48 protein-coding genes (1 of these 48 running past the window's edge) are annotated in these 57,671 nt (G+C 69.7%); 18 read left to right on the top strand and 30 right to left on the bottom strand.

The window, feature by feature from the left end; translation table 11 throughout:
* Positions 1-76, top strand: partial view of a hypothetical protein gene (locus ELQ92_RS14230; protein ID WP_208004402.1) — the 3' end only. The gene continues 203 nt to the left of window position 1, outside the view; only the last 76 of its 279 coding nucleotides appear in the window; its start codon lies off the left edge, out of view; the stop codon is at positions 74-76.
* Between the two features lie 69 nt (positions 77-145).
* On the opposite strand, the gene ELQ92_RS14225 is transcribed toward ELQ92_RS14230, so the two are convergent.
* A complete protein-coding gene (locus tag ELQ92_RS14225) occupies positions 146-1,684 on the bottom strand; it encodes a hypothetical protein (RefSeq protein WP_128499993.1) in 1,539 nt (512 codons plus the stop codon).
* Between the two features lie 245 nt (positions 1,685-1,929).
* Positions 1,930-3,324, bottom strand: a complete 1,395-nt coding sequence (locus ELQ92_RS14220; RefSeq protein ID WP_166426803.1) for an HNH endonuclease signature motif containing protein — start codon at positions 3,322-3,324, stop codon at positions 1,930-1,932.
* A 184-nt stretch (positions 3,325-3,508) separates the two neighbouring features.
* Between ELQ92_RS14220 and ELQ92_RS14215 the strand changes: the two genes are divergently transcribed.
* Together ELQ92_RS14215 and ELQ92_RS14210 are read left to right on the top strand one after the other, a co-directional pair.
* Entirely contained in the window at positions 3,509-4,279 is a 771-nt protein-coding gene (locus ELQ92_RS14215) for an SDR family NAD(P)-dependent oxidoreductase (RefSeq protein WP_128499991.1), read from the top strand.
* Entirely contained in the window at positions 4,276-5,052 is a 777-nt protein-coding gene (locus ELQ92_RS14210; RefSeq protein ID WP_128499990.1) for an SDR family NAD(P)-dependent oxidoreductase, read from the top strand. The genes ELQ92_RS14215 and ELQ92_RS14210 overlap by 4 nt, the downstream gene beginning before the upstream one ends.
* 19 nt (positions 5,053-5,071) lie before the next feature.
* Here the strand turns inward: ELQ92_RS14210 and ELQ92_RS14205 are convergent, their stop codons facing one another.
* Both ELQ92_RS14205 and ELQ92_RS14200 read right to left on the bottom strand, forming a co-directional pair.
* Entirely contained in the window at positions 5,072-5,461 is a 390-nt protein-coding gene (locus ELQ92_RS14205) for a barstar family protein (protein ID WP_128499989.1), read from the bottom strand.
* A 13-nt stretch (positions 5,462-5,474) separates the two neighbouring features.
* A complete protein-coding gene (locus ELQ92_RS14200) occupies positions 5,475-6,515 on the bottom strand; it encodes a Gfo/Idh/MocA family protein (protein ID WP_128499988.1) in 1,041 nt (346 codons plus the stop codon).
* Positions 6,516-6,717: 202 nt separating this feature from the next.
* Here ELQ92_RS14200 and ELQ92_RS14195 point away from each other — a divergent pair, with 202 nt between their 5' ends.
* The 4 genes from ELQ92_RS14195 (at position 6,718) to ELQ92_RS16655 (ending at position 12,724) form a co-directional block, all read left to right on the top strand.
* The gene (locus tag ELQ92_RS14195; RefSeq protein ID WP_128499987.1) at positions 6,718-7,926 is read left to right on the top strand and encodes an MFS transporter; all 1,209 of its coding nucleotides are present in this window, start codon (positions 6,718-6,720) and stop codon (positions 7,924-7,926) included.
* A gap of 63 nt (positions 7,927-7,989) precedes the next feature.
* Positions 7,990-9,828: a glycoside hydrolase family 15 protein gene (locus ELQ92_RS14190; protein ID WP_279432176.1), complete on the top strand. Its 1,839-nt coding sequence runs from the start codon at positions 7,990-7,992 to the stop codon at positions 9,826-9,828.
* A 284-nt stretch (positions 9,829-10,112) separates the two neighbouring features.
* On the top strand, positions 10,113-12,437 hold the full coding sequence (locus ELQ92_RS14180; RefSeq protein ID WP_128499985.1) for a carbon starvation CstA family protein: 2,325 nt from the start codon (positions 10,113-10,115) through the stop codon (positions 12,435-12,437).
* Complete coding sequence (locus ELQ92_RS16655) at positions 12,437-12,724, top strand: YbdD/YjiX family protein (RefSeq protein ID WP_128499984.1); 288 nt, start codon at positions 12,437-12,439, stop codon at positions 12,722-12,724. Before ELQ92_RS14180 ends, ELQ92_RS16655 begins: the two co-directional genes overlap by 1 nt.
* A 292-nt stretch (positions 12,725-13,016) precedes the next feature.
* Here ELQ92_RS16655 and arfA read toward each other — a convergent pair whose 3' ends face one another.
* The 5 genes from arfA to ELQ92_RS14150 form a co-directional block, all read right to left on the bottom strand.
* Complete coding sequence (gene arfA / locus ELQ92_RS14170; protein ID WP_128499983.1) at positions 13,017-14,558, bottom strand: arabinosylfuranosidase ArfA; 1,542 nt, start codon at positions 14,556-14,558, stop codon at positions 13,017-13,019.
* A 140-nt stretch (positions 14,559-14,698) separates the two neighbouring features.
* On the bottom strand, positions 14,699-15,601 hold the full coding sequence (locus ELQ92_RS14165; RefSeq protein WP_128499982.1) for a carbohydrate ABC transporter permease: 903 nt from the start codon (positions 15,599-15,601) through the stop codon (positions 14,699-14,701).
* A complete protein-coding gene (locus ELQ92_RS14160) occupies positions 15,598-16,509 on the bottom strand; it encodes a carbohydrate ABC transporter permease (protein ID WP_424980271.1) in 912 nt (303 codons plus the stop codon). The genes ELQ92_RS14165 and ELQ92_RS14160 overlap by 4 nt, the downstream gene beginning before the upstream one ends.
* A gap of 65 nt (positions 16,510-16,574) precedes the next feature.
* On the bottom strand, positions 16,575-17,915 hold the full coding sequence (locus ELQ92_RS14155; RefSeq protein ID WP_128499981.1) for an extracellular solute-binding protein: 1,341 nt from the start codon (positions 17,913-17,915) through the stop codon (positions 16,575-16,577).
* A gap of 223 nt (positions 17,916-18,138) precedes the next feature.
* Positions 18,139-18,738, bottom strand: coding sequence for a TetR/AcrR family transcriptional regulator (locus tag ELQ92_RS14150; protein ID WP_128499980.1), 600 nt, complete (start codon positions 18,736-18,738; stop codon positions 18,139-18,141).
* A 122-nt stretch (positions 18,739-18,860) separates the two neighbouring features.
* Here ELQ92_RS14150 and ELQ92_RS14145 point away from each other — a divergent pair, with 122 nt between their 5' ends.
* Together ELQ92_RS14145 and ELQ92_RS14140 are read left to right on the top strand one after the other, a co-directional pair.
* Positions 18,861-19,805, top strand: coding sequence for an alpha/beta hydrolase family protein (locus ELQ92_RS14145; protein WP_128499979.1), 945 nt, complete (start codon positions 18,861-18,863; stop codon positions 19,803-19,805).
* A gap of 98 nt (positions 19,806-19,903) precedes the next feature.
* On the top strand, positions 19,904-20,287 hold the full coding sequence (locus ELQ92_RS14140; RefSeq protein ID WP_128499978.1) for a DUF2255 family protein: 384 nt from the start codon (positions 19,904-19,906) through the stop codon (positions 20,285-20,287).
* 137 nt (positions 20,288-20,424) lie between these two features.
* Here ELQ92_RS14140 and ELQ92_RS14135 read toward each other — a convergent pair whose 3' ends face one another.
* Positions 20,425-20,571, bottom strand: coding sequence for a ribbon-helix-helix protein, CopG family (locus tag ELQ92_RS14135; protein ID WP_128499977.1), 147 nt, complete (start codon positions 20,569-20,571; stop codon positions 20,425-20,427).
* A 95-nt stretch (positions 20,572-20,666) separates the two neighbouring features.
* On the opposite strand from ELQ92_RS14135, the gene ELQ92_RS14130 reads away from it, so the two are divergent.
* Positions 20,667-23,138 (top strand): ATP-binding cassette domain-containing protein, encoded by a 2,472-nt coding sequence (locus ELQ92_RS14130; protein WP_128499976.1) that lies wholly within the window; start codon positions 20,667-20,669, stop codon positions 23,136-23,138.
* Positions 23,139-23,263: 125 nt separating this feature from the next.
* Entirely contained in the window at positions 23,264-23,938 is a 675-nt protein-coding gene (locus ELQ92_RS14125) for a hypothetical protein (protein WP_128499975.1), read from the top strand.
* A 44-nt stretch (positions 23,939-23,982) separates the two neighbouring features.
* Here ELQ92_RS14125 and ELQ92_RS14120 read toward each other — a convergent pair whose 3' ends face one another.
* The 3 genes from ELQ92_RS14120 to ELQ92_RS14105 all read right to left on the bottom strand — a co-directional run bounded on the left by ELQ92_RS14120 (position 23,983) and on the right by ELQ92_RS14105 (position 27,364).
* Positions 23,983-24,777: a hypothetical protein gene (locus ELQ92_RS14120; protein ID WP_128499974.1), complete on the bottom strand. Its 795-nt coding sequence runs from the start codon at positions 24,775-24,777 to the stop codon at positions 23,983-23,985.
* Positions 24,778-24,963: 186 nt separating this feature from the next.
* Positions 24,964-26,163: a DUF8173 domain-containing protein gene (locus tag ELQ92_RS14110; protein WP_128499973.1), complete on the bottom strand. Its 1,200-nt coding sequence runs from the start codon at positions 26,161-26,163 to the stop codon at positions 24,964-24,966.
* A 181-nt stretch (positions 26,164-26,344) separates the two neighbouring features.
* Positions 26,345-27,364 carry a LacI family DNA-binding transcriptional regulator gene (locus tag ELQ92_RS14105; RefSeq protein ID WP_128499972.1) on the bottom strand — a complete coding sequence of 340 codons (1,020 nt, stop codon included), beginning with the start codon at positions 27,362-27,364 and terminating at the stop codon, positions 26,345-26,347.
* A gap of 198 nt (positions 27,365-27,562) precedes the next feature.
* On the opposite strand from ELQ92_RS14105, the gene ELQ92_RS14100 reads away from it, so the two are divergent.
* Positions 27,563-28,600: a Gfo/Idh/MocA family protein gene (locus ELQ92_RS14100; protein ID WP_128499971.1), complete on the top strand. Its 1,038-nt coding sequence runs from the start codon at positions 27,563-27,565 to the stop codon at positions 28,598-28,600.
* A gap of 34 nt (positions 28,601-28,634) precedes the next feature.
* On the opposite strand, the gene ELQ92_RS14095 is transcribed toward ELQ92_RS14100, so the two are convergent.
* The 4 genes from ELQ92_RS14095 to ELQ92_RS14080 form a co-directional block, all read right to left on the bottom strand.
* A complete protein-coding gene (locus tag ELQ92_RS14095; RefSeq protein ID WP_128499970.1) occupies positions 28,635-30,413 on the bottom strand; it encodes an ATP-binding protein in 1,779 nt (592 codons plus the stop codon).
* Entirely contained in the window at positions 30,410-32,113 is a 1,704-nt protein-coding gene (locus ELQ92_RS14090; protein ID WP_243695053.1) for a 5-oxoprolinase subunit B/C family protein, read from the bottom strand. The genes ELQ92_RS14095 and ELQ92_RS14090 overlap by 4 nt, the downstream gene beginning before the upstream one ends.
* On the bottom strand, positions 32,110-32,970 hold the full coding sequence (locus ELQ92_RS14085; RefSeq protein ID WP_128499969.1) for a LamB/YcsF family protein: 861 nt from the start codon (positions 32,968-32,970) through the stop codon (positions 32,110-32,112). Before ELQ92_RS14085 ends, ELQ92_RS14090 begins: the two co-directional genes overlap by 4 nt.
* Positions 32,971-33,044: 74 nt before the next feature.
* Positions 33,045-34,295 (bottom strand): NRAMP family divalent metal transporter, encoded by a 1,251-nt coding sequence (locus tag ELQ92_RS14080; protein WP_128499968.1) that lies wholly within the window; start codon positions 34,293-34,295, stop codon positions 33,045-33,047.
* 197 nt (positions 34,296-34,492) lie between these two features.
* Between ELQ92_RS14080 and ELQ92_RS14075 the strand changes: the two genes are divergently transcribed.
* Positions 34,493-35,167 carry a GntR family transcriptional regulator gene (locus ELQ92_RS14075; RefSeq protein WP_243695052.1) on the top strand — a complete coding sequence of 225 codons (675 nt, stop codon included), beginning with the start codon at positions 34,493-34,495 and terminating at the stop codon, positions 35,165-35,167.
* A 34-nt stretch (positions 35,168-35,201) separates the two neighbouring features.
* Here the strand turns inward: ELQ92_RS14075 and ELQ92_RS14070 are convergent, their stop codons facing one another.
* Together ELQ92_RS14070 and ELQ92_RS14065 are read right to left on the bottom strand one after the other, a co-directional pair.
* Complete coding sequence (locus ELQ92_RS14070; RefSeq protein ID WP_128499967.1) at positions 35,202-35,777, bottom strand: SMI1/KNR4 family protein; 576 nt, start codon at positions 35,775-35,777, stop codon at positions 35,202-35,204.
* A gap of 3 nt (positions 35,778-35,780) precedes the next feature.
* Positions 35,781-36,959, bottom strand: a complete 1,179-nt coding sequence (locus tag ELQ92_RS14065) for a NucA/NucB deoxyribonuclease domain-containing protein (protein WP_128499966.1) — start codon at positions 36,957-36,959, stop codon at positions 35,781-35,783.
* Positions 36,960-37,254: 295 nt separating this feature from the next.
* On the opposite strand from ELQ92_RS14065, the gene ELQ92_RS14060 reads away from it, so the two are divergent.
* Positions 37,255-37,707, top strand: coding sequence for a DoxX family protein (locus ELQ92_RS14060; protein WP_243695051.1), 453 nt, complete (start codon positions 37,255-37,257; stop codon positions 37,705-37,707).
* 8 nt (positions 37,708-37,715) lie between these two features.
* Here the strand turns inward: ELQ92_RS14060 and ELQ92_RS14055 are convergent, their stop codons facing one another.
* From ELQ92_RS14055 to ELQ92_RS14035, 5 genes are read right to left on the bottom strand one after another with little or no spacing between them, the layout of a single operon-like run.
* Positions 37,716-38,555: an ABC transporter ATP-binding protein gene (locus tag ELQ92_RS14055; protein WP_128499965.1), complete on the bottom strand. Its 840-nt coding sequence runs from the start codon at positions 38,553-38,555 to the stop codon at positions 37,716-37,718.
* Positions 38,552-39,340 carry an ABC transporter ATP-binding protein gene (locus ELQ92_RS14050; protein WP_128499964.1) on the bottom strand — a complete coding sequence of 263 codons (789 nt, stop codon included), beginning with the start codon at positions 39,338-39,340 and terminating at the stop codon, positions 38,552-38,554. The genes ELQ92_RS14055 and ELQ92_RS14050 overlap by 4 nt, the downstream gene beginning before the upstream one ends.
* Entirely contained in the window at positions 39,337-40,260 is a 924-nt protein-coding gene (locus ELQ92_RS14045) for an ABC transporter permease (RefSeq protein ID WP_128499963.1), read from the bottom strand. Before ELQ92_RS14045 ends, ELQ92_RS14050 begins: the two co-directional genes overlap by 4 nt.
* The gene (locus tag ELQ92_RS14040) at positions 40,257-41,339 is read right to left on the bottom strand and encodes an ABC transporter permease (RefSeq protein ID WP_128499962.1); all 1,083 of its coding nucleotides are present in this window, start codon (positions 41,337-41,339) and stop codon (positions 40,257-40,259) included. The genes ELQ92_RS14045 and ELQ92_RS14040 overlap by 4 nt, the downstream gene beginning before the upstream one ends.
* Before the next feature lie 5 nt (positions 41,340-41,344).
* Entirely contained in the window at positions 41,345-42,931 is a 1,587-nt protein-coding gene (locus ELQ92_RS14035; RefSeq protein ID WP_128499961.1) for an ABC transporter substrate-binding protein, read from the bottom strand.
* Between the two features lie 155 nt (positions 42,932-43,086).
* Between ELQ92_RS14035 and ELQ92_RS14030 the strand changes: the two genes are divergently transcribed.
* Entirely contained in the window at positions 43,087-43,674 is a 588-nt protein-coding gene (locus ELQ92_RS14030) for an Lrp/AsnC family transcriptional regulator (protein WP_128499960.1), read from the top strand.
* Positions 43,675-43,696: 22 nt separating this feature from the next.
* Here ELQ92_RS14030 and ELQ92_RS14025 read toward each other — a convergent pair whose 3' ends face one another.
* The 5 genes from ELQ92_RS14025 to ELQ92_RS14005 are packed head-to-tail and all read right to left on the bottom strand — an operon-like array spanning position 43,697 to position 50,499.
* Positions 43,697-44,050 carry an avidin-fold protein gene (locus ELQ92_RS14025; RefSeq protein WP_243695050.1) on the bottom strand — a complete coding sequence of 118 codons (354 nt, stop codon included), beginning with the start codon at positions 44,048-44,050 and terminating at the stop codon, positions 43,697-43,699.
* Positions 44,051-44,085: 35 nt separating this feature from the next.
* The gene (locus ELQ92_RS14020) at positions 44,086-47,256 is read right to left on the bottom strand and encodes a glycoside hydrolase family 2 TIM barrel-domain containing protein (RefSeq protein WP_243695049.1); all 3,171 of its coding nucleotides are present in this window, start codon (positions 47,254-47,256) and stop codon (positions 44,086-44,088) included.
* On the bottom strand, positions 47,253-48,209 hold the full coding sequence (locus ELQ92_RS14015; protein ID WP_128499959.1) for a carbohydrate ABC transporter permease: 957 nt from the start codon (positions 48,207-48,209) through the stop codon (positions 47,253-47,255). The genes ELQ92_RS14020 and ELQ92_RS14015 overlap by 4 nt, the downstream gene beginning before the upstream one ends.
* On the bottom strand, positions 48,206-49,153 hold the full coding sequence (locus tag ELQ92_RS14010) for a carbohydrate ABC transporter permease (protein ID WP_128499958.1): 948 nt from the start codon (positions 49,151-49,153) through the stop codon (positions 48,206-48,208). Before ELQ92_RS14010 ends, ELQ92_RS14015 begins: the two co-directional genes overlap by 4 nt.
* On the bottom strand, positions 49,150-50,499 hold the full coding sequence (locus tag ELQ92_RS14005; protein WP_128499957.1) for an ABC transporter substrate-binding protein: 1,350 nt from the start codon (positions 50,497-50,499) through the stop codon (positions 49,150-49,152). Before ELQ92_RS14005 ends, ELQ92_RS14010 begins: the two co-directional genes overlap by 4 nt.
* A gap of 181 nt (positions 50,500-50,680) precedes the next feature.
* On the opposite strand from ELQ92_RS14005, the gene ELQ92_RS14000 reads away from it, so the two are divergent.
* A complete protein-coding gene (locus ELQ92_RS14000) occupies positions 50,681-51,358 on the top strand; it encodes a TetR/AcrR family transcriptional regulator (RefSeq protein WP_128499956.1) in 678 nt (225 codons plus the stop codon).
* A 70-nt stretch (positions 51,359-51,428) separates the two neighbouring features.
* Here ELQ92_RS14000 and ELQ92_RS13995 read toward each other — a convergent pair whose 3' ends face one another.
* Complete coding sequence (locus tag ELQ92_RS13995; RefSeq protein WP_128499955.1) at positions 51,429-52,577, bottom strand: AI-2E family transporter; 1,149 nt, start codon at positions 52,575-52,577, stop codon at positions 51,429-51,431.
* A 339-nt stretch (positions 52,578-52,916) separates the two neighbouring features.
* On the opposite strand from ELQ92_RS13995, the gene ELQ92_RS13990 reads away from it, so the two are divergent.
* Both ELQ92_RS13990 and ELQ92_RS13985 read left to right on the top strand, forming a co-directional pair.
* The gene (locus tag ELQ92_RS13990) at positions 52,917-57,002 is read left to right on the top strand and encodes a CshA/CshB family fibrillar adhesin-related protein (protein WP_128499954.1); all 4,086 of its coding nucleotides are present in this window, start codon (positions 52,917-52,919) and stop codon (positions 57,000-57,002) included.
* A partial coding sequence (locus ELQ92_RS13985; protein WP_128499953.1) for a DUF7927 domain-containing protein occupies positions 56,933-57,671 on the top strand: 739 nt, incomplete at its 3' end. The genes ELQ92_RS13990 and ELQ92_RS13985, both read left to right, overlap by 70 nt.

Genomic DNA, 57,671 nt, shown 5'->3' with positions numbered 1-57,671 from the left:
GGTTCCGCGCGAGAGCCTCTACGTTCCGCCCCAGCACCGGTCAGAGCGCCCGGAATCGGCGCACGGCCCCCTCTGACGGAGCAGAAGGCCCGCTCCTCGATCGCGATCGAGGAGCGGGCCTTCCGGGTGCTTCTGTGATGGGCGACTACTCCACGCGGGCCGTCTCGACGCGGCTCGCGCGGCGGTTGGCCACGATGAGCGCCGCGCCAGCGACGAGGAGCAGGGCCGCGAGGCCGAGGAAGCCCGTCGACTCGCTACCCGTGACCGCGAGGCCTTCGCCGTCGCCGGCATCCGCGCCGGCACCCGGGCCGGCGCCCGGTCCGTCGGCTGCTACCGCTGCGACGAGCGAGAAGGAGACCTCGTTGGACGGCTCCGAGATCGGGAAGCCGGACTCGGCGTCGTCGATGAGGATGGCGGCCGCGGTGTACTCGTCGGGCTCGAGAGCGAGGGTGACGCTCCACGTGCCGTCCTCGGCCACGACGATCGGGTCCTCGGGGTCGGCCGGCTCGGCAGCCGCGGCGACCCGCGAGTTCGCGGCGACGAGTTCATCGGCGAGGTCCTCCTCGAGCTCCTCAAGGAGTTCCGTCGGGATGACGAGGAGCAGGACGTTCGCGCCCGGCTCCCCGGTTCCGGTGAAGGTCACCTGGTCGCCCACGACCGTCTCGTCCTGCTCCGGGCTCGTGATCGTCGGGGCGTCGACGAGCTCGTAGGGGAGGAAGAAGTACGTGTAGGCGTCGCCGTTCGGCTCACCCTCCGTGGTCTGCGTCGCGTAGACGTCCTGGATGAAGAAGGCATCCGCCGGGTAGGTGACGGTCGCGCTCCACTCGCCGTCGACGACGAGGATGGGGGAGTCGACGAGCAGCGGCACGTCAGTGGCGGCGTCGACGAGCTCGACGATCGAACCGCTCGTACCGGTGCCCGAGATCACGACGTCGAAGGAGGTGAGCTCCTCGCCCTCCGTCGGCGTGATGATCGCGAACTCGACGTTCTCGCCATCGCCCGGAACGGGTTCGACGGCTGCGGGGAGCTCGAAGGCCACCGTCTGGATGCCGGTCGCCTCGCCGTCGACGGTCTGCGTGACCGTCGCGGTCTGAGCGACGGGCGCGTCGTCCGCGTACGTGACGGTCGTGCTCCATGCGCCGTCGACGACGACGATGTCCTCTGCGAGGACGGTGGCCATGGCGTCGACGATCGTGACCGTGGCCCCGTCGGTTCCGGTGCCCTCGAAGAGGACGGCACGGGACTCGAGGGCCGTTCCGGCGGGGGCGGTCACGGAGAACTCGACCTCGGTCGGTGGGACGGCGGCCGGAAGTGTGAAGCTCACCGGAGTCTCGCCATCCGCCACCCCGGCGGTGGTCTGCACGACGGTCACGTTCTGCGCGACGTCAGCGTCGTCGGCGAACGTCGCCGTGACGCTCCACGCACCGGCGTCGACCGTCACGGGATCCGTGCCGGGGAGAACGGCGCCGCCGGCGTCGACGACGGTGATGACGGAGTCCTCGGTGCCGGCGCCGGCGAACAGGACGGTGCGGGATTCGAGGGTCGCGCCGGGAGCCGGGGAGGTCACGACGAGGTCGGCCGGCGCCGCGGCGGCGGGGCCCGCGGCGATGAGGGCGCTTCCGAGAGCGAGCGAGAGGACGGCGGGCAGCGCGAGGGCTTTCCGCCAGGACAGGGGTCGAGGCACGGGCATCTCCAAGGGTGGGGGATCGGATGCGTTGCCGTCTCAACCGCTCGAGCAGTGTTGCTCGAGCCCAACCGCTCGTTGTCGCGCCATCGCTTCGTGTCCTCCGAACGGAGGACACTGAGCCTCACCGTACTGGGCGGATTCATAGACCTACCACCCCCCGTTTCCGTCACATCGCGTGAACCGGCCGGTGGGGTGTGGAGTAGCCGCCGGGCTTCCGGTCCGTCCTCGGACGTCGGGCGCGATCAGCCGGTGGCGGGGAGTGGTGGTCGTGTTCGCGCTTTCGTGACGTGGGTCCACTCGTGGTGTCCGGGTCCTCTCACGTGGGGGATGCTGTTCGGCATGGTGATGCGCCAGGGGCCGGTGTCGATGTTCTGGTGGTGTCCCCAGCAGAGGAGAACGCCGTTGTCGGTATGTGTCACCCCACCGTCTCGGTACGGGATGACGTGGTGGACTTCGCACCATCCGGCAGGGATGGAGCAGTCGGGGATGATGCAGCCGCCGTCTCTCCCGGTGATCGCGCGGCGCTGGGTGGCGTTGAAGCAGCGTTGCACGGAGCTGAGGGACAGGATCCGTCCGTTCGCCCCGAAGGTCTCGAGCTGGAACCCGCCCGTGTCGATGAGACGCTCGATCGTTGCGACAGGGACCGGGGTGTTGAGTCCGTCGATGAATCCGACACCGTTCGGGTCGTCCAGGTCGGCCGCGGTCACGGTGACGATGACGGCCGGTGCGGCACCGCCGAGCTCGGGGGCGCCCGCCATGCGGGCTGCGGCGTTGATGATCGACGCGAAGATGTCGTGGCGCTTCTGGTCGATGTCGCGGATGTCCGACGGGTCGCGGAACGCCGCATCCGGGTCCGCGGTGGGGTCGGCGGTGGGGTCGGCATCAGGGTCGGTGAAGGAGGGGCTGCGGAGGTGCGCGTCGATGAGGCGCTTGAGGCCCGCGCCCACTTCTCCCATGAGGTATCCGGTGAGCGGGATGAGTCCGTCCGGCGTTTCGCGGCCGAAGTGCAACTTCCGTCGTTTGCGGGCGCGTTCTTCCTTCGGTCGGGCACCGTCGGGGTCGATGCGGGCGATGAACAGGGCGGCTTGCCCGCGGACGAGGTCCACACGCAGGGGCGGGTGGGTGTCCTCACCGGCGGCGAGAAGCACCAGCCCGCGTTCGGCCTCGTCCAGCACGTCGGCGGAGACCCGCCCGGCGACGCTGTCGAGTTCGCGAATGAGCAAGCCGGCGGCTTCGACGCCGAGACTCCCCGCAGCGACGGCGGCCGCGATGTGACGGTGCGCGGGCGCGATGACGGAGCCGGACAACGAGATCGTGGGCGTGAGAGCCGCGCCGACGCGGATGCGGGCCTTCGCGGTGACGACGGACACGCCCGTCATCTTCGCGAGACCGTCTTCCGCGGTTTTGTGGCCGAGTTCCCCGAAGGTGTCGATGGGGCCGCCGGAGCGGCCCGCCGCGTCCGCGGCGACACGCAACCGCAACGCGTCGACGACGCGACCCAACGACTCGATCTCCCTCACGAGCACGAGGTAGTCATCACCCGAGAGACGAGCGGGAACGAAGGCATCGAGAGGCGCGGCGAGCTCGTCGACCGCGTGCGCGATCGCGACTCGAAGCTGCGTCTCGTGTTCCCCCATAGGAACAGTGAACACCACACCACCGACACTCCTCCCGGCTGACGCGAGGCGGTGGAGAACCTGGTTGGTGCCCGTATGTGAACGACGAGTGGCGGCCGGAGGTGCCGCCCGTAGACAGGCTCCGGGACTGTGGCAGCGGCGTCGGTGCCTGCGAGTAGCGTGGGAGAATCGGAAGGAGCTGGCCATGGCTCGGATCTTCATCACCGGTTCGGTCGACGGCCTCGGCCGCGCGGCGGCGGAGGAACTCATCGCCGCCGGACACGACGTCGTCGTCCACGCGCGCAACGAGGAACGCGCCGACGCGCTCGGGGCGCTCCGCTCGCATACCCTGGGCGTCGTCACCGGCGACCTCGCGCGAGCCGGCGACACCCACTACGTCGCCGATCAGGTCAACGCCTTCGGGCGAATGGACGCCGTCATCCACAATGCGGGCGTCTACCTCGAACACGACCGCGGGACGACCGTCGACGGGCACGCCCGCACCTTCGCGATCAACACGCTCGCGCCCTTCCTCCTCACCGCGCTCATCCAACGGCCGGAGCGGCTCGTCTACCTCAGCAGTGGACTGCATCGAGGCGGCACCGACTCGCTCGACGACCTCGATTGGATGACTCGGCCCTGGGACGCGGGTCAGGCCTACGCAGACAGCAAGCTCCACGTCACGACGCTCGCCGCGGCGATCGCGCGCCGCTCGGGAACGCTCACGGCGTCCGTGGACCCGGGGTGGGTTCCCACGAGGATGGGCGGGCCCTCCGCGACCGGCGATCTCCGACTGGGCCACATCACGCAGACGTGGTTCGCGACGAGTGGTGAGATCGATCGGAGCGTCTCCGGTGGCTACTGGCATCACAAGGCGCAGCAGCGGCCACATCCGTCGGCAGTCGACACCGCGTTCCAAGACCGGCTCATCGAGGCCCTCGAGGCGATCACCGGCGAGAGGTTGGGTGGCGCATGAGCGGCTACACGGCGCGGCGCGTGCTCGTCACGGGAGCTTCGCGCGGAATCGGACGGGCCACCGCTGTCGCCTTCGCCGCCGCCGGCGACCGGGTGGCCGTCCACCACGGCCACAGTCGGGCTGAGGCCGAGGAGACGCTCGCGCTTCTCGACGGGAGCGGGCACGTCATCGTCGCCGGGGATCTGAGTGACGCCGACCAGGTCCGGCGAATCGCTGACGACGCGGTCCGCGGCCTCGGCGGCATCGACGTGCTCGTGAACAACGCGGCCGTCGGCCCGTCTGCTGCCAACCGTCACGGCATCGCGGACGCGTCCTACGAGTCGTGGCAAGGCGCATGGCGCTCGATGGTCGACGTCGACCTCGTCGGGACGGCGCATCTGATCTTCTGTGTCGCACGGCACCTCATCGAACAGGGGGCGGGGGGAGCGATCGTGAACGTCGGCTCCCGCGGCGCCTTCGTAGGGGAGCCCGAGCATGCCGCCTACGCAGCGAGCAAGGCGGGACTGCACGCTCTCGGTCAGTCGCTCGCCGCCGATCTCGCGCCGCACGGAATCGCCGTCGCTACCGTCGCGCCGGGCTTCGTCGCGACGGAGCGTCAGACGGTCCGGCTGTCCGGCGAAGTCGGCGAGGCGATCCGCTCGCAGAGTCCGTTCGGCCGCGTCGCCACTCCGGAGGAGGTCGCCGCCGCGATCCTGTACCTCGCGTCGTCGGATGCGCAATGGGCGTCAGGTGCCATCCTCGACCTCAACGGGGCGTCGTACCGCCGCAGTTGACGGGACGGAACGACCCCCCTCACGACAGGACGAGCTCGATCGCAGGGTGGCCGGCGAAGATCTCGATGACGATGTCGGCGTAGGTCTGCCCACGGCCCGCCTCGAGTTCCGCGATCGCCGAGCGGGCCCGGGCGCCGTCGTACGCGGGATTGTCGAGCTTGGCAGCGTAGTACGCGATCGTCGCCTCCCGGCCGAGCGCGCGGCGCGACGACTCGGAGTCGGTCCACCCCAAGCGGGCGGTATCGACGCCGTGCAGCGTCCCGTATCCGCCGCGAAGTAGGTCGTCGAGGGCGTCGAGGCTCGCCGCGAGGGTCCAGGTCTCACCGGCCATGAAGACGCGATTCACCTCGTCGTAGAACGACTCGATCCCGGTGATGCGGCCTCCGTCGAGCTGCAGCGAGACCGTCATGCGGCAGTGCCGATCAGCGCGAATGCTCGGCGGAGGCGTGGGCCTCCTCGATGATCGCGAGGACCTGGAGGCTGTCGGCGGGGTCGACGGGGAGGGGGCCCTCTCCGCGGATGGCCTCGGCGAGCCCGCGGTAGAACGCGGGATAGTCACCCGGCAACGTCTCGACGGGGTGCTGCTCATCGCCCGCGCCGATGAGGCCCCACGCGCTCTCGGGCGTGCGGCCGTAGCCCTCGTCCGTCGGCGGCACGCCGTCTCCGAGCTGCTGCTCCTGCGGATCGAGCCCGCCGATCACGAACGCGGCGCTCGTGCCGCGCACGCGGAAGCGGTCGGTGGGAAGCGCGCTGACCGTGCTCATCGACAGTCGCGATCGCACCCCCGACTCGTGGGTCATCGAGAGGAGGACGTCGTCGTCGGCCGAACGACCGGCACCGCGCGTGTCGATCTCCGCGTGCACGGCCGAGACGGGGCCGAAGAGCTGGATGGCCTGGTCGATGAGGTGCGGACCGAGGTCGTAGAGCACCCCGCCGCCCTGCTCGACGCGGGCCTCCGACTTCCATCCGGCGCGCAGCGTGGGGCGCCACCGTTCCATCCGGGACTCGAACGAGAAGACCTCACCCAGTTCGCCGCGAGCGGCGAGGGCACGGACGGTCAGGAAGTCGCCGTCCCACCGACGGTTCTGGAACACCGACAAGACGGTGCCGCGCTCTTGTGCCTCCCGCAGGATCTCGCCGCCCTCGGCGGTCCCGACGGCGAACGGCTTGTCGACGACGACCGCGAGGCCGAGCTCGATGGCTCGCAGCGCGAGCGGGGCGTGCGAGGCGTTCGACGTCGCGATGACGACGAGGTCGAGGTCGCCCGCACGCTCGAAGAACTCGTCCGGATTCGAGACGATCTCGGCGCGCGGGTGCGCGTCGCGCGCGTCGTCCGCTCTCGACGGGTCGCCCGTCACGATCAGGTCGAGGCGGTAGTTCGCGTCGGCTGCCAGAAGGGGCGCGTGGAACACCCGCCCCGATAGTCCGTAGCCGATGACCCCAGTACGTATGTGCTCCGTCACCCCTCCACGCTAGCGCGGTCGGGGCGTTCCCTCTGCCCCTCGTGCCGATCGACGTGGCGAACCGGGGGCATGCCGCGCGTGCCGGCACCCTCTTTCGGTGGTGCCGCGTGGCGCCGCGCCGGGTCGGATCTCCGTTGCCTGCTCCGTTGCCCGCTCCGTCGCCCCGCCGCCGGACGTCCGCCGCCGGGCCTACGCTCGACATATGGCGAGTCGACCGGCACCTATCCCCGGTGACCGGGCCGATGGCTCGCAGCGGCGCATGCACGTCGCCCTGCTCGCCGCCGGGGTCGCGACGTTCGGAGAGCTCTACGCGGTGCAAGGGGTCCTGCCCCTCATCGCGCGCGATCTCGGCGTCACGCCGGCGGAATCGGCGCTCACGATCTCCGTCGCCACCGGAGGGCTCGCCCTCACCGTGCTGCCGTGGGCGTCCGTCGCCGAGCGCATCGGCCGGTTGCGGGCGATGCGGATCGCGCTCCTCGCGTCCGCCGTGCTCTCGGTGGTCGCGGCCGTCGCGCCCACGTTCGAGCTGCTCATGCTCGTGCGCTTCCTCGGCGGCGCCGCGCTCGGAGCGGTTCCGGCGCTCGCCGTCGCGTACATCCACGACCGCACCACCGGGGCGGCGGCGTCCGTCGCGGCCGCCGCCTACGTCTCGGGCACGACGATCGGCGGCGCTGCGGGGCGCATCCTCGCCGGCCTGCTCTCGGAGGAGCTCGGGTGGCGGAGCGCACTCCTCGTCGTCTCCGCGGTGAGCCTCGCGAGCGCGATCCTCTTCGTCGTGCTCGCGCCCCCAGCCGCGGTGCAGCGGTCGGGCGGCGTCGGACTGCGTTGGCGCGAGAAGATCGGCCGCGCGCTCGCGGATCCGACTCTGCGTGTGCTGTTCGCCGTGACCGTCCTGCTCGTCGGTGTCTTCGTCGCGGTCTACAGCTACCTCGGGTTCCGGCTCGAGGCGCCGCCGTTCCTCATCCCACCGGCGCTCGCGTCGCTCATCTTCCTGACGTATCTCGCGGGAACGGTGTCCTCCCGGGTCGCGGGCTGGTGGAGCAGTCGGCTCGGCCGGCGCACGGTCGCGCTCGTCGGACTCGCCGCCATGGCCGTCGGCATCGCGCTCATGCTGAGCGACGCCGTGCCGGTCCTGCTGATCGGCCTCGCCGTCTTCACGGCCGGCTTCTTCGGGTGCCACGCGACGGCGACGGCGTGGGTCGGGGCGCGGGCGGAGGGAGAGTGGCGCGGCCAGGCGAGCGCGCTCTACACGATCGCGTTCTATGCGGGCTCGGCGATCGGCAGCTGGCTGCTGGGGCTCGCGTTCCAATCGGGCGGTTGGTCGCTGCTGTCCGGGCTCTCGCTCAGCGCGCTCACGGTCGTCGCGGCCGGGACCGCCTCCCTCCGGTCGGACGAGCGCTCACAGCCATGAGAAAGCCGCGCCCCTCCACATCCCGCCGTCGAGGGGCGGACGCCGTCACGATCGCGGCATAGCCTGACGGGGGAGGTTCACATGCCGTTGCCGATCGAGGACTACGCACTGCTGGGCGACAGCCGGGGGGCCGCGCTCGTCGGCCGCGACGGGTCGATCGACTGGTTGTGCGTGCCCCGGTTCGACTCCTCCGCCGTCTTCTCGGCGCTTCTCGGCGGTCCCGAGCACGGGCGCTGGTCCCTCGCACCGGTCGCGCCGTCGCATGCCGATCGCTCCTACCAGAACGGCTCCGTCATTCTGCGCACTCGTTGGACCACTGACGACGGTGAGGCCGACACGATCGAGTTCATGCCCACCGACGGCGATACGTCGTCGGTCGTGCGGCGTGTGGTGGGCGTGAGTGGCACCGTCCGGTTCCGCCAGGAGCTCATCGTGCGTCCCGACTTCGCCGACATCGTGCCATGGGTGCGTCAGCTGCCACAGGTCGCGGACGCACACCGGCTGCTCGCGATCGGCGGACCGGACGGCGTCCTCGTCACCGGCCCAAGACTCCACGCCGACGGCACGCGGCACGTCGGCGAGTTCGAGGTCGCGGCGGGTGAGACGGTGGACATCGTGCTCACGTGGTTCCCGTCGTGGCGCGAGGTGCCGGTCGCCGACGACGTCGACGTGCTGCTCGGCGGCACCGTCGCCCGGTGGGCAGACTGGGAGCGCACGTGCACGCACGAGGGGCCGCACGGCGATCACGTGAGACGGTCGCTCACGCTCCTGCGTGCTCTCACGCACGACCGCACCGGCGGAATTGTGGCAGCGGCGACGACGTCGCTTCCCGAGGCGTTCGGCGGTTCGCGCAACTGGGACTACCGGTTCGTGTGGCTGCGCGACGCGTCGCTCACGGTGTCGACGCTGCTGCGCCACGGATTTCGGGACGAGGTCGAGCACTGGCGGTCGTGGTTGCTGCGGGCGATCGCCGGCGATCCCGACGACGTGCAGATCATGTACGGGCTCGCGGGGGAGCGCGAGCTTCCGGAGCGCGTCGTCGCGCGGCTCCCAGGGTACGAAGGGGCGTCGCCGGTGCGTATCGGCAATGGTGCCGTCGAGCAGTTCCAGGCGGACGTGCTCGGCGAGACGCTCGTCTGCCTCGACGATGCGCGCAGCGCCGGTCTCGCCGACCCACCCGAGTCCTGGGCGCTTCAGCGCGCCCTCCTGAAGCGGCTCGAGCGCACCCGCACCGACCCGGACAACGGCATCTGGGAGATCCGGGGCGAGCAGCGGCGCTTCGTGCACTCGCGCGCGATGGTCTGGGCGGGTTTCGACCGGGCGGTCCGCGGCGTTCGCGAGCACGGACTGCCGGGCGATGCGACGCGGTGGGAGGCGCTTCGCGACGAGGTGCGCGCCGACATCGACGCGCACGGCGTCAGCACGGCGCATGGCGGTTTCACGCAGTACTTCGGGACCGACGAGGTCGACGCGGCGCTCCTGCAACTTCCTCAGGTGGGGTTCTGTGCTCCCGACGATCCACGGATGCTCGCGACGGTCGAGCGCATCGAGGGTGACCTGATGGCCGACGGCTTCGTGCTGCGGTATCGCGCCGAGACGGGCGTCGATGGAGTCCCCGGAACGGAGAACCCCTTCCTGACGTGCTCGTTCTGGCTCGTCGAGCAGTACGCGCGGACGGGTCGCACCGCCGATGCCGAGGCGCTCATGGGGCGCCTGCTCGCTGTCGCCAACGATCTCGGCATGCTCAGCGAGGAGTACGACCCGGTCGCGAAGCGGCAGGCGGGCAACACCCCGCAGGCGCTGACCCACCTCGCCCTCATCCGTGCCGCCGACGCCCTCGCGGGTACCCTCCCCTCCTGGCCCAAAGGGCTACACCCGCGTGAGGGCGCCACCTACACCTAGCGCCCTCGAGTCCGACCTGGCGCCCTCGCTCCGCGTGCTCTTGGGCGGCGCCTCGTCCGCCTCGTCCGCGTCGACCGCCACACGCCGCCAGTCTCGATCCCGCGAGGGCGGCACGTCGGTCATGAGGGCGCTAGATGTAGGTGGCGCCCTCGAACGGGTGTAGGGCTTTGGGGGAGGGGGAGGGGGAGGGGGAGGGGGAAGGGGAGGGAGGACAAGGAGTGGGCGGGCGCGGGCGGCGCTGTTAGCATCGCGGCACCGACACGATCCTTGAGGGAGGACTCGTCATGGGCAAAGATGCCAGGCGACAGGGCAATCGATCCGTGCAACCGAACGGACGGGCAGGTGAACGACGCCCGGCGGGAGGCGGCGAGGCCGAGCCCGTGCTCGTGCAGGACCCGGACCTTCCCCCCACCGCGCTCGACGAGGCCGACGACCGGACGGTCTGGACACCACCGAAGGTGATCGTGTGGGTCGCGATCGCCCTGCTCGGCGGCGTCGCGTGGACGATGCTCGCGCTCGTGCGCGGCGAGACGGTCAACGCGATCTGGTTCGTCTTCGCGGCTGTCTGCACCTACCTCATCGCGTACCGGTTCTACTCCAAGTTCATCGAGCGGACGATCCTCCGCCCTGACGACCGCCGCGCGACGCCCGCCGAGTACGACCAGAACGGCAAGGACTTCGTCCCCACCGACCGGCGGGTCCTCTACGGCCACCACTTCGCTGCGATCGCCGGCGCCGGGCCGCTCGTCGGTCCCGTGCTCGCCGCGCAGATGGGCTACCTGCCCGGCACACTCTGGATCATCATCGGCGTGATCCTCGCGGGCGCCGTGCAGGACTACCTCGTCCTCTTCTTCTCGATGCGCCGGGGAGGCCGCTCCCTCGGCCAGATGGCGCGCGATGAGCTCGGGGTCGTGGGCGGTACCGCCGCGATCATCGCGACGCTCGCGATCATGGTCATCATCGTCGCGATCCTCGCGCTCGTCGTCGTCAACGCCCTCGGCGAGAGCCCGTGGGGCGTCTTCAGCGTCTCGATGACCATCCCCATCGCCCTCTTCATGGGTGTCTACCTGCGGTACCTCCGCCCGGGCCGCATCACCGAGGTCTCGATCATCGGGTTCGTCCTCCTCGTGTTCGCGATCGTCGCGGGCGGCTGGGTCGCCGAGACCGAGTGGGGTGCCGCGGTCTTCACCCTCGACCGCACCGTCATCGCCGTCGGCATCATCGTCTACGGGTTCGTCGCGGCGATCCTGCCGGTGTGGCTGCTGCTCGCGCCCCGCGACTATCTCTCCACCTTCATGAAGATCGGCACGATCGTCATGCTCGCCGGGGCGATCATCCTCGTCCGGCCGGAGATCACCGTTCCCGCGTTCAGCGAGTTCGCAGGCGGTGACTCGGGTCCCGTCGTGAGTGGATCCCTCTTCCCGTTCCTCTTCGTCACGATCGCGTGCGGTGCGCTCTCCGGATTCCACGCGCTCATCGCCTCGGGCACCACGCCGAAGCTCATCGAGAAGGAGAAGCAGACCCGCTTCATCGGCTACGGCGGCATGCTCATGGAGTCCTTCGTCGCGATCATGGCGCTCGTCGCCGCGATCTCGATCGACCGGGGCATCTACTTCGCGATGAACTCGTCGGGGGCGGCGACGGGCGGCACCGTCGAGGGCGCCGTGGCCTTCGTCAACTCGCTCGGGCTCGTGGGCGTTAACCTCACACCCGAGGTGCTCATGCAGACCGCTGCGAACGTCGGCGAGGAGTCGATCGTCTCCCGAACGGGCGGCGCCCCGACGCTCGCCCTCGGCCTCGCGCACATCATGCAGCAGCTCATCGGCGGCACCGCGCTCATGTCGTTCTGGTACCACTTCGCGATCATGTTCGAGGCGCTCTTCATCCTCACCGCCGTCGACGCGGGAACACGCGTCGCGCGGTTCATGCTGCAGGACACCTTCGGCAACATCAACAAGAAGTTCCGCGACCCGGACTGGCGTCCCGGAGCGTGGATCTGCACGGCCGTCATGGTCGCGGCGTGGGGCGCGATCCTCATCATGGGCGTCACCGATCCGCTCGGCGGCATCAACACCCTGTTCCCGCTCTTCGGGATCGCGAACCAGTTGCTCGCGGCCATCGCGCTCGCGGTCTGCATGGCGATCGTCGCGAAGCGCGGTTACGCCCGGTGGCTGTGGATCGTCGCGGTCCCGCTCGGTTTCGCGGCCGTCGTGACCATCACCGCGTCGATGTTCAAGATCTTCTCGCCCGTCCCGGCCGTCGGGTACTGGGCGCAGAACGCGGCGTTCCGGAACGCACTCGAGACGGGCGAGGAGAGCTTCGGTACCGCGACGTCGCGCGAGGCGATGGAGGCCGTCGTCCGCAACACGACCGTGCAGGGCATCCTCTCGATCGTGTTCGTGACGCTCGCGATCATCGTCATCGGGTTCGCCGTCTGGCACACGATCCGGTCGATCCGGACCGGTGGCGGCGTGAGCTCGGAGGACCCGGCACTGCCGTCGCGTCGCTTCGCCCCGTCGGGTCTCATCGCGACGAAGGCCGAGAAGGACCTCGAGAAGCGGTGGGCCGACGTGGACGCGGACAAGCGACCCGCGCGGACGGGCCACTGATGCCGACGGCGCCGGGAGGCGTGCGCGGGGCGGATGGGCGGGCGTCGGCTGGTCCGCCGGTCCGCGATGACGCCGTGCCGCTCGGCGTGCTCGTGGGCGCGGGCGTCGTCCGCGGGTGGCGAGCGGTTCGGTGGTTCGTCACCTCGATGATGGGCGACACGGCGTATGCGACGTTCGTCGAGCACCAGCGACGAGAGCACCCGGGCGACCCGGTCCCGGACGAGCGAACCTTCTGGCGGGAGCGCTTCGCGGAGCAGGACAGGACGCCGGGGTCGCGGTGCTGCTGAGAGCGCCCGCGCTCCGCTTCGACCGAATCGGGAGGCGAGCCGGTTGTTCAGGAACCGGCTCGCCTCTCCACGGTTCGGCGCGGTAAACCCAGCGCTCGCCGTGCTGCGGGAGGACGCACCCTCCGGCAGTGGCCGCTCCGCTCGCCGTCGGGAAACGGCCGGGTAGCGGAACGAGCACAACACTGCCCGACGGATGCGGGCGGGTGGCGTTCGTCACCCGCCCGCATCATCCCCCGTGGGCGCGACGGCGCCGGTTGCTCCGGTCGCTGAGCCCGTCGAAGCGTCGACAGGCTCAGGCGCGGGCGACGTCGAGGACGACGACCGACCAGGAGAGCGGCGGGAGCGTCGCGCGGACGGCGCCGTCGACGATGTCGACGTCGCGCAGCGGCACGAGGCCGACCCGGTCCTGGTCATCGGCGACGTTGGCCGACTTCCGGTCGCCGTCCTCCGGAACGGTGAGGACCTCGGCGGAGCGCACCGACGACGCGCCGAGGCCGCGGAGGTCGACCGTGAGGTCGCCGGCCTCCTCGAGCGAGCGGTTCGCGAGGAACAGCGCGATCGTGCCGTTCTCCTCGTCCCACGTCGCGGCGGCGTCGATCGCGTCGACGTCGCCGTAGCGCTTCGTGGAGACGTGCGAGGAGTCGATCGCGAGGCGCAGCACGCGACCCCGGGCGAGCTGCGCGACGCGCGCGAACGGCCAGAAGATCGACTGCCGCCAGGCGGGCCCGCCCTCCTCCGAGCGGATGGGGGCGATGACGTTCACGAGCTGCGCCTGGTTCGCGATCTTCACGCGGTCGCCGTGGCGGAGGAGACTGTTGAGGAACGTGCCGACGACGACGGCGTCCGTGACGTTGTAGGTGTCCTCGATGAGGCGCGGGTGCTCCCGCCACTGTCCGGCGGCCGTGATGACGTGCGGCTGGTCGTCCGTGTCGAGGCCGGACTGGTACCAGACGTTCCACTCGTCGAACGAGATGTTCACCTGCTTCGTGTGCTTGCCCGCGGCCTTCACGGCATCGATCGTCGCGACGACGCCGTCGATGAACGCGTCCATGTCGACGGCCTCGGCGAGGAACGAGGCGACGTCGCCGTCGTGCTCCTGGTAGTAGGCGTGCATCGAGACGTAGTCGACCTCGTCGTACGCGTGCGAGAGCACGGTGTGCTCCCACGTGCCGAACGTCGGCATCTGACGGTTCGACGACCCGACGGCGACGAGCTCGATCGACGGGTCGACGAAGCGCATCGCCTTCGCCGTCTCCTGGGCGAGCCGCCCGTACTCCTGCGCCGTCTTGCCGCCGATCTGCCACGGGCCGTCGAGCTCGTTGCCGAGACACCACAATTTGATGTCGAACGGATCGGCCGCGCCGTTCTGACGGCGCAAGTCGGACCAATAGGTGCCGCTCGGGTGGTTCGCGTACTCGACGAGCGCGCGCGCCTCCTCGACGCCGCGCGTGCCGAGATTCACGGCCTCCATGATCTCGACGTCGGCCTCCCGGGCCCACTCGACGAACTCGTGCAGACCGAACGCGTTGGTCTCGACCGTGTGCCACGCGCCGTCGAGGCGGCGGGGACGCTTCTCGACGGGACCGACACCGTCCTCCCACAGGTAGCCGGACACGAAGTTGCCGCCCGGGTAGCGCACGACGGTGGGGCCGAGCTCGCGCACGAGCTCGAGCACGTCGCGCCGGAAGCCGCGCGAGTCGGCCTGGGGGTGGCCGGGCTCGTAGATGCCGGTGTAGACGCAGCGACCCATGTGCTCCACGAAGGAGCCGAAGAGTCGGCGCGGGACCTCGGCGATCGTGAAGTCGCGGTCGATGGTGATGCGGGCGGTGGTCATTGCTCTCCTTGGTGGTGCGGGAACGGTGAGGGCGCAGCGGTCAGTGCGGAGGTGCCTCCGCGCTGACCGCAAACCCATGTGTGAGTGTGCGTGTGCGTGTGTGCGTGTGTGCGTGTGTGCGAGTGGAACGGGGCGGGCGGCTACTGGCCGCCGAATCCCGTGGTGGCGACGCCCTTCACGATCTGCTTCTGGAAGACCAGGAAGACGGCGATGAGGGGCAACGCGGCGAGCACCGCTTGCGCCATCACCTGGGCGTATTGGACTCCGTACGCGCTGATGACGGTCTGCAGGCCGACGGGTAGCGTCATGAGCGTCGTGTCGTTGATGACGAGGAACGGCCACAGGAAGTTGTTCCACGCGCCGATGAACACGAAGATCGCGACGGCCGCGAGGATCGGGCGCGACAGGGGGAGCACGATCGACCAGAAGATCCGGAACCGTCCAGCGCCGTCGACGCGAGCGGCGTCCTCGAGTTCGATCGGCACGCCGTCGAAGAACTGCTTGAGGATGAACACCATCGCCGGGACGACCACCTGCGGCAGGATGAGGCCCCAATAGGTGTCGACCATGTTGAAGGCGAGCATCTGGTAGAAGAGCGGGATGATGAGCGCTTGCGGCGGAACGACGATCCCCGCGATGACCACGGCGAACAGCCACTTGCGCCCGCGGAAGTCGAGCCGCGAGAACGCGTAGGCGGCGAGCGCCGAGATCGCGAGAGTGATCGCGGTGATCGCCACGGACGTCGCGAGGCTGTTCCACGCCCAGAGCCACACGTTCCCCTGCGACATGATCGCGGTGAAGGCTTCGGCGGTGGGGCCGCTCGCCCCGATCCACGAGGGATCGCCGGATGCGGCGTCCGTCTCGGTCTTGAACGCGGTCGCGACGGCCCAGAGGAAGGGCAGCAGCCACCCGATCGCGAGGAGCAGCAGGACGGCGAACGCGGCGATGCGAAGCGGGCCGAAGGGGCGGTCTCCGGGTTTGCGCGGGTGGGCCTTCTCCTTGGCGGCCGGAACGGCGATGCTCCGGGTTGCGGTGACGGTCATCGCAGGTTCCTCCTCCGGGAGACGACGACCGCTTGCGCGACGCCGATGACGACGATGAGGGCGAAGAAGACGTAGGAGATCGCGGCCGAGAAGCCGAACCGGTAGCCCACGAATCCGGCCTCGTACATGTATTGGACGATGGAACGGGTGGTGTCGCTCGAGACGCCGCCGAGCATCTGGTACGCCTGGTCGAAGAGCTTGAGCGAGGCGAGGACCTGCAGCATCACGATGAGCACCGTCGCCGGACCGAGCTGGGGGATCGTGATCGACCAGAGCTGCCGCCACGGGCCTGCGCCGTCGAGCGACGCGGCCTCGTACTGCTGGGCGGGGATGTTCTGCAGGGCCGCGAGGTAGAGCAGGAAGTTGAAGCCCACTGTCCACCACACGGTCGCGATGACGATCGCGTACATGTTGGTTTCGGCGTTCTGCAGCCACGCGATCGGTTCCAGGCCGAACGCCTCGAGGATGTTGTTCGCCGCGCCGATCTGCGGGTTGAAGATCCACACCCAGATCTGCGAGATGACGGTCGAGGCGAGCAGGAACGGCATGAAGAACGACAACCGCCAGAGCCACTGGCCGGGAATGCCGCGGTCGACGAGCACGGCCATGATGAGCGCGATGAGGACGAGCGGCACGGTCGAGAGCACCGTGAACCAGAGCGTGTTGCCCATCGAGCGCCACATGGTGGGATCGCTGAGCGCTTCCGCATAGTTGGCGAAGCCCACGAAGGCGCCGCCCGTCCCGGTGAGGGACTGATCGGTGAAGCTCAAGTAGATGCCGTGGATGATCGGCCACACGAGGAACAGGACGAACGCGATCATGAACGGGGCGAGGAACGCCCAGCTCACGAGCTGTTCGCGGCGGCCTCTGGCGGGGTTGCGTGCCGGGTCGGACGAGCCGGTGACGATTGAACGCGTGTTGTCCCCGGTGACGGGGCCCCGCCCGGTGACGCGAGCTGCTTGAGGTGCTGTGGTCACGATCCGAACGTCCCTTCGGGGTCTGCCGGGTTGGGTTTGGCGAGCAGACCGTCGACGCGGCGCCGGAAGTCCGTGATCGCGGCGGCGGGGTCGTTGCCGCTGAGGAGCACACCCTGCACGGCGGCGCCGAACTCGCTCTGGAAGTTCGAGCCGGAGCCCGTGAACCACGCGGGCGGGTCGTACTGCACGTACTGGGCGGCGTCGGCGTAGTTCGCCTGAGGGACGAGGTCCGCGTAGTCGGGGGATTCCGTCACGGGGAGGTATGCCGGGATGTGGCCGGCCTCCGCCCAATCGAACGAGCCCTTCAGGAGGTCGGCGACGAACTCGTACGTGAGTTCCCGTTTCTCCTCGTCGGGGCTCGTCTGGTGGGGGAGTACGAACGAGTGCGAGTCGGCGTAGACCGCGTCCGTCCCGTAGAGGGTGGGGATGCGGCTCGCGTTGAAGGGGAGCTCCGCTGCCTGCATCGTGCGCAGTTCCCACACGCCCGTGAAGAGCATGCCGCTGTTCCCGGTGGCGAATTCGGCGACGGCGGTGCCGTAGTCGGACTGGGCGGCCGCGATCTCGCCGTCGAGCAGCGTCTGCATGTAGGTGAGGGACTCGATGGCTGCGTCGTCGTCGAGTACGGCCTTCTCGCCCTCGGGGGTCTCCATCGTGAGGCCGTGTTGCGTGTAGAGGGTGTAGAAGAGGCGCCACATCTGAGCGCCGTCGCCGAGGTAGCCGAAGGAGAGGCCGTGACCGGTCGATTCCGCGGCGACGGCACGGGACAGTTCGAGGAACTCCTCCGGGCTCGTCGTCGGTGTGAGCGATCCGTCGCTGTCGAGCACCCCGGCGGCGTCGCAGATGTCCGTGTTGTACATCAGGACGAAGGGGTGTGCGTCGAGAGCGACGCTGTAGAGGTCGCCGCCCGCGTGCCCCTTCTCCCAGATGGGAGCGGGGAACGTCGACTCGTCGACGCCGAGTGAGGCGAGCTTGTCGACATCCCACGGGTCGAGGAGGCCGCCCGGCGCGTAGCCGGCGACGCGCGTCGCGTGCATGATGGCGACGTCCGGCGCACGACCGCCTGCCGCCGCCATCGCGAGCTTCGTGTAGTAGGGCGTGCCCCACGCGAGCACCGTCGGGTGCACGCGGTAGGCGTCTTGTGACGCGTTGGCGGTGTCGAGGAGTCCCGACATCGTCACACCGTCACCGCCCGAGAGCAGATGCCAGAACTGCAGCGTCTGGGCGGTGGTCGCGCCGCCCAGGGTCGGGGCGCAGCCCGAGAGGAACGCGGTGCCCGCGAGGGCCGCCGCCGTTCCCGCGAGCATCTGCCGTCGCGAAATGGGGGTTGATGGTGTCATGTCACTCCCTTGTGACTACGTCTACCTACCGAACGGAATAAGCATTACATCGATGTAATGGGGTTGGCAAGGGCCTGTTGCGGTCGCCCTCCTCGAGCCCAGATCGAGCCGGAGGAAGGGCCGCAATAGGCTCCACGAGTGACGCAAGAGGTTCGAACGCGACCGAAAAACCGTCTGGCGCTCATGCCGTCGGGGCTCATCTCGGAGCGGGACGAGTGGCGCGTCAGCGGACTCTTCGGGCGAGCACTCCCGAGATGAACAGTTGCACGAGGGCCTCGGCGTCGTATCGGGCGTCGTGCGTTGCGCCGATGCAGAGATTCCCGATGCCTTTGAGCACGTTGTACGCATCGATCTGCGGAGGGGTGCCAACCGATTCGACCGCCGCCTCGAGGAGCGAACCGCAGACCGGGACCAGGCGGTCGACGAAGTAGGCGTGCAGGGCGTCGGATCCGGCGCTGTCTCCGTGGAGGGCGCCGGCGAGCCCGTGCTTGGTGACCAGGAAATCCACGAACAATGCGACCCATGCCCGCAAGGCCGCCTCGGGCGTCGCGCTCTCCGCGAGCAGCCGTGGGCCGGCGTTCGCGCACGCCTCGACCTGATGGCGGTACACCGCGACCACAAGCTCCGGACGCGTGGGGAAGTGACGGTAGATGGTGCCCATCCCGACACCGGCCTCCGCTGCGATCTCCCGCACAGGAGCGTCGACCCCGGATCTCACGAACACCGCTGCCGCTGCGTCGAGGAGTGCCTGCTCGCTCCGACGGGGACGTCCCACTTTCGTGGACCTCGTGGCGCGCGGCTGTTCGCTTCCGGCGTCGGCCATACGACTCTCCTCGCTCGCTCGACTGCTCGTACTTGCTTTTCGGAGCACCGTTCCGTATTGTTGCGGAGCGACGCTCCGATAACAAGTATCGCAGAGCGCGATCCTCGGAAAGGGATTCTGCCATGACCTCGTCAATCGTCGACACTCTGGACGGCATCGTGGGCGCCGGTGCTCCGGTCGTCTCCGTAGCGCCCGTCCAGTTGTCCGCCCCGGGGCGGCCCGTCCCGCTGGAGGCGCGAGTGTCCGCTCCGGCAACGGGCACGAACCTCCCCGTCGTGGTGTTCTCCCACGGAAACGGGTGGAACCTGGACGGGTATGCGCCGCTCGCGGCGTTCTGGGCCTCCCGCGGGTTCGTCGTGATCCAACCCACTCATCTGGACTCGCGCCGGAACGGGTTCGGGTTCGATCACCCGTTGTTCCCGACGATCTGGACCGAGCGGATCACGGATCTCACACGGATCCTCGATCAGCTCGGCACCATCGAGGCCGCCGTACCCGGACTCGACGGCCGCGTCGACCGCACTCGCGTCGCCGCGACCGGCCATTCCTGGGGCGGGCAGACCGCCCAGACGCTCCTCGGCGCGCGAATCCTCGATGAGGCCGGCCACGTCGGTGAGGACATGTCCGACAGCCGCATCACCGCGGGCATCCTGTTCGCGGCCACGGGCGTCGGGGGTGACGACCTGCACCCGTTCGCGCAGGCGAACTTCCCGTTCATGCGCCCCTCGTTCCAGGAGCTGACCACACCGACCCTCGTCATCGCCGGCGACCACGACCAGTCGAAGATGTCGAGCCGCGGCCCCGACTGGTTCACCGATGCGTATACGTACAGTCCCGGAGCCACCGACCTCCTCACCTTCTTCGGTGCCGAGCACTCGCTCGGGGGGATCGTCGGATACGAGGTCGCCGAGACCACCGATGAGAATCCGGAGCGGGTCGCCGTCATCCAGCGGATGACCACCGCCTACCTGCGGGCCGCCCTGCACGTGGACGAGAACAGCTGGCGCGCTGCCCGCGCCGCCTTCCGCGACAGCGCCGACCGCATCGGCCGCCTCGACAGCAAGTAGGTCGCAGCGGCAGATCCTCTCGCCACCTATCAGCCGCCGAGGGTGGCGAGGGGTCTCACGAGCACCATCCGATTAAGACGAACAGAGAGGGCAAGATCATGAGCCGGTGGACACGGGAACAGCTCGAGCGAGTCGCCGCAAGCGACGACTTCCACATCGCGCCGTACCGGGACGACGGGCGCACGCCCGGCACGTCGATCTGGGTGTGGGCGGTACCCGTCGATGACGTCGTCTTCGTGCGGACCGAGAACCCCGCATCGCGTTGGTTCGCTGCCGCGATCCGCCAGCGCGCCGGCCATGCCACGCTCAATGGCCGCACCGCCCCCGTGTCGTTCGACCACGTCACCGACGACGCCTTGATAGACCGAATCGATGCCGCGTTCACCGCCAAGTACGCCGACGACTCGTACTTCTCGGTCGCTCTCCTGCAGGGCTCCCGAACGCGCATCGTCGGTCTCGTCCCGATGAGCGCGTTCCCCTGAGGACCGTTCCTCGCCGGTGAGCGTGCGATGCCTCTGTCACTGGGAGAAGGCGTCCGGCTCGACGAGGCTCCCGATCGTCGGCCGGGGGCGGGAGCCCTCCGACGTGATTCCGTGTTTGAGCGCGGCTTCGTGGACTTTCACGCGGCGTAGTGCGCGAGGGCCGCGCGGATCAGCTCCGAACGCGTCTTGTGCTCCCGCTCGGCCGCCGCATGGAGCGCCGTCGCCCACGCGGTGATCTGGTCCTCCGTCACGGGAGTGCCGTTGATCGATTCGCCGGTGCTCATGCGAATAGTGTGTTACGAAAGTCTGACTTCGACGGATATGGTGCGTGATCGCAACCGCCAGGGCCCGTGCGGCCTCCGCAACTAAGCTCGACCGGATGCCCTCCCGCGGAACGCCCCCACCCTCGCTCACCTCTGTCGACCTCGACGACACAGACGCGGTACGCGATGGCTTCATCCGCGTGCGGGGTGCGCGGGAGAACAACCTGCGCAATGTGGACGTGGACGTGCCCCGCGACAGCATCGTCGCGTTCACCGGGGTGTCGGGGTCGGGGAAGACGTCGCTCGCGTTCGGGACGATCTTCGCCGAGGCGCAGCGGCGGTTCCTCGAGTCGGTCGCGCCGTACGCCCGTCGGCTGATCGCGCAAGGCAACACTCCGCACGTCGACTCGATCACGGGGCTGCCGCCGGCCGTCGCGCTGCAGCAGCGGCGCGGGGCACCGAGCTCGCGCTCGACCGTCGGCACGCTCACGACGCTGTCGAACTCGGTGCGGATGTTGTACTCCCGGGCCGGCCGGTATCCGGAGGGCGCTGAGCGGCTCGAGTCCGACTCGTTCTCGCCGAACACCGCCGTCGGCGCGTGCCCGCGCTGCCACGGGCTCGGCATCGCGCACGACGTGACCGAGGCCTCCGCGGTGCACGACGACTCGCTCAGCATCCGCGACGGCGCCATCACCGCGTGGCCGGGAGCGTGGCAGGGCAAGAACCTCCGCGACGTGACCGCCGTGCTCGGCTACGACATCGATCGCCCCTGGCGCGAGCTGTCGCGGGAGGACCGCGACTGGCTCCTCTTCACCGAGGAGCAGCCCGTCGTCGAGGTGCACCCGCAACGCGACCGCGTCGCGAAGCCCTACAAGGGGCGGTTCTGGAGCGCCCGCCAGTTCGTCATGCACACGCTCGCCGACTCCCAGAGCGAGACGCAGCGCACGAAGGTGCTGCAGTTCGTCGAGTCCGGCCCCTGCTCGCTGTGCGGGGGGAGCGGACTCACGCGCGCGGCGCTCGCCGTGACCGTCTCCGGCCGCACCATCGCGGAGTTCAATCGGCTGCCGCTCACCGAACTCGCGGAGCTGCTGCGGCCGATCGCCTCCGTCGAACACGCTGCGGCGGCGACGTCGAAGGCGTCGTCCGGCGAGGGGACAGAGGTCGCCGTGACGATCTCGCGCGACCTGCTCGCCCGTGTCGAGGTCCTCACCGGTCTCGGCCTCGGCTACTTGAGTCTCGACCGCTCGACTCCGACACTCTCGCCCGGTGAGATGCAGCGACTGCGTATCGCGACGCAGTTGCGCTCCGGCCTCTTCGGCGTCGTCTACGTGCTCGACGAGCCGAGCGCGGGGCTCCACCCCGCCGACGCGGAGCCCCTCATCGAGGTGCTCGAGGGACTGCGCGCGAGCGGCAACAGCGTCTTCGTCGTGGAGCACAACATGGACATCGTCCGCCACGCGGACTGGATCGTCGACGTCGGACCGGGGGCCGGTGCGCACGGCGGCGACGTCCTCTACAGCGGGCCCGTCGACGGGCTCCCGGAGGTGGAGGCCTCGATCACGCGGCGCTTCCTGCGACCCGCCGAGTCCCCGTCCGCGTCGGCGGAGTTGCGGCATCCGGTGGCGCGGCTCGAGCTGCGCGAGGTCTCCCTCCACAACCTCCGGAACCTCGACGTCGACGTGCCGCTCGGTGTGCTCACCGCGGTCACGGGCGTCTCCGGTTCCGGGAAGTCGACGCTCGTCGGCCGCGTCCTCGCCGAACGCGCCACGGAGCACCCGCTTGTGAGCCGCGTCGTGCAAGTGGATCAGAAGGCGATCGGCCGCACCCCCCGCTCCAACCTCGCCACCTACACGGGTCTCTTCGACGCGGTGCGGTCGACGTTCGCGGCGACCGACGAGGCGCGCGCTCGCGGCTGGACGGCCGGCCGGTTCTCGTTCAACGTCGCCGGCGGTCGCTGCGAGGTGTGCCAGGGCGAGGGGTCCGTCTCCGTCGAGCTGCTGTTCCTCCCCGGCAGTTGGGCGCCGTGCCCCGAATGCCATGGCTCGCGCTACAACGCGGAGACGCTCGAGGTGCTGTGGCGGGGAGCATCCATCGCCGACGTGCTCGCGATGACCGTCGACGAGGCCGCCGCTTTCCTCGCCGATGTCCCGGCCGCGTCGCGCGGACTCGAGACCCTGCGGCAAGTGGGGCTCGGCTACCTGCGCCTCGGTCAGCCGGCTCCGCAGCTCTCCGGCGGCGAGGCGCAACGCATCAAGCTCGCGACCGAACTGCAACGCGCCCGCACCGGGCACACGCTCTACCTCCTCGACGAGCCGACGTCCGGGCTGCACCCGTCCGACGTCGAGCTCCTCGTCGAGCAGCTCGCGCGACTCGTCGACGCCGGGAACACCGTGGTGCTCGTCGAGCACGCGATGAGCGTCGTCGCGGCCGCCGACCACGTGATCGACATGGGGCCGGCCGGCGGTGACGAGGGTGGCCGCGTCGTCGCCGCCGGCACTCCCACGGAGGTTGCGGCGTCGGCGGAGAGCCGCACGGCGCCATACCTCGCGGTGCAACTCGACGGGAGCCGGACACGCGCGGACGCCTGATCCTCGCCGCACGCCTGATCCCCGCCCACGCCGCGCGCCCGCTCCCGGACCCGCACCCGAACCCGAACCCGAACCCGAACGAACGAGGTCTAGCGCCGTGCTGCTCAAGCGCCCACACTGAGGACATGCACGAGGTCCCCGGCGCGAGCGCGCGCGATCTGCCCGCTCCGCCGAGCCCCGAGGAGGTCGCCGCTCGATTCGGGCGGTCGGTGTTCGGGCTGGTGCCGCAGCCTCACCTGAGGGAACTCGACATCCTCTCGACGGTCGCGACCGGCCAGGAGCTCACAGAGGTGTCGGTGTCGTACTCCTTCCTCGCCGAACCCGGCGACACGACAGATCCGCGGAACCTGGTTCCGACGGTCCGTGACATCGACGGCTGGCTCGAAAAGGCCGAGCGGGACCGGCAGCCCGAGTGGTTCGTGCGATCTCTCCAGTCCATGCGGTTCCCGATGATGTGGGAAGCGGCGCGGACGGCGTCGCGAGAGGATCCGTGGGGCACCCCGATCGCCGAACGCCTCGCCGCTCACATGGACCACGTGCTCATCAACACGGCGGATGAACGTCGACGGCGAGACGGCGGCTCCGTCATCCCCTTCCTCGACGTGGGAGTGTCCGCGGCTCATGCCCGCCCGACGACGGTCGCGGTCGACGGCTCCGAACGGACGGGCATACGGATCGACACCGACCCGACCGTGATCGGCTGGGCCATCGAGGTCGACGACTCCCTCGTCTCGATCGTCCTCGACCGTGATCGGGCGGAGCGCCTCGACGTCGCGCTCGTGACGCGGTGGGGCAGCTGACGACGCCCGCGGCACGACTCGCGTCACATTGACGGCGACTCCCGTCAGCCGCCGAACTCGCCCATGAGGATGAGCGGGGTCTGATTGGCGTCGCAGACCTGGGTGACCTCGTAGATGGTGGACATGGTGTCGTCGCTCAGGGCCTCGCCGACCGTGCGGTCGGTGCTGCTCGCCAGCGCGTGGACCTTCGCGAGCGCGTCGGCGAGTGAGGGGGACGCGGTGACGGCCAACTCGGAGAGGTCGCCGACCGCGGTGTCGACGCGCTCGGTCCACTCCTCCTCCCCGAAGGCGGCGTAGAGAGTGAGGCCCTGGTCGGCGTTCATGAACGCGCTGTACACGTCGGAGAAGCGGTCGCAGTCCTCGGTCACGACGGTGTCGTAGACGAAGCCCTCCCGCGAGAACGTCGGGGTGGCGACCCACGGAACTCCGTCGGTCACGGTGACGCGCATCCGGGGGATCGTCTGCCCCGTGACCGGCCACGCCAATTCCTGCGTCCCGTCGCACACGCCGCGCAGGTGAGACTGACCCGCCATCATCGTGTCGCCGAGTTCGACCGCCCAGCGCTCGCCACCGTCGCACTCGAATGCGATCGTCACGGACTTCGCGCCGCGGGGGATCGGGAATTCGAGGCCCGGGTCGTCCGACGGTCCGGTGCCCGAGAGGGGCTCTGCCGTGAGCGGCGTCAGCGTGGGCTCCGAAGCCGCGGGCGTCGATTCCGGATCGGGCGTGCCTGTGCCGGACGCGCACCCGGAGAGGACGAGCGCGCCCACGAGGACGAGGAGGCCGAGTGAAAGCACGCGGGGTACCCGCATGAGGCGTCGTTCCTGTGCAGCGGCCATGGCGCCCCCTCGTTGTCCTGGAAGATGTCTACCAGTCGCGCTGCATCCGGTGCCAGTGCCGAAAGCGCGTCTGCCCGTTCACGGTGTCACGGACGACCGTCGTGCTCGCCGAGTTCGACGACCGTTACCGGCCGAAGCCGTCCATCCCGTTCTGGCCGGGCCTCGCGAAGGAGAGCCACGGCACCTTCATCGCGGACCGCTTTGTGCTGCCATGGGTGTACTGGAGTCTGATCCTGCAGGGCCGGGCGTGAAGGGTCCCTCGGGCGCGCTCGTCGTCGGCGAGGGGTGGTCCGCCCGGGCAGGCGTCACCGCCCACGGCCGCTGACTCCAGAACTCGAGCAATTGGGCTCCGAGCCCGAAGAGGATCATCGGCGTCCAGACGAGGATGTTCAGCCACGGGATGTTCAGGCCGACGATGAGGATCGTGCCGCCGACGAGTGACATGACGACGGGGTGCTGGCGATCACGGAACACGAGGCGACCCAGGTAGTAAGCGCCGTAGACGAAGGTCGCGAGCGTGAGCACCGTCCACAGCAGCCCGACCGCGAGCGCGAGCGGTGCGCCCACGAACGTCACGAGAAGGAGCAGTATCGCGGCGGGGGCGGCGATGGCGGCGACGAAGCCCACGAGTAGCGCCTTCCACGGCGACGGCACGAGGTGATCCGTCACACGACGCAACCACCGGGGGGCGAGAAGTCCCGCCGCCAGCGTCACGAGGCTGAGGGCGACGAGCGCGAAGAGCACCCCGAGCAGCCAGCCGACGAGGAGCACCTGCGGAGAGACCTCGACATCGGTGGACTCGGCGGACTCGATGCGTTCGACGCTGCCGCCGACTGCGCCGGCGTCGATCCGGGCGTCGGTGTCGCTCTCGTAGGTCACATCGCCGCCGACCGTCCCCTCGATGCTCAATTGGTCGACGCTCAGGAGCAGGTTCCGGTCGACCGATCCGGAGATCCCGATGCTCGAGGCCGCCGCGAGGACGTCACCGCCGAACGATCCGGTCTCCGCGACGGTCAGCTCCGCTGCGGCGATCGTGCCGCTACGGCTGACGCCGCCGCTGATCGCGACCGACTGCGCAGCGACCCGGACGTCACCGTCGACGTTCCCTGTGATGGTGATGTTCTGCGCGGCCGCGATCACGTCGCCCGTGATGTCGCCGCTGATCGTCACGCTCTGACCCGCAGCGTAGACGTCACCGTCGACGTCGTCGGAGACGTCGATGCTGGAGCCTGCGTAGAACTGGGCGCCGTGCAGCTCGGAGGTCGTCGTCGACTTGGGGAACGGCGACGCGGCGGTCGGGATGGTGGCGGAGCCGGCGCACGCGAACACGACGACCGCCGTGAGAGCGGCGCCGACGAGTCGATGGGTGGCGGCGAACGAAGACATGATCGTGCCTCTCTGCGGGGCGCACGCCGTCTCGGCGTCGCGGCGGGTGCCGCGGCAGGGGCGCCGTCGCGCCGAGACCGATTCGTCGGCCTCACGTCGAGTGTGCGTCGCGGCGGCTCCCTGTTCCAGGGTCGGAGGTCCTGTGGAGCTCCGCTGCCCCGGCAACGTCTAGCCGGGGGGCTCAGCCGCCCGTGCTCGCGCGGACGATCAGCTCGTACGGCACCGTGACGGAGCGGGCGGGTGCCGTGCGCTCCGTCATCCGGCGGTCGAGGAGTGCCAACGCCTCCTCAGCGACCCGGCGGAGGTCGAACCCGATCGTCGTGAGGGCAGGGTTCGAGAACCGCGCGATTTCGACGTCGTCGAAACCGGTGACGAGGACGTCGTCGGGGACGCGCTTCCCCTGAGCGGCGAGGCTGTGAAGGACGCCGAGGGCGAGCGTGTCCGTGAAGGCGACGACGGCGTCGAACTCCACGCCGCTCGCGATGAGGTCCTCGACCGCGGCGGCCGCTGAAGGGGTTGTCCAGGGGAGCGGATTGATCTCGAGCCGCGGATCGGGTTCCATGCCCGCGTCGCGGAGCGCGTCGCGGTAGCCGTCGAGGCGCAACCGGCTCGCGGCCGTTTCCTTCTCGGGGTTCTCGTCGCCGCCGATCGCCGCGATCCGGCGTGCTCCTCGTGAGATGACGTGCCGTGTGATGTCGCGAGCGGCGGCGCGGCTGTCGACGATCACGTGGTCGGTGAGACGCTGCTCGACCTCGCCGATGAGCACGACGGGCGGGAGATGGTCCGCGTACTCGATCGCGGAGTCCTCCACGCGGATGGGGTTGAGGATCAGCCCGTCGATGAGGTGCGCCCGCGCACGTGACAGCAGCTCGAACTCACGACCGGGCTCGGCGCCCGTCTCCTCGACCTGCACAGCGAGGCCGCGCTCGTGCGCCACCTCGACGAGATCATGCAGGAGCTCGGCCGAGTAGGGGGTCGCGAGGTCGGGAAGTGCGACCGCGATCGTTCCTGACCGCCCGTTGCGCAGGCCCCGCGCGCTCAGGTTGGGGACGAAATGGAGCTCCGTCATCGCAGCCTCGACACGCTCGACCGTCTCGGGCCGCACGAAGACCGTGCCCGTGACGACATTCGACACGGTCTTCGGAGAGACCCCCGCGAGCGCGGCGACGTCCTTCATCGTCGCGCGCGCCCGTCCTGCCATGTGCTCAGGATAGGGGAGGGGTGTGGTGCGGCAGATCGCGCGGTGATCCTGGAAGAGCTAGTCCCGAGCTCGAACCCCTCGCCGCGTCCGGGTTCGCGCCGGTGTTAGCGTGGACGACGCGGCCTCGATGCCGACCGCACGGGCGGTCTGGAGCAGTCTGTCGGGGTGCTGCAGCCGCCGAATCACAGGAGCTTCTTCGTGCCACTCAACGTCATCCATGTCGGCCTCGGTGGTTGGGGAGGGAACTGGGCTCGGATCGCCATACCGAGGGTGCCGGACGTCGACGTCGTCGCGGTCGTCGACATCGACGCGGGAACCCGAGCGGACGTCCTCGCGGCGATGAAGCGTCCGGACCTGCCGGGCTTCGCGTCGCTCGACGAGGCGCTCGGCGCCGTCTCCGCGCATGCCGTCATCATCACCGCGCCGGCGGTGACCCACGTGCCGCTCGCCCTCGAGGCGCTGGATGCCGGGAAGCACGTGCTCGTGGAGAAGCCCTTCGCCAACACCGTCGAGGAGGCCGCCGTCGCGGTGCGCCGGGCTGCGGAGAAGAACCTGGTCCTGCAGGTCAGCCAGAACTACCGCTTCTATCCCGCGCCGCGCGCGGTGCAGCGATTGCTGACGGCGGGCGAGATCGGCGAGATCTCGGCGATCAACATCGACTTCCGCCAATGGGACAACGACGCTCCGAAGTCCACCCATCGGCATTACCGGTTCCCGCACCCGCTGATCAACGACATGGCGATCCACCACTTCGACCTGCTCCGCAAGATGACTGGTCAGGAGGCCGTGAGCGTCTACGCGAAGGTGGGGGATCCGTCCTTCAGCCGGTACGACGAGGAGGCCTCCGCCGTCATCATCATCGAGATGGAGTCGGGTCTCGTCGTGAGTTATCGCGGCAGCTGGGTGAGCCGGGGCACGCCGACCGCGTGGGCCGGGGAATGGGCGATCGACGGGGAGAAGGGGCAGATCGAGTTCACCAGCAGGCTCGGGGACAACCCCGACGGTGACCGGGTGTCGCTCCGTCGCCCCGGCGGCGAGCCCGCCGCGGTCGGTCTCGAGGACATGCCGCTCTTCGGGCGGTCCGCCGGCCTGCAGCACTTCGCGCAGTCGATCGCTTCGGGGACCGTGCCTGAGACGGCCGGAGCCGGAAACTTGGGGAGCCTCGCCTTGATGGCGGCGGCGGCGCGCTCCGCTGTGTCGGGTCGCACCGAGCCCGTGATCATCCCCGAGGTCTGATCAGCGACCGTCCGATCCGGACGGAGTGACCTCGTCAGGCGGTGGTGATCCGCGCGAGAACCGTGGCGGGGGAGACGGGGTCGCCGGGAGACGGGGCGTCGTCCGCGAGGTCGACCGTGCCGGCGACGGGCGCGATGACCGTCGTCTCCATCTTCATGGCCTCGAGGACCGCGATCGTGTCGCCCTTCTCCACGGCGGCGCCGTCCTCGACAGCCCAGCGCACGAGGGTGCCGGCCATCGGTGCGAGGACGTCGCCGTCCGCCGCGGCAGCGGACGGACTCGATCCCGCGGTGGAGGCGGAAGCCGGGTCGGAAGCCGTCCCGACGCCGGTCGTGAACGACCCCGCGAGCGCCGCGGGGAGTCGCAGCCCGAGACGTCGTCCATCGACCTCGATCCAGGAGGAGACCACGTCGGGCTCGGCCGGCTCTTCCGCGAGCGACTGCGGCGCGGTCCGTTCCGCGAACGTCGTCTCGATCCACTGCGTGTGCACCGCGAAGCCGTCGCGCGCGGTGAAGTCCGCGTCGTCGAGCACGGCGCGGTGGAAGGGCAGCACGGTCGCGACGCCCTCGATCCGGAACTCCGCGAGCGCGCGGCGGGCGCGGGCGAGCGCTGCATCGCGATCGACGCCCGTGACGATGAGCTTCGCCATCATCGAGTCGAAGCGACCAGAGACCTCCGAACCCGATTCGACTCCCGTGTCGAGCCGCACGCCCGGGCCGGTCGGCGGAGCGAAGAGCGCGATCGTGCCGGGGACGGGCAGGAAACCGCGCGCCGGGTCCTCGGCGTTGATGCGGAACTCGATCGAGTGTCCATGGACGGCGGGCGTCTCGGTGATCGACAGCGGCAGCCCCGCGGCGATGCGCAGTTGCTCGCCGACGATGTCGGCGCCCGTCGTCTCCTCGGTGACCGGATGCTCCACCTGGAGGCGCGTGTTGACCTCGAGGAAGGAGAGCAGGCCGTCCGACCCCAGCAGGAACTCGACGGTCGCGGCGCCCCGGTAGTCCGCGGCCGCGCAGATGTCGCGCGCCGCGACGTGGATGCGCTCGCGCTGCTCGCCCGTGAGGAACGGGGCCGGAGCCTCCTCGACGAGCTTCTGGCTGCGGCGCTGGAGTGAGCAGTCGCGCGTCCCGAGCACGACGACGTTGCCGTGCCCGTCGGCGAGGACCTGCGCCTCGACGTGGCGGGGACGCTCGAGGTAGCGCTCGACGAAGCACTCAGCGCGACCGAACGCCGCTACCGCCTCGCGGCCGGCGGATTCGAAGAGTTCGGCGACCTCGTCGAGACGACGCGCGACACGCATGCCGCGACCACCGCCTCCGAACGCCGCCTTGATCGCGATCGGGAGGCCGTGCTCCTCCGCGAAGGCGACGGCTTCGGCGGGGTCGGCCACGGGATCGGTCGTGCCCGCGATGAGAGGGGCGCCGACCGACTCGGCGAGCCGGCGCGCGGAGATCTTGTCGCCGAGCAGCTCGATGCTCTCGGGACTCGGCCCGACCCACGTGAGACCGGCGTCCCCCACGGCGCGCGCGAAGTCGGCGCTCTCGCTCAGGAACCCGTATCCGGGATGGAGGAGGGTCGCGCCGGACTCCCGCGCGGCGGCGAGCAGCTTGTCGGAGTCGAGGTACGTCTCGGCGGCGGTCACCCCGTCGAGCCCGTACGCCTCGTCGGCGAGCCGCACATGGAGGGCGTCGGCGTCACCGTCGGCGTAGACGGCGACCGAGGTGTACCCGTGGTCGGCGCACGCCCGCGCGATGCGGACGGCGATCTCGCCGCGGTTGGCGATCAGGACCTTCTGGGGTGCGTGGGCGGTCATCGGTGATCCGTTCGTGCTGTCGGGGTCGGGTCTGCGGTGGTGGGTGTGGTGGCGGACGTCGCGGTGGGCGCGACCTCGGGTGTGACGTCGCGATGGTCTCCGGTGCCGAAGCCGCCGATCTCCCGGAACTCCGAGCGCACGCGGAAGCGCACCCGGGCGCCGACCGGCAGGTGCCCCGCGAGGGCGACCTGGTCGGACACGATGGCGCCGATCACCGGATAACCACCCGTGAGCGGGTGGTCCGCCAGGAAGAGCACGGGCTGACCGTTCGGCGGGATCTGCAGCGCCCCGGCGACACATCCCTCACTCGGCAGCTCCTCGGAGCGCGCTCGCTCCACGGGCGTCCCGGAGAGGCGCACGCCCACCCGGTTCGACTGCGGGGTCACGTCCCACGCGCGGCCGGTGAGCGCGTCGACGGCATCAGGGGCCAACCAATCGGTGCGGGGGCCGAGCACGATGTCGAGCACGGTCTCCTCGCCCACCCGGGGGAGGGTCCGCGCCGGTGCGGCTTCGAGGGCGACGGCCGTCGGATGCTCGACCGGCCGCACCCCGAGGATGTCGCCCGCCGTCAGCGCAGCCGGTCCCACTCCCGACAGGGCGTCCGTCGACCGGCTGCCGAGCACCGGTTCCGCCGCGAAGCCGCCCCGGACGGCGAGATAGGAGCGGACGCCTTCGGTCGCCATGCCGATGTGGAGTTCGTCGCCGTCGTCGAGGGCGAACGCCGTGTGGGCGGGGACGGAGCGCGTCCCGCCGGCCGCACGGACGACGGAGAGGGGGACGGGCGCTCCCGCGACCGCGACGACCTGAGGTCCGCGCGCGCGGACCTGCAGCCCGCCGACGACGATCTCGAGGGCCGCCTCCGCGGTGTCGTTGCCGACGAGCCGGTTCGCGGAACGCAACGACACGGGGTCGAGAGCGCCGGAGGGGGAGACGCCCATGCTCGTGTACCCGGGCCGGCCGAGGTCCTGGAACGTCGTCTGAAGACCCGGGCTCACGACCTCGAGCGCCGACTTGAGCGCCGACTCGGGCGCGACGTCGGCGACCTCCGCGATCGCCGCGGCGGCCGATACGGAGGGACGCTTCGTGTCCTCGAGGTCGAACCGGACGCGGTCGCCGGGCTCGAAGAATGCCGGGCGCTCGCGGGAGAGGTCCCACATCGGCACGTCCGTCGTTCCGATGAGTTGCCAGCCGCCCGGGCTCTCCCGCGGGTACACGCCGCTGTACGTCCCCGCGAGGGCGACGGATCCGGCCGGGATCCGCGTGCGCGGCGACGACCGGCGCGGGACGTCGAGGAACGGGTCGCTCCCCGTGAGGTACGCGAATCCGGGTGCGAACCCGACGAAGGCGACCGTGTATTCGGCGGCGGTGTGCCGCCGTACCACCTCGTCGGGGGTGACCCCGAGCAGTTCCGCGACCTCCGCGAGGTCCTCGCCGTCGTAACGGACGGGGACGCGGTGGAGCGGCGCGTCCCCCGAACGGACGGCGTCGAGCGGTCGGCGGCGCACGACGGCGGCCAATTCCTCGGCGGAGACGGCGCTCGGACGGAAGGAGACCAGCAGGGTGCGTGCGCCTGGCACGACGTCGACGACTCCGGGCACCGGATCCGCCTCGAGCGAGGCGGCGAGCGAGAGGGTCTCGTCGAGATCGGCGAGTTCGACGAGGACCGCGTCGTCGCGGACGGGCAGGACGCGCACGGTCACGAGCGGCCGACGCCTCCGAGCGGCGCGGCTCCCGAGTCCTCGGCGTCGAGTGCGGCGGCGCGATCGGTGTCCCCGGCGCTCGCGCTCGTCGCCCCGAGGGCCTGCGCGAACGCCTCGATGCCGATCCCCGCGTCCGCGAGGGCCGACCGGACGCGCGCCGCCATCTCCGTCGCCCCGGGGCTGTCGCCGTGCACGCAGATGGAGTCCGCGCGAACGGATACGATGCTGCCGTCGATTGCGGTCACGGTGCCCTCGGTCACGAGGGTCACCATCCGGCGGGCGATGTCGTCGGGGTCGTGCAGGACCGCGTCGGCCTCTCGGCGGGACACGAGCGTGCCCTCGGGTGTGTAGGCGCGATCGGCGAACGCCTCCGTCGCCGTCGGGAGCCCGCGGTCGGCGGCGATCCGCAGCACGGCACTGTCGGGCAGCCCGAGGAGCACGAGCCGTGCGTCGACGGCCGCCACCGCGTCGACGACGTCGCGTGCTTGCCGCTCGTCGTGCGCGATCGTGTTGTAGAGGGCGCCGTGCGGCTTCACGTACGTGACCTCGCCGCCCTCGGCCCGCGCGATGGCCTGCAGCGCTCCGATCTGGTAGATCACGTCGGCGACGAGTTCGGCACTCGCCACGTCCATGTTGCGGCGCCCGAAGCCCGCGAGGTCGCGGTAGCCGACGTGGGCCCCGATCGTGACTCCGGCGGCCACCGCGCCGCGCACCGTCTCGCGGATCCCCACCGGGTCGCCCGCGTGGAACCCACACGCGATGTTCGCGCTCGAGACGATACCGAGCATGCGGGCGTCGTCACCGAGCGTCCACCGGCCGAAGCTCTCGCCGAGGTCGCTGTTGAGGTCGACGGTCATGGTGTCCTCCGTTGTCCTGTCGTGCTGCGGGTGCCGCGGGGTGCGGCGGGTCGTGCGGTCGGTGCCGGGCCTCGTCACCCGGTGACGAGCGCGAAGATCGGCCCGACGGCGTTGACGGCCATGTACCACGTGACGACGGCGGCGATCGTGCCGATGATGAGCAGCCACTTCGGGTAACGGTACCCACCGAGCACGCGCGGCCGGAACCACCCGATGTACATGAAGAGGGTGAGGCCGATGGGGAGGATCAGGCCGTTGAGGCCGCCGACGAACACCAGCAGCGTCGCGGGCGCGGTGCCGATGGAGAGGTAGACGGCGAGAGAGACGATGATGAAGCCGACCGTCCAGTAGTCCGCGGCGCGCCCGGCGATCTTCGCGGAGAACACCGGCAGGAAGGACACCGACGTGTACGCGGCGCCGATGACGCTCGTGATGGCGGCGATCCAGAAGACCGCTCCGAAGATGCGCAGTCCCGTCTCGCCGGCGGCCGCCTGGAAGGCTTGAGCGCCCGGGTTGCCCGTCGTGTCGAGCACGACGCCGCTCGCGACGACGCCGAGGATCGCGAGGAAGAGCACGTACCGCATGACGCCGGTCACGAGGATGCCGTTGAGCGCTGCCCGGTTGACCTCCCTGATGTGCTCAGCACCGGCAGTGCCGCTGTCGAGGAGCTTGTGGGCTCCCGCGTAGGTGATGTAGCCGCCGACGGTGCCGCCGACGATCGTCGTGATCGTCGCGAAGTTGATCTCGTCCGGCCACACCGTCTGGCGGAACGCATCGCCGAGGGGCGGCTGCGAGATGATCGCGACGATCACGGTGAGGACGATCATCGCGAGTCCCGCGACGATGACGACGCGGTCGATCACGACGCCGGCGCGCTTCACGAGGAAGATCGCGATCGCGATGGCCGCGCTGATGACACCACCGATCTTCGGGTCGAGGCCGAAGAGCGTGTTGAGACCGAGCCCCGCTCCCGCGATGTTGCCGATGTTGAAGACGAGCCCGCCGAGCACGATGAGGACGGCGAGCACGTAGCCGCTGCCGCGGAGCGCCTCGTTCGCGAGCACGCTCGCGCGCTTGCCGGTCACCGTCACCATGCGCCAGATGTTGAGCTGCACGGCGAGGTCGATGAGCACGGACGCGAGGATGCCGAACGCGAACGCCGCGCCGAGCTGCGCGGTGAAGGTCGCAGTCTGGGTGATGAAGCCGGGGCCGATGGCTGACGTGGCCATGAGGAAGAGGGCACCGAGCAGTGAGCGGCGGCGCGACTTCGCGAAGGCCGTGATCTCCTCGGCGGAAGCGGGCGCCGGAGTGGTCGATTCGGTCATGGTCGAGGTCCTGTTCGCAGAAGGGGTTCCGATGAAGGCCGAGGTGAAGGCGGAGCATGCCGGCCGGGGGTGCGACCCAGACTAGGACTGTCGAACACTCAATGGGAAGTTGTTCAACGATCTTTCGTGTGAAGAGTTCGTTACACCGATGTTTCGTCCCCCGATCGTCGCGCGGCTCCGGCCGGTAGGCTCCGAGTGTGACGCAGCCTCCCGACGACGACGAAGTGCTTGACCGCGCGGAGAAAGCCGCGGCCGACATCCGGTCGTCGATCATCTCGGGAACCTTCACCCCCGGGTCGCGGTTGTCGGAGCAGGCGCTCGGTGATGCGCTCGGGGTGTCGCGGAACACCCTGCGCGAGGCGTTCCGCATGCTGACGCAAGAGGGCCTGCTCGTGCGTCGCCCGCACGCCGGGGTCATCGTCGCGGTGCCGTCGCTCGCGTCGATCATCGACATCTACCGCGTCCGCCGCATGATCGAGGGGCAAGCGCTGCGGGGCGCTCCGCCGAGGCACCCCGCCGGTCGAGCGCTCGTCGCCGCGGTCGAGGCGGCGCTCGCGGCGCGCGACGCGGGCGAGTGGGCCGCCGTCGGCACCGCGAACATGGAGTTCCACCGCGCGATCGTCTCACTCGCGGACAGCGCGCGGCTCGACCGGATCTACGCGAACATCTCCGCCGAGCTGCGGCTCGCGTTCGGCATCATCGACGACCCCGAGTACCTGCACGCGCCCTACGTCGACCGCAACGCGAGCGTCCTGCGCGCGCACCAGGACGGCCGCTCCGACGACGCGGCGGACGAGCTCGACGCGTACCTGATCCAGTCGGAGCGCACACTCCTCGCGGCCTACGCCCGTCGCGACCGCGACGGGTCCTGACGCCGGCGGTAACGAGCGAGAGACAACCTCTGCCTCAGATCAGGTGTCTCATCCCGTTCTTCGGGTAGAGCTCGTGCCTCGAACGCCATGTACCGGTGTCGTCGACGAACCATACGCCGTTCTCGATCGCCCAGATGTACCAGCGGATCTTTTCCGCCACAGTCACGATCGGGAAGTTGAGAACGGAGGATGTCATGTCCGAGAGGAGCACAGAGGAGTCGGGCAGCTGGATGTTGCTGGTCTCGATGACGTCGCTCCTCGACCCGCGGTTGAACGTCACCCATCGACTCTCGACGTAGCGATCGCCGTCGCCCTCGTTCCTCATATCGAGGATCATCTGCGCGTACTCGATCGACTCGCTGAGCTCTCGGAAATCCCAGCCGGACCCGATGGTGACAGGAGTATCACGAGAAGGACGGGGGCCCATTCCGTTGTGCCACATCCATACCGCTTTGACGTCATCACTGAGGGGGAACCCGTATCGTTCCTCTATCTCAGTGATCTCCGCAACCGTGAGGCCGGGCCGCAGATAGTCGATCGCGACGGAACCTCGGGCTCGTGCGAGCTGCTCGTACTGCTCGAGAAGGGCGGAGACGTCGTCGTAGGCCACGTCTCACTTCCCATTGCACAACGCAAGAGACGGCAGGGGCGTCGCGGTCGGCGGCAGGGGGATGGCAAGGAACTGCCGCTCCCCCACCGGCTTCGACGTGAGACCGCACGCTCGAAGGAACGAGTAGTACACCGTTCCTTGGTACTGGTTCTGAGCTCCGTCGATGGCTTTGAGACTCGGCGCAGGAACGGCGTACCCGCCGCCCTGCACGCTCGCGTAGAAGGGGTACTCGTCACAGTTGAGCCCGGAACCGGGCACGCCCTCGCAACGAGGGTCATTCTCGTACCACCCCGAACGAGACGGGTTCTCCCCGGACGGCCGATAGTCGAGTTGCACCCACCCGGGCACCCGCTGAAGTGCTTCGAGATCGTGGTTGGTCGCTTCGGGCACGTCCGACTGGCCGGAGGAGAAGATGGGGAGGTCGCGGCATGTGCGGTGGGGGTCGCCGTAGGTGCCGGCATACGCGACCAACGCATAGCACTGCTTGAGGACCGTCCGCGCGATCTCGTCGGACACTCCGTTGGCCGTGGCGAACTGGGCCGCTGACTTCGGCAATCGCCACAACGAGGGGAGGGATCCGGGCACGGCCGGCGCGGAGCTCGGGCCTCGGCCGGTGCCGTCGACCCACGACGGGGTGGAAGCAGGTGTGGTTCCGGCGCCGACGAAGTGCGCGGCGATCATCGCGAGTTGCGCCGCCCCGCCGGCGGTCCGAATCGCGAGGATGACCGATCGAGTGGTGGCCCCGGAAGCGGAAGCGGCGGCCTGGCACGCGAGAGTCTGATCGGTGACGCTCGAACCGGCGTTGTGGGTGCCGGGCTGGAAAACCGTCGACTCGCAGATCTTCTCGAGCGGCACGCCCGCCAGAGCGAGCGCAAGCGCCTCGGCATCGAGACTCGAGTTCAGGTCGTTGACGATGAAAACGGCTGAGGTGGGCGCGTAGCCGGGCTGCGGGGCGGCGGCACCGACGGAGCCGGCGTTGCGGCCGTTGAACGATCCACTGGTGGAGTACGAGTAGAGCGTGCCGTTGCGGGTGTCTTGGGCGGTGGCCCGATAGCTCTGCCCGCTGCCTTCGATCCAGATCTCGTACGCCACGTTGGGAGCGGGCGACCAGCCCTGTTTCTTGAGTTCCGCCTGGCTCACTCCCTCGTACGTGGACTTCCCGAGAAGGTTGTGATACGTCATGGCGTTCACCATGTTGCGGAGACTGGAAACCGCCGCGGGGTCATAGATCGACGCGGCCTGCGCAAGCCCTGCCGGATTCACTATCGTGACCGCCATCAGGGCGGCGATGAAAGCAACAGCAAGACGTTTCACGTGATCCCCATCCCTCAATGAGCAAACAATCACACTGTGTCAGCAGCCGAAGAACGCCGCTTGCCCCACTCCGAGGCACGACGCCGCAGCGGTCCGGGTCCTCACTCCGACCGAGTGCAAGGTCGGTGATCCGACCGACCTAGGCTGACCTGCGGAGGTGCACATGAGCGCACGGAGGAACAGCGGCGGACCGACGGCCGAGATCTCGAGGGGGTCGCGCACGCGGCGGAGGATCGGGCGGATCGCGCTCGGCTCGTTCCTCGCCTTCGCGGGCAGCAGTCACCTCACGTTCGCGCGGGAGGAGTTCACGGCGCAGGTGCCCGACTTCGTGCCGCTGCCGAAGGACGTGACGGTTCTCGCCTCCGGTGTCGTCGAGGTCGCGCTCGGTGCGGCCCTCCTGGCCGTGAAGCGCAAGCGACCGCTCGTCGGCTGGATCGTCGCGGCATTCTTCGTCGCGATCTTCCCCGGCAACATCGCCCAGTACGTCAACAAGGTCGACGGCTTCGGACTCGACACGGACGCGGCCCGGCTCGCCCGGTTGCCGTTCCAGCCCTTGCTCATCCTCTGGGCGCTGTGGTCGACGGGAGCCTGGCGCTGGTTCCGCGCCCGCCGCTGAAGCAGGACTCAGTCCTCGACGGGCGGGACGTCCGTCCAGGTGGCGCGTTCCGCGGCCGTCGGCGACACCGGAACGCGACCGGCACCGTCGGGCTTCGGGATCGCCCCGAGCAGCGCGCGCGTGTAGGGGTGGCGCGGCGCCGCCCAGATCGCGGCCGTGTCGCCGGACTCCATGACGCGACCGCCGTACATCACGAGCGTCCGGTCGGCGATCCGCTGCACGACCGCGAGGTCATGGGAGATGAAGAGCATTCCGGCGCCGAGCTCGGAGACGAGGTCGCGCATGAGCGCGGCGACGCTCGTCTGCGTCGACGCGTCGAGAGCCGAGATGGGCTCGTCCGCGACGAGGAGGTGCGGCCGCGCGGCGAGCGCCCGAGCGATCGCGATGCGCTGCTTCTGACCGCCCGAGAACTGATGGGGGAAGCGCGAGACTGCCGCGGTGTCGAGGCCGACGCGCTCGAACCACTCCTCCGGGCGCGAGCCCTCGAGGCCTCGCGCTCGCGCCGCGGTGATGCCGTCCGACACCTGATCGCCGACGCGGCGGCGGGGGTTGAGCGACGTCGACGGGTCCTGGAACACCATCTGGATCGCGGTGAGTTCGCGCGCGCGCCGACGGATCCCGAGCGCCGTGACCGCGCCGCCGTCGAAACGCACCTCGCCCTCGGCCGGGCGGTCGATGCCTGCGACGGCGCGCGCGACGCTCGACTTGCCGCTGCCGCTCTCGCCCACGAGGGCGACGGTCTCGCCCGCGGAGATGCGGAGGGAGACGCCGTCGACGGCGACGACGGGCGGCGAGCCCGGGTAGCGCACCACGAGGTCGTGGGCGTCGAGGACGATCCGGTCGCTCATGCGCCGCCTCCTTCGAAACGTGATCCGGGAAGCGCGGCGAGCAGTCCGCGAGTGTACTCGTGCTGCGGCGACGCGAAGAGCGTCTCACGATCGGCGGCCTCGACGACGCGACCGTCGCGCATGACGGCGACGTCGTCGGCGACGGCGCTCATGACACCGAGGTCGTGAGTGACGAGGAGCACGGCGAGGTTCCGTTCCGTCGCGAGGTCGCGGACGAGCTGCAGGATCCCGGCCTGAACGGTCACGTCGAGGGCCGTCGTGGGCTCGTCGGCGAGGAGGACGTCGGGATCGCACGCGAGCGCGATCGCGATCGCGATCCGCTGGCGCTGACCTCCCGAGAACTGGTGGGGGTAGCGGCCGAGCGCGTCCGACGCGCTCGGCACGTTGACGCGCTCGAGCAGCTCGGCGGCGCGGTCGCGCGCGGCCGCCCGGCCGAGCCCCAGGTGCGTGCGGATGTGGTCCGTGAGCTGGTGGCCGACGGTGAGCTGCGGGTGCAGGGAGGACGAGGGGTCCTGGAACACCATCGCGATACGGCGGCCACGAATGCGGTTGAGTTCGCGACGACGCAAGCCGAGGATCTCGGTGTCGCCGAGGCGGATCGAGCCGCCCGTGCGTGCGTTCCGGGGCAGGAGCCCCAGCACGGCGAGCGACGTGAGCGTCTTGCCGGACCCGGACTCGCCCGCGAGGCCCTGGATGCGGCCGGGGTGAAGCTCGAGGGAGACGCCCTTCACGAGCGGGCGTCCGATGTCGACGGTGAGGTCATCGATCGTGAGGATGTCGCTCATGCCGCCGCCCCCGTCGCCGATGCGGCCCGGTCGGCCTGGTTCTCGTGCGCCACCTCGCCGGTGGGGTCGAGGATGTCGCGGAGCGCGTCACCGAGGAAGTTGAAGGCCGCAACGACCGTGAGAATCGCGAGTCCCGGGAAGACGCCGAGCCACCACGCGTCGAAGTTCTGGATCGCCCACGAGATCATCGATCCCCACTCCGCGGTGGGCGGCTGGGCCCCGAGGCCGAGGAACGACAGCCCGGACAGCAGCAGGATGGCCGCGCCGATGTCGAGGGTCGCGAGCACGAGCATCGGCCCGACGATGTTCGGGAGAATGTCGACGGTCAGGCTCGTGAGCGGCGAGCGACCGAGCAGGCGACCCGCGATGACGTAGTTCTGACCACGCAGTCCGAGCACGAGACTGCGGGTGACACGGGCGTACTGCGGCCAGGAGACGACGATCGCCGCGATGACCGCGTTGAAGAGCGACGGCCCGAGGGACGCCGCGATGACCATCGCGAGGATGACCGTCGGGAAGGCCATCACGAGGTCCGTGATGCGCATGAGCGTCTCGTCGACCCAACGGCCGAAATAGCCGGCGACGGCACCGACGACGGTGCCGATGACCATGGCGGCGACGACGAGCATGAGGGCGAGTGGGATCGTCACGGTCGCGCCCGTCATGAGCCGCGAGAAGATGTCGCGACCGGTGCCGTCGGTGCCGAGCAGTGTGTCGACACCCGGCTCCTGGAGTCGCGGCAGGACCTGCGCGTTCGGCTCGAACGGCACCCACCAGGACGCTGTGAAGGCGACGATCACCCAGGCGATCGCGATGACGGCGCCCACGATCCCGAGCGGGGAACGCCATGCGCGCGGCCAGCGCAGCCGCGTGCGCCGGCCCGCGGAGGCGAGCGCGTCGGTTCGGTTATCGGTGCTCATGCGAGCCTCACCCTCGGGTCGAGGACACCGTAGAGCAGGTCGACGACGAAGTTGATGACGAGGTAGATGACCCCGACGACGAGGCCGACGCCCATGATGCCGGGGAGGTCGAGGTTCGAGGCCGAGTTGTACGCGTACGTCCCGAGCCCCGGCCACGAGAAGACCGACTCGACGAGCACCGTGCCCGAGAGGAGCGCGCCGAATGCGACACCGACGACGGTGAGGATCGGCAGCGAGGCGCCCCGGAGCACGTAGTCGAGGACGACGCGCGCTCCGCTCAATCCCTTCGCGCGGGCGGCGCGGACGTAATCGCTCGCGAGCACCTCGAGGACCGAGGTGCGGATGAAGCGCGTCAGCAGGCCGATCGTCACGAGGGACAGGACGAGGACGGGGAGTGCGAGGTGGGCGGCCGCGTCGAGGAAGCCGACGCCGTCCCCGTTCAGCAGGTAGTCGATCGTGTAGAAGCCCGTGACGCGCGGCGGCGGGGTGATCGAGGGTGAGATCCGGCCAGAGCCGGGCGCGATCCGCAATTGCAGGAAGAAGATGTAGAAGCTCACGAGGGCGAGCCAGAACGTCGGGACGCTCAAGCCCACAAGGGTCACGACCCGTACGACCTGGTCGGTGACGAGCCCGCGGCGGTACGCCGCGAGTGTCCCGAGCACGATGCTCACGGCGAGGCTCACGACGATCGCGGCGATCGCGATCTCGACGGTCGCGGGTACGGCGGTCGCGAGGTCGGTCGTGACGGCGCGACCCGTGACGAGGGAGGTCCCGAGGTCACCGCGCAGGAGGTTCCCCATGTAGAGGAGGTACTGCACGACGAACGGCTGGTCGAGCCCGCGGGAGCGGATGAAGGCCTCGCGCGTCTCCGGGTTCTGAGCGGCGCCCTCACCGAGAGCCGCCGAGACCGGGTCGCCCGGTACGAGGTTCGTCAGCGTGAAGGTGACGATCGTGACGCCGACGAGCAGGAGGACCGACGTGCCGGCGCGGCGGACGAGGTACCGGGCGAGGGGAGACCTCGCCCGGTACCTCCGAGCGCCGGCGCGAGCGGGCGCCGGGCTCGTGGTTCCCGTGGTCACGCCGCTCAGCCGGCGGGAGTGATCTCGGCGATGTCGACGTCCCACACCGAGTTGTAGACGGCGCCGGTCACGCTGTCGGCCGTCGCGATGTTACGGCCGGGCACGATGAGCGGGACGAACGGACCCGACTCCTGCATCGCCTCGGCGAAGGCCGTGAAGTCCTCCGTGCGCTCGTCGACGTCCGTCGCGCTCGCTGCGGCGGCCGCGAGGTCCGCGATCTCCGGGTTGGCGGAGGCGTCCCAGCCGGCGCGCAGGCCGACCTTGAGTCCCGGCGCGAAGGGGAGGAAGTTCGCGGAGTCCGCGTAGTCCGGGCCCCAGAACCAGAGGCCGAAGCCCTCGGTGCCGCCGACGTACGCGTCGAGCTCGGTGGCGAACGGTGCCGGCGCGAGTTCGACGTTGAGGCCGATCTCGGCGAGCTGCGCCTGGATGCGCTCAGCGAGAGGGGTGAACTCCACACCGCCGACGGGGTAGTCGTTCGGGAACTGCAAGCGGAGGGTCTGGCCGTCGTAGCCGGACGCCTCGAGAGCGGCCGTCGCGCGGTCGAGGTCCTGAGTGACGCCTTCCTCGAGCGCGCCCTCGAAGCCCGTGGGGATGACGCCCGTCGCCTGGGTCGCGCCCGCACCGGCCAGCTCGAGGAGCGCGTCGTAGTCCAGCGCGTAGCGCACCGCCTCGGAGAGGTCGACGTTCGCGAGCTCCCCGGCCACGTCGGGCGACTGGTTGAGGAGGAGGAAGATCGTCTGGCCGGAGGGGACCGAGTCGACGGTGAAGCCGTCGTCGAGGCCCTCGACCTGGTCACCGTTGAGGTCCATGGCGACCATCGTGTCGCCGCCCTGCAGGTTGATGAGCTGGGTCGCGCTCTCGGTGACGTTGCGGATGACGACGCGGTCGTACGCGGGCTCCTCGTCACCCGTGTACTCGGGGTTCTTCGTGAGGACGACCTGCGACGTGAGGTCGAGCGTGTCGAGGATGAACGGACCGGAACCGGCGGATTCGCCGTCGAGGTAGCTCTGCGCCGAGTCGGAGCCGTCGGTCGCGCCGCCGTTCTCCTCGACGACGTCCGCGTTCACGATGCCGAGCGCGGGGTTCGCGAGGATCGCGGGGAGCTGGAGGAGCGGGGTCTCGCTCGTGATCGACACGGTGCTGTCGTCGATCTTCTCGACGGTGAGGCCGGTGAGGAGGAAGTTCGGCTTCGCCTCGACCATGCCCTGGATGCGCTGGAGGGAGAACACGACGTCGTCGGCGGTGATCTCGCTGCCGTCGGAGAACGTGCGGCCGTCCTCGAGCGTGAAGGTGAACTCGGTCGCGTCGTCGTTCTGCTCCCACGAGGCGAGGCCGGGGACGGGCGTCGTGACGTCGGAGCCCTCGAAGTCGACGAGGGTCTCGTAGAGGGCCTTCGCGACCATGTTGCCGGTCGGGTCGTAGGTGTGGCCGGGGTCGGTCGTCTCGATCGAGAACGCGGTGTCGATGACGAGCGAGCCGCCGCTCTGCTCCGCGTCGTCGGTGTTCGCGGAGTTGCCTCCGGAGCAGCCGGCGAGGAGGAAGAGTGCAGCGGTGCCGAGGGCGATGGGTGCGAGACGGCGCGGAGCGTGCATGGGGACTCCAGGAGAAGAGGGGGTGACAGATCGGGAACTGGCCTTGTCCTGCTGTGGACGACCGTGATCAGATTGGCACGGACGGCGACGATCTGTCCAGCCATTCCATCCGTGCTCAGCACGCAGCAGAGCCGCAACTCCGATCGGAGATCAGAATGTCCAGCAAGTCAACGGAAGTCGGCGCGTCGGCTGGACGAAATGCGGCACTCGACGAGGTGAGCTACAAGATTCTCACAGTGCTGCGCGACAACGGCCGCATCTCGATCGCCGCGCTCGCGGATCTCGTCGGCATCTCGCGGGCGAGCGCCTACACGCGCGTCGAATCGCTCGTGCGCGACGGCGTCATCACGGGATTCTCCGCTCGTGTCGACCCGGCCAAGGCGGGGCTGTCGATCTGCGCGCTCGTCTTCGTGACGGTGCACCCGCAGTCGTGGGAACCCTTCCGTGAGAAGGTCGTCGCGATGCCCGACGTGGAGTACTGCGTGATCACGACGGGTGAGCACGACGCGATGGTGCTCATCCGCGCGACGGATGTCGGCGGTGTGCATGCTTTCGCGACGGGTGTCATCGCGATGCTGCCGGAGGTGCGAACGGTCGTGAGCGTCGTCGTGCTCGACGAGGTCGTCCGGAAGCCCTTCGTCCTCCCGACGGACATCCCGGAGCGGCCTGAGACGTCGCGCCTCGGCATGACCCGCTGGACGCCCGCCGCCGAGGGCCGCGACACGATGGCCGCGCGAGGCTGACGGCCGCTGAGCCCGTCGCCGTTCAGGCCGCGGGGGCCTCGACGCACACGCTCAGCTGCGGGGCTCCGTGCATCTCGTAGTGCTCGACGAGGCGGAGCATCCCGTCGTCCGTGAGCTCGATCTCGCTCTCCCCGTCGCCCGTGACGACGCTTCCGTCCGACGCGAGCACGTGCACGAACGAGACCCAGATCGTGTCGTCCGTCCGGGTGCCCACGAAGCGGCCGATCGTCACGGTGTCGCCGGTGTAGTCACCCCAGATCATTCCGTCGGCCTCGAAGTAGCGGAACACGCTCGGGGCATCCGGGTCGACCACGGAGGTCGTCGACGAGACCATCGTGAAGACGCGGCCGTCGAGGGAGGGGAGAGTCGAAGTCACGCCCCGATCCTGCCAGACGTGGCGACCTCGTCCGTTCACGAGGAGAAGCGCAGCGTGATCGTGCGCGACTCCGGCCGCAGATACTCCGTCGGCCAGACGTCGGGTCCGCACGCTCGTGTCCCGAGGCCGTGTTGGGCCGCGTCGATCGTCAGGTACGTCGCCGTCGGCGGCGGCAACTCGTGCGGGTGCCGCGCGGCTGCGATCTCCTGAGGTGTGTGGCGCCGCACAGTGAATCCGGGCAGCCGACCGGCGGAATCCGCTTCGGCATCGACGCGCAACCACACGCCATCCGCTCGCGAGAGCTCGAGACTGCGGAGCTCGGAACGGTGGCCGCTCTCCTGCGGCCGCGCGTACGGGACGACGAGGTCGTCGACCGGGGACGAGAAGACACCGACACGAGCGGCCCGGAGGCTGTCCGGGTAGTTCTCGAGCGGACCTGTGCCGAACCAGGTCGCGTCCGAGACGTCGAGCGGCAGGGCGAATCGCACGCCGATGCGAGGCCAGACGCCCTCCCATCCACGTGACGGAGTGATGCGCACCCGCAGACGAGGGCCTGTCGCGTCGAGCCGCCACTCCGTCTCCTGCCACACGCTCTCGGCGCCCTCCGGGGCGCTCCAGCGTTCGAGGGAGCGCACGCCTGCGAGCTCGCCGTCGTCGTCGACGCGGTACTCGAGCCGCTCACGCCGGGGACGCAGGAGGTCGAGGCGCGCGGCCAGCCAGTACTGTTCCGAGGACGGCGCCGGTGTCCCGAGTCCCCGATCCGAGCGGGGGTCCGCGAGGTCGAGCGACCCTCCGTGCGCACCGTGGTCGTTGTCCGTCGGCGCCCGGAAGAGCTCGAGTCGCGGTCCGCTCATCAGCTGTCCCGCGATCGATTCCAGGGCGCCGTCGATGCCGAACGCGACTCCACCGCGCCCCGAGCCGCCCGACAGTGCGCCGGACACCCACCCAGCGGCATCCCCGGGTGTCCGGGCGCGACCGGAGCGCTGCCGCGCAGCCCGCGCGCGCATCCACTCGACGGGCGTCGCCGGATCGTCGAGCGGAGCGAACGGCGCGTGCGGTTCGATCGGCTGGGTCTCCTCCACGAGGAACTGCGACCGCGCGATGACGTGTCCGGCGGGCGCCCATGCGGCGTCATCGAGGAGGACCGCCTCGACGGTCAGCCACACCTCGGCCTCGCCGATGGATGCGACGAGGTCGGGACCAGGCAGCACGGCGCTCGAACCGGCGGGCACCACGTCGCCGCCGCGCTCGGCCGGCCGCAGGACCCCCGCTCCGAGCTCGACGCCGTCGCGCTCGAGACGCCACACGATGTCGAGGTCGCGCGTGTCCGCGGCGAAGCGGTCATTGGTGACCTCGATCGACCCGTCGGAGAGGCGTCGGAAGCGGATCGGCTGCTCGACGGCCGCGAACTCGGCGAGCCCGGGAGACGGGGTGTCGTCGCTCAGGACGAGGCCGTCCATGACGAAGTTGCCGTCGTGCACCTCCTCGCCGAAGTCGCCGCCGTACGCGAAGAACTCGGTCCCCTCGGGCGTGCGCGTCCGCAACCCGTGGTCGCGCCACTCCCACACGAAGCCACCGTGGAGGCGCGGGTACAACTCGGTCAGTGCGCGGTACCGGTCGAGCAGCGCGGGTCCGTTGCCCATCGCGTGGGCGTACTCGCAGTGCAGGAACGGCTTCGAGCGCTGCCGAGACGACTCCGACGCGGTGCAACCGAGGAGGAGGGCCGTCGAGTCGTCACGGCCGATCGACTCCGTCTCGGGGAGGGACGGATACATGCGCGAGTACACGTCGGTGTACTGGCCTGTGTAGTCGCCCTCGTAGTGCACGGGGCGCGAGGGATCGCGGTCGTGCACCCAATCGGCCATCGCCGCGAGGTTCGCGCCGGTGCCCGACTCGTTACCGAGCGACCAGATGATGACGCTCGGGTGGTTCTTGTCACGCTCGACGGTGCGGCGGATGCGGTCGAGGTAGGCGTCGCGCCAGCGCGGGTCGTCGCTCGGGTTCTGCACCCAGCCGTGTGCCTCGAAGCCGTGGGTCTCGAGGTCGCACTCGTCGATGACCCAGAAGCCGAGCTCGTCGGCGAGGTCGAGCACGCGCGGGTGCGGCGGGTAGTGGCTCGTCCGGATCGCGTTGACGTTGTGCCGTTTCATGAGGGCCATGTCGGCGCGGGCGTGCTCCTCGTCGAAGACGCGGCCGCGGTCGGGGTGGGTCTCGTGCCGGTTGACGCCCGAAAAACGGACCTTCCGCCCGTTGACGAGCAGCCGGTCGCCGACGATCCGCACCGTCCGGAACCCCGCGCGGAGCGTGAGGCGCTCGCCCGCCGACTCGACGTGCACGTCGTACAGCGTCGGTCGGTCGGGCGACCAGGGCTGCACGCCGGGGACGTCGATCGGGGTGATCTCCGCGGCCGAATCCCAGATCTCGATGAGCCCGAGCTCGGGGACACGGACGGTGACGGGGAAGGCGTCGGCCGCCGCATCGACGTCGATCGCCAGGGTGCCGGCGCTCGTGTGCTCGTCGAAGTCCGCGGAGAGTGTCACGTCGTCGATGCCGCCGACGGGGCGGGCGAGGAGGGTCACGTCGCGGAAGATGCCCGGCAGCCACCACTGGTCCTGGTCCTCGAGGTAGCTCGCGGCCGACCACTGGTGCACGCGCACCGCGATCGTGTTCTCACCGGGGCGGAGCACCTCGGTCACGTCGAACTCCTGCACGAGCCGACTGCCCGTGCCCGTGCCGATGTCCTCGCCGTTGAGCCAGACGCGATAGGCCGACTCGACGCCGTCGAAGCGCAGCAGCACACGCTCGGTCCCGTCGAAGCCGCGCGGGAGGTCGAACGAGCGCCGATAGTCGCTCGTCGGGTTCGCGTCGGGCACGTGCGGCGGATCGACCGGGAACGGATACTGCACGTTCGTGTAGATGGGCGAGCCGTACCGCCCGTCACCCTGCAGCACCCAGTGAGAGGGCACGGGGATTTCGTCCCAGTCGGCGTCATCGAGCGCGGGGGATCCGACCTCGTCTGCGCCCTCGCCCTCCGGGAGGACCCCGATGCCGCCGAGGGCGCCCGGTGCCCCCGCGAGCAGCCGGAACCTCCAGGAGCCGTTCAACGACAGGCGCGGTGCGTCCGATTCGAGGAACGAGCGCGGCGGCGTCCGCCGGCCCGACCCGGGGGAGAACGAGGTGAGGTGGTCGACATCGATGGTGGTCACGCTTTGACGGATCCTTCGGTGAGGCCGCCCCGCCAGAACCGTTGCAGAACGACCATGGCGATGGCGAGCGGAATGATGGACAGGAGCACGCCTCCCGTCGTGAGCTCGTAGAACTCGGGGAGGCGGTCGACCTGGCTGCGCCAGTTGTTGAGGCCCAGCGTGATGGGGAACAGGTCGGAGTCGGAGAGCATCACGAGTGGAAGGAAGTAGTTGTTCCAGATGCCGACGAGCTGGAAGAGGAACACCGTCACGAGCGCGGGTGTCATGATCCGGAGGCCGAGGGTGTGGAAGATGCGCAACTCGCTCGCCCCGTCGATGCGGCCCGCCTCGATGAGCGACGTGTCGACGGTCGCATTCGCGTAGATGCGGCAGAGGAACAGACCGAACGGCGAGACGAGCGACGGCAGCAGGACACTCCAGTACGTGTTCGCGAGGCCCAACTGGCTGAAGAGCAGGAAGAGCGGCAGGGCCGTCGCGGTGCCCGGGACGAGGACGCCGCCGAGCACGAGACCGAAGATGGTGTCCCGTCCGCGGAAGTCGTACTTGGCGAGCGCGTACCCTCCCGCCGCCGCGAAGTACGTCGCGAGCAGGGCGCCGACCCCGGCGTAGAGCACCGAGTTCGCGAACCAGCGGAGGAAGACCCCACCGTCGTACGAGAGCACGCGGCCGAGGTTCTCCCACAAGGCGAAGGTCGGGGCGAACCAGAAGCCGTTCGTCGCGAAGAGGTCCTCGGTCGTCTTCGTCGCCGCGACGATCACCCAGTACGCCGGCACGAGGAAGTAGACGGCGACGAGAGCGAGGACGACGGTCACGATGATCGTCTTCGCGGGGGAGCGGCCCGCCGAGCGGTCGGAGTCGTCTCCGCGCGATCTCCGTCGTGCGGCTCGAGCGGAGTCGGAGGCGGTCGTGAGAGAACGGGTGTCGTTGGCGGTGGGATGCGCGGTCGCGGTCATGACGACCTCCGGTTCGTGAGGCGCAGGAAGACGAAGGAGAGGAGGAACGCCACAAGGGCGATGAGCACCGACTGGGCGGCGGCGACGTTGTAGTCGTTGTACGCGAAGGCCGTCGTATAGGCGCTGAGGTTCGGGGTGTACTGCGAGTCGATCGCGGGCGCGACGTCCTGCAGCACTTGCGGCTCGGCGAACAGCTGCAGCGTCCCGATGATCGAGAACACCGTCGTCAGCACGAGCGCCGGTCGGATGAGCGGGAGCTGGATGCTGCGCGCGACCCGCCACGAACTCGCGCCGTCGACCCGTGCCGCCTCGTAGAGCTCGGTCGGGATCGACTTCAACTGGGCGATGATGATCATCATGTTGTAGCCCGTGTAGGTCCACGTCACGATGTTCGCGATCGACCAGAGCACCGTCGACGGACCCAGGAAGTCGAGCGGCAGACCGACGGCGCTCGCCATGTCGATGATCGGGCTGAGACCCGGGACGTAGAGGAACGACCACAGGATCGTCGCGATGACACCCGGGATGCCGTACGGGAGGAAGTAGGCCGCGCGGAAGAAGCCGGGCCATCGCGCCGAGGCCGACTCGAGCAGGAGCGCGAGGATCGTGCACAACACGATCATCACGGGCACCTGCACGATTCCGAAGAGGAACATGCGCCAGATCGAGGCGACGAAGTTCCCGTCGGCGAGGGCCTGCGCGTAGTTCTGGAACCACGCGAACCCCGTCACGACGCCCGCCTCGCCGAAGAGGCCGGAGCGCGTCACCCGTGTGAAGCTCGACCCGATCGCCACGATGATCGGCAGGATGAAGGTGAGCAGGAACAGGGCGAGGAACGGTGAGATGAGGATCCATGGCGCCGCTCCGCCCGAGCCGGCGCGGCCCCGACGGCGGCGCACGGACGCCGGTGCGCCCGCTGTCGTGATGTTCTCCGTCGCCGTCATGAGTCCGCCTTCCGGATCGTGAGGCCCTTGTTGCGGAACGCCGTCATGATCTGCTGCTCGGCCGTCGCGACGGAGTCGACGAGGCTGACGCCCGCGGCCTTTCGGCGGAAGCCGTCCGACAGGATGTTGAAGGACTGCTGCGTGATCGGCCACCACGACCAGTCGGTGTTCTGCTGGCGCGTCGCGGGTTCGAAGACCTCCGTGTTGTAGGCCTGCCCGCCGAAGAAGTCGGAGCCGGCACCCTCGCGCACGGATCCGATCTCGTCCTTCGCGGGCGACCACCCGATGCCGCTGTTCGTGATCATCGCGTCGATGCCCTCTTGCGTGGTCGTCATCCACACGGAGAATTCGAGAGCCTCCCGTGGGTGCTTCGAGTTCGCGAGGATCGCGGCGGTGGAACCGCCGAGGAAGCTCGAGCCGAAGCTGTTCTCGAGCGACCAGCGTTGCATGGGTGCGACGCGCCACTTGCCCTCACCGCCGCTGATGCCCTCGATGAGGGCATCGCCCCAGCTCGCGCTCGTGCACGCCGCGATCTTCCCGTCGGCCGCCGCGGCGAACCATCCGGGGGAGTACGGGGCGTTCGCGGTGTCGACGAGGTCCTCGTCGATCGCCGCGTCGAAGAAACGGGCGACCTCGAGGGTCGCCTCGTCCGTCATATTGATGACCCAGCCGTCCTCCTCCGTCGAGAGCCAGCGGGCGCCGGCCTGAGTGGCGAAGGCGGTGAAGGTCGACGCGTCGGCCACGGGGAAGCTCTCGAGGTAGACGCCTCCGGCTGCTCGGAGCTCACGGGCGACGTCCGCCCACTCGTCCCATGTCGCGGGCGCTTGTGCACCCACCGTCTCGAGGAGCTCTGGCTGGTAGTAGAAGCCCATCGGTCCCGAGTCCTGCGGGATCGCGAAGACGCTGCCCTGGAAGGTGACCTGGTTCCAGAGGGTCTCGTCGTAGAGCTCGGCGTACTCGTCGGCGCCGTAGCGCGAGAGGTCGACGAGGCCGTTCACGAGCAGGAACTCGGGAACCGTGCGCATCTCGACCTGGGCGATGTCGGGACCGCCCCCGGCCGCGAGGGCCGAGTACATCTTCTGGTAGCCCCCGTCGTTGCCGCCCGGGATCCAGACGACGTCGACCTGGATGTCCGGATTCTGGGCGTTCCAGACGTCCGCGACCTTCTGGGCGTCTTTGAGCCACGCCCAGTAGGTCAATCGGACGGTCTCGCCGGGAGGAGCGGCCCCGATCGTGGGGGCCGTGTTGACGGTCGTCGTGCCGGGCGTCGCGCATCCGGAGAGGAATGCCGCGGCGCCCGCGCTGAGCCCGAGGCTCAGCGCTTGGCGTCGAGTGAGTTGTCTCATCTGCCTTCTTCACTTCATCGTGGTGTGGGCTGACGCACCGGGTGCGCCGGAGTGCGCTCACGCTAACACAGAATTCGAGTACTCACTCGAAATTCATCTGCGTTACGCTGGCGGCCTGACGCCGCTCGCGCGTGCGTCCTTCGACCGCCACGGAACCCGAAACCGAGAGGCCGGTGACGTCATGAGCGCACCCGACGGCAGTGCCGTCCGAACGCCCGCCCCCGGTGCCGGGGTGAGACGCCGCGGGCCGTACGCGAAGTCCGCGGAGCGGCGACGCGCGATCATCGACGCGGCCTTCGATGTGTTTGCGAGCCGTGGCTACCGGGCGGGATCCTTCCGCGAGGTCGCGGAACGCGTGGGCATGAGTCAGACGAGCCTGCTGCACTACTTCCCGTCGAAGGAGGCGTTGCTCGTGGCCGTGCTCGCGCGACGCGACGACGTCGAGCCGGAGCCCGATCCCGACGAGGTCGCTCGGCGCGCCGGCGAGGGCGCCCGGGGTCGCGCGGCGCGCTTCGCCCTCTCGATCGAGGCGCAAGCCGAAGCCAACGTCGGTATCCCGGGCGTCATCGAGTTGTACGCGGTGCTCTCCGGAGAGGCGGTGACGGCCGATCACCCGGGTCGGGAGTACTTCGTCGAGCGGTTCGAGAACCTGCGGCGGGACTACGTCGAGGAGCTCACCGCGCTGCGCGAACTCGGCGTCCTGCGCGACGGAGTCGACCCGGTACGTGCCGCGGCGTCGATCGTGGCGCTCTGGGACGGCATCCAGCTCCAGTGGCTCTTCGACCGCGACGCCGTCGACATGGCCGCGGCCCTCCGCGACTACCTCTCCCTCATCCTCCGCCTCCCCTCCCCCTCCTGAACACTTCCTATGTGCTCGAAAATTCGTGCACATAGGAAGTGTTCAGGGGGGAGAGGGGGTGGGGGTGGGGTTACTGGGGTTCGGGGCGCTTCTGCTTCGCGGGCCAAGCGGGCTCGTGCTCGCCGTTCCAGACCGAGATGACGCCCCACGCGACGGCGGCGATCGGCACGGACAGGACCGCGCCGACGATGCCGCCGAGGATCGTTCCCGCGGTCAACGCGACGAGGATGACGAGCGGGTGCAGCTTGAGCGAGCGTCCCATCAGGATCGGCTGCAGGAAGTTGCCCTCGAGCTGGTTGACGCCGACGACGGCGACGAGCACCCACACGGCCGTGATGGGGTCGTTCGCGACGAGGGCGACCAGGACCGCGAGCGCTCCCGCGAGCGTCGCTCCGACGAGTGGGATGAACGCGAGCACGAAGACGATGACCGCGAGGGGCAGCGCGAGCGGCACCTGCAGGGCGAAGAGCACGATGCCGATGCCGATCGCGTCGACGGCCGCGACCGCCGCCGTGCCGCGGACGTACCCGCCGAGCGTGTCGACGGCCTTGTCACCGATGCGGCGCGCCCGCGCGTACTGCTGCCCCTCGAACGGACGCAGCATGAACTCCCAGATGCCTGGCCCGTCCTTCAGGAAGTAGAAGAGCACGACGACCATGAAGAAGAGGCCGACGAGGAAGTTGCTCGCCGCACCGACGCCGGCGAGCGCTCCGCTGCCGAACTGGCTGCTCGTCAGGAAATCGACGGCACTGTCCCGGAAGCCGGAGATCTGCTCCTCGCTGATGTCGAACGGAAGGGTGAGGAACCAGTCGTACAGCTGGTCGATGCCTTGAGCTGCGGAGTCGACGAGCTCGTCGAGCTGATTCCGCACCGCCACATAGATGAGATACCCGACGCCGCCCAGGACGACGACGATCGCGAGCAACGAGATCCAGGTCGCGAGTGCCGAGGGCACGCCCTTCCGCCTCATCCAGTGCATGAACGGGTGGAAGGCGGCCGCGAGGATGAGGGCGATCGACAGGGGGATGAAGACGAGCGTCAATTGCGTGATCACGTAGACGACGCCGATGACGACGATGAGGATCGCGATGAGCTGCAGGCTCCGTGTACCGAGCCGACCGAAGCCGTCGCTCCACAGGGCGGAGGCGGGCCGCTTCACCCCCGGTTTGGCGCTCTCGTCCGGTGCGGCGGTCTTCCTCGTGTGATCGAACCAACCCATGACGTGCTCCTCGTGTGTGTGCGGCGTTCCGTTCCCAGTCTGGTCGAACGTCGGCCGGTTGGCGCGAATCCCGACGACCTTGTCAATCGGGGTCGATCGTGTCTCGTGGTCGAGTGCTCGCTCGGACCGCCGGTTCGTGTCGAGGCATCGAGTCGTTCGCGGCCGGGCCTTCGAGTGCGGCCGGGGTGGATTCGGGGGTGGTCTTGACCTCGCGTCGGGGTCGCGCATGAGTCGCTCGCGAGGTGCCGCCAGTAGCTTGCTGAGAGTGTCCTGATCGCGTGCTCACTGCATCCGCGTGCCGGTACTCCGACCTTGCCGCCTGCCCCGAGGGAAAAATCCGTGCCGATCACAGTCCCCCGCCGACTTCGCCGAGCCAGCCGAGACGGGCGATCGAGCGTCGAGCGCCGTGTTTTGCCGTACGTGGCGCTCGTGGCGCTCGTGGCCGTCGTCAGCGGCCTCTTCACCGTCTTCGTGACGGCCACTCCCGCTGAAGCGCGCTACGCCTCCGGCGGCTCGGGAGTGCATCGCGGCAGTGTCGACTGGTTCGAGTGGGGAGCGGCGGGAACGGCGATCGCGAACGGCGCTTCCCGCACGAACACACGGACGATCGATGGGCAGACCCTCGCGACCACCTGCACCATCACCGGACTCACCGGGCAGATCCGCGCCACCCGGCCGGGAAGCTTCCAGGGCGACGGGCTTGACGACCTTTACAACATCGGGGGAACGGGGACGAACAATCAGCTCGTCTCGGGAATCGCGAACGCCGTCGCCGGGACGGCCCCGACGTTCACGTTCAGCTGCGCCGTCACCCTCGACGGTGTGCCGGTGCCACTGCAGGGGCTCGTGATGGCGGATGCGGAGACGAGCACCGTCGAGAGTGGCAGCAACGAGTTCGTCCAGGCCCGTCCCCTCCAGGCGGCCACGTGGCGCATCATCGACCGCTACCGGGCACCGGCCACCTGCACCACGAGCACGCAGGCCATCCTGAACGCTAACGGCACGCTCCGGCTCACGCCGAACGGGCCGTGGTGCTCCGGGGGTGCCGGTCCGATGGCCGTCGCGTTCATGGAGGGCGCGACGAGCGCGGCCGTGACCCTTCAGGGCGGCGGCGTCTCGGCCATCGCGCTCGGCGTCGTCCTCGGCTCGGACTTCGGCGACGCGCCCGCGAGCTACGGCGCGGCCGGAGCCCTCATCGCTCCGGCCTGGACCGGTGGCACCGTGCCGGTCGGCACGACGGCCGTGTCCAACTCGACCTTCACGCTCGGCACGCAGGGCCAGCCGGCGCTTCGTCTCGGCGCGCGGACGACGTCGGAAGGCGCGCCCCTCTACAGCACGAACGCCTCGGGCGACGGTACGAGCGACGATGGCGTCGTCCCGACACCGATCACCGCCAACCCTGGGGGCCTTTACACCCTCCCGACAACGTCGTGCACGGGCACCGGATACGTGGCGGGCTGGATCGACTGGAATGGCAACGGCCGGTTCGACACCGGAGAGCGCTCCGGCGTCGTTCCGTGCGCGAATGGAGCCGCCGCACTCTCGTGGAGCGTTCCCGCGGACGCCGTCCCGTCCAACGGCACCTTCCTGCGACTGCGTATCGCAGCGGACGCCGCGAGCGCCGGTCAGGCCACGGGCCTCATGACTTCCGGTGAGGTCGAGGACTACCAGGTCACGCTCGACGTGCCCACGGCCGGTCCCCTCGTGGACTGCACGACCGACGGTGACATCTTCAACACGGGCTACAACGCCGCGACGGGCGGAATCCTCCCCGACAACGCGAAGGACGCCAACTGGGATGTCATCGGCCCGTTCGGAACGGGTGCGTACCCGGTGCAGATGCCCCCGGCCGGTCAGACGTGGGCGTCGGCCAACGTCGGCAACATCGTGCCCACCGCGTGGGCTGCGAGCCCCTACGGCAACGCCCAATGGATCTCGCAGCAGACCATCACGAATCCCACCAGTCCAACGGGTGACTGGTACTACCGCTACGCCTTCGTCCTCGACCCCGACGTGTCACCGGAGTCCCTCCAACTCGACCTGAGCTTCTACGCCGACAACAACGTCGCGGAGGTCTTCGTCAACGGTGTCCCACAGAGCGGCAAGACCACCGGCCTGCCGCAGGCGCCAGCCGGAACCAACCAGTACCTGTACGCCGGATTCCAGCTCGGGAACGGAGCGGAGACGAGCCTCCGCGACGACTGGAAGGCGGGTGCCAACGAGATCGTCGTGCAACTCAAGAGCGGCCAGCCGATGGAAGGCTTCCTCGCCCAGTTCCGGCCGAGCGCGATCTGCCCGCTCCCCGCCCTCGACATCGAGAAGACCTCAACGGCGACGAGCGATTCCCGTTCCGGTGACACCGTGACCTACAGCGTCACGGCGACCAACACGGGTGACGGGGACTTCACGGAGTCCGCCCCCGCATACCTCGCCGACAACCTCGCGGGTGTGCTCGACGACGCCGCCTACAACGGTGACGCGACCGCGGCGGTCGGCGGCTCTGCGGCCGGTGAGCTGACGTATACCGAACCGACGATCGCGTGGACGGGTCCCCTCGCATCGGGCGAGGCCGTGACGATCACGTACACCGTGACTCTCCGCGACCGCGACGGCGACGGCGAGATGCGCAACGTCGCCTGGGCCCCGTCGTCGCCCCCGGGCGAGCAGCCGGCCCCGCCCGCGTGTGGTCCGCCCACCGCGGAGGGCGTCGATCCGGTGACGGGCGAACCGTGTGCCGTCGTCGAGGTCGAGCTTCCGGCCCTCTCGATCGGCAAGAGTTCGACCCCGAGCGAGCTGCCCGCCGTCGGCGAGACCCTCGCCTACACCGTTCGGGTCACGAATGCGGGACCGGGCGACTACAGTGCGGCCGCTCCCGCGTCCTTCTCCGACGACCTCTCGGAGGTCCTCGACGACGCGACGTTCGAGGTGGACTCGATCACCGCGACGATCGACGGTGAAGCGATCACCGGGCCGACATACTCCGCGCCGATGCTGTCCTGGAGCGGGTCACTCGCCGCGGGCCAGACCGCCGTCTTCACCTATACCGTGACCTACACGGGCGCGGGCGACAGCATGCTGACCAACTCGGCGTGCGTGCCGGACTCCGAGGCGATCGGGGCCTCGTGCGATTCGGTCATGGTCCCCGGAGCGAGTTTGACGCAGCGGAAGGTCGCCGTCCCGTCGTCCTCGCCGCTCGCCGCCGGCTCGACGATCGCCTACACGCTGTCCTTCGACAACGACGGTGAGGCAGCCGCGGACGTCGACACCTTCGACGACCTCACCGCCGTGCTCGACGACGCGGACGTGATGGGCGCGATCTCCGCCAGCGCCGGACTCACCGCCGCGCGCGACGGGAACCGGATCGTCATCACGGGCTCCGTCCCCGCCGGCGCGATCGGCACCGTCACGTACACCGTGACGGTCCGACCCGACGGCGAGCGGGGAGACAACCGTGCGCTCAACGTCCTCGGCCGGGACGTCCCCGAGGAGCTCGAGTGCGTCCCCGCGGATCCCGACGCGCCCGATTGCACGGTCAACGAGATCCCGCAGCTGAGCTACACGAAGTCCGTCGTGGCCTCCGCCGAGCCGATCGTGCCCGGCACGACACTCGAGTACACGATCACCGTCACCAACTCGGGGGCGGCGACCGGCACCGTCTCGCGCTCCGACAACCTCACGGGAGTCCTCGACGACGCGACTCTCACGACGGCTCCCGCGGTCACCGGTGACGGGGCCGTCGTCGCCTCGCCCGTGGTCGATGGCATCTTCTCCCTCTCGGGCACGCTCGGTGCCGGTGGCGCGGCGACGGTGACCTACGCTGTCACGGTCAACGAGGAGGATGCGCGCGGGGACAATCGGGCGGCGAACTTCCTCGTGAGCGACCGCTCCGAGGAGCCTCCGACCGAGTGTGCTCCCGGCAGCACCGACTGCACGGTGACGGACCTCCCGCGCGTGACCTCGTCGAAGTCGGTCGACCCCGCGTCCGGCACGTCCGTCGATGCCGGTGACGTGCTCACCTACACGCTCACGTTCACGAACGACGGCCTGGCGGTCGGCCCGGTGGACTTCACGGACTATCTCGCCCGCGTCCTCGATGACGCGGCCGTGACCGTGTCGCCGGTGTCCTCCGATGACGCACTGTCTCCGGTGCTCGGTACGGATTCACTCGTCGTGACGGGCTCGCTCGCGGTCGGTCAGACGGTGACGGTCACCTATGCGGTGACCGTGTCACCCGATGGTTCGCGGGGTGACAACCACCTCGGCAACTTCCTCCGGGAGACGGACGACGTTCCGCCGACCGTCGACGAGGAGTGCGCGTCGGATGATCCGAACTGCACGAGCAGTCGGAGTCTCCGGTGGCCGAGGGCACGGTGCTCACGTACACGCTGCACTTCGAGAACATCGGGCAGGGTGCGGGCACGGTGAACGAGGTCGACGACCTCACACATGTGCTCGATGACGCGGATGTCACGACGGAGCCGAGCTCGGGTGTGCTCACCGTCGTGCGTGATGGTGCACGGATCGCGGTGACGGGTTCGCTCGACGCGGGTGCGTCGACGACGATCACGTATTCGGCGACGGTCCGGGCGGACGGTGAGCGTGGCGATGACGTCGCGGCGAACTTCCTGTTGAAGCCGGTGGACGGGGAGGTTCCGCCGGTTCCGGAGGAGCCGGTGTGTCAGCCGACGGACGCGGAGCGTCCGGACTGCACGCTCACGCCGATCGGGCGGCTTCTCGTCTCGAAGGCCGTCGAGGCATCGAGCGATCCGATCGTTCCGGGCACGACGCTGACGTACACGATCACGTTCGACAACCAGGGCCGGGGCCCGGTTTCCGTGGACAAGTCGGACAACCTCACGGGTGTGCTCGACGACGCGACGCTCACGACGAACCCCGCGGCCTCCGACGACGCGCTCTCGGTGAGCGACGTGGAGCAGGGCGTCTTCACCGTCACGGGCGAGCTCGCCGCGGGACAGGTCGAGACGGTGACCTACACGGTGACGGTCGGCGACGAGGACGAGCGCGGCGACGACCGGGCGACGAACTTCCTCGTCGACGACCCGTCGCTGCCGCCGCCCGCGACGTGCGAGCCGG

Origin of the sequence: Labedella populi (assembly GCF_004078655.1) — a bacterium.
Lineage (GTDB): Bacteria > Actinomycetota > Actinomycetes > Actinomycetales > Microbacteriaceae > Labedella > Labedella populi.
The sequence above is the reverse complement of the archived record's forward strand: the minus strand, read 5'-3'. Positions and strand labels throughout refer to the sequence as shown.

Bases quoted from the DNA above. Each gene is read 5' to 3' on its own strand.
- ELQ92_RS14220 (WP_166426803.1), bottom strand. From the start codon at position 3,324: ATGGGGGAACACGAGACGCAGCTTCGAGTCGCGATCGCGCACGCGGTC.
- ELQ92_RS14215 (WP_128499991.1), top strand. From the start codon at position 3,509: ATGGCTCGGATCTTCATCACCGGTTCGGTCGACGGCCTCGGCCGCGCG.
- ELQ92_RS14210 (WP_128499990.1), top strand. From the start codon at position 4,276: ATGAGCGGCTACACGGCGCGGCGCGTGCTCGTCACGGGAGCTTCGCGC.
- ELQ92_RS14205 (WP_128499989.1), bottom strand. From the start codon at position 5,461: ATGACGGTCTCGCTGCAGCTCGACGGAGGCCGCATCACCGGGATCGAG.
- ELQ92_RS14195 (WP_128499987.1), top strand. From the start codon at position 6,718: ATGGCGAGTCGACCGGCACCTATCCCCGGTGACCGGGCCGATGGCTCG.
- ELQ92_RS14180 (WP_128499985.1), top strand. From the start codon at position 10,113: ATGGGCAAAGATGCCAGGCGACAGGGCAATCGATCCGTGCAACCGAAC.
- ELQ92_RS16655 (WP_128499984.1), top strand. From the start codon at position 12,437: ATGCCGACGGCGCCGGGAGGCGTGCGCGGGGCGGATGGGCGGGCGTCG.
- arfA (WP_128499983.1), bottom strand. From the start codon at position 14,558: ATGACCACCGCCCGCATCACCATCGACCGCGACTTCACGATCGCCGAG.
- ELQ92_RS14165 (WP_128499982.1), bottom strand. From the start codon at position 15,601: ATGACCGTCACCGCAACCCGGAGCATCGCCGTTCCGGCCGCCAAGGAG.
- ELQ92_RS14155 (WP_128499981.1), bottom strand. From the start codon at position 17,915: ATGACACCATCAACCCCCATTTCGCGACGGCAGATGCTCGCGGGAACG.
- ELQ92_RS14150 (WP_128499980.1), bottom strand. From the start codon at position 18,738: ATGGCCGACGCCGGAAGCGAACAGCCGCGCGCCACGAGGTCCACGAAA.
- ELQ92_RS14145 (WP_128499979.1), top strand. From the start codon at position 18,861: ATGACCTCGTCAATCGTCGACACTCTGGACGGCATCGTGGGCGCCGGT.
- ELQ92_RS14140 (WP_128499978.1), top strand. From the start codon at position 19,904: ATGAGCCGGTGGACACGGGAACAGCTCGAGCGAGTCGCCGCAAGCGAC.
- ELQ92_RS14135 (WP_128499977.1), bottom strand. From the start codon at position 20,571: ATGAGCACCGGCGAATCGATCAACGGCACTCCCGTGACGGAGGACCAG.
- ELQ92_RS14130 (WP_128499976.1), top strand. From the start codon at position 20,667: ATGCCCTCCCGCGGAACGCCCCCACCCTCGCTCACCTCTGTCGACCTC.
- ELQ92_RS14125 (WP_128499975.1), top strand. From the start codon at position 23,264: ATGCACGAGGTCCCCGGCGCGAGCGCGCGCGATCTGCCCGCTCCGCCG.
- ELQ92_RS14120 (WP_128499974.1), bottom strand. From the start codon at position 24,777: ATGGCCGCTGCACAGGAACGACGCCTCATGCGGGTACCCCGCGTGCTT.
- ELQ92_RS14110 (WP_128499973.1), bottom strand. From the start codon at position 26,163: ATGTCTTCGTTCGCCGCCACCCATCGACTCGTCGGCGCCGCTCTCACG.
- ELQ92_RS14105 (WP_128499972.1), bottom strand. From the start codon at position 27,364: ATGGCAGGACGGGCGCGCGCGACGATGAAGGACGTCGCCGCGCTCGCG.
- ELQ92_RS14095 (WP_128499970.1), bottom strand. From the start codon at position 30,413: ATGACCGCCCACGCACCCCAGAAGGTCCTGATCGCCAACCGCGGCGAG.
- ELQ92_RS14085 (WP_128499969.1), bottom strand. From the start codon at position 32,970: ATGACCGTCGACCTCAACAGCGACCTCGGCGAGAGCTTCGGCCGGTGG.
- ELQ92_RS14080 (WP_128499968.1), bottom strand. From the start codon at position 34,295: ATGACCGAATCGACCACTCCGGCGCCCGCTTCCGCCGAGGAGATCACG.
- ELQ92_RS14065 (WP_128499966.1), bottom strand. From the start codon at position 36,959: ATGACGTATCACAACCTTCTCGGGAAGTCCACGTACGAGGGAGTGAGC.
- ELQ92_RS14060 (WP_243695051.1), top strand. From the start codon at position 37,255: ATGAGCGCACGGAGGAACAGCGGCGGACCGACGGCCGAGATCTCGAGG.
- ELQ92_RS14055 (WP_128499965.1), bottom strand. From the start codon at position 38,555: ATGAGCGACCGGATCGTCCTCGACGCCCACGACCTCGTGGTGCGCTAC.
- ELQ92_RS14050 (WP_128499964.1), bottom strand. From the start codon at position 39,340: ATGAGCGACATCCTCACGATCGATGACCTCACCGTCGACATCGGACGC.
- ELQ92_RS14045 (WP_128499963.1), bottom strand. From the start codon at position 40,260: ATGAGCACCGATAACCGAACCGACGCGCTCGCCTCCGCGGGCCGGCGC.
- ELQ92_RS14035 (WP_128499961.1), bottom strand. From the start codon at position 42,931: ATGCACGCTCCGCGCCGTCTCGCACCCATCGCCCTCGGCACCGCTGCA.
- ELQ92_RS14030 (WP_128499960.1), top strand. From the start codon at position 43,087: ATGTCCAGCAAGTCAACGGAAGTCGGCGCGTCGGCTGGACGAAATGCG.
- ELQ92_RS14015 (WP_128499959.1), bottom strand. From the start codon at position 48,209: ATGACCGCGACCGCGCATCCCACCGCCAACGACACCCGTTCTCTCACG.
- ELQ92_RS14010 (WP_128499958.1), bottom strand. From the start codon at position 49,153: ATGACGGCGACGGAGAACATCACGACAGCGGGCGCACCGGCGTCCGTG.
- ELQ92_RS14005 (WP_128499957.1), bottom strand. From the start codon at position 50,499: ATGAGACAACTCACTCGACGCCAAGCGCTGAGCCTCGGGCTCAGCGCG.
- ELQ92_RS14000 (WP_128499956.1), top strand. From the start codon at position 50,681: ATGAGCGCACCCGACGGCAGTGCCGTCCGAACGCCCGCCCCCGGTGCC.
- ELQ92_RS13995 (WP_128499955.1), bottom strand. From the start codon at position 52,577: ATGGGTTGGTTCGATCACACGAGGAAGACCGCCGCACCGGACGAGAGC.